The sequence below is a fragment of the Streptomyces sp. NPDC058459 genome, assembly GCF_042721685.1.
In the GTDB taxonomy this organism is placed as follows: Bacteria; Actinomycetota; Actinomycetes; order Streptomycetales; family Streptomycetaceae; genus Streptomyces.
In genome coordinates this window covers 1-45,340 of the sequence record NZ_JBHXLV010000027.1, presented here as the reverse complement: position 1 = coordinate 45,340, position 45,340 = coordinate 1, and the positions used below count along the sequence as shown (strand labels likewise).

Annotated in this window: 41 protein-coding genes, 4 pseudogenes and 1 riboswitch; of the genes and pseudogenes, 17 read left to right on the top strand and 28 right to left on the bottom strand. The window is 70.6% G+C overall.

All coding sequences use genetic code 11. From position 1 onward, the window contains the following. Positions 1–357 precede the first annotated feature (357 nt). Positions 358–618: pseudogene (locus ACFWN1_RS08300) on the top strand (phosphatase PAP2 family protein); the annotation flags it as partial. Between the two features lie 55 nt (positions 619–673). Here ACFWN1_RS08300 and ACFWN1_RS08295 read toward each other — a convergent pair. The 8 genes from ACFWN1_RS08295 to ACFWN1_RS08260 all read right to left on the bottom strand — a co-directional run bounded on the left by ACFWN1_RS08295 (position 674) and on the right by ACFWN1_RS08260 (position 10,344). Next, entirely contained in the window at positions 674–2,446 is a 1,773-nt protein-coding gene (locus ACFWN1_RS08295; RefSeq protein ID WP_384359320.1) for a chitinase, read from the bottom strand. Between the two features lie 158 nt (positions 2,447–2,604). After that, the gene (locus ACFWN1_RS08290; protein ID WP_384359317.1) at positions 2,605–3,066 is read right to left on the bottom strand and encodes a hypothetical protein; all 462 of its coding nucleotides are present in this window, start codon (positions 3,064–3,066) and stop codon (positions 2,605–2,607) included. A 122-nt stretch (positions 3,067–3,188) separates the two neighbouring features. Further along, positions 3,189–4,619, bottom strand: coding sequence for an NAD(P)/FAD-dependent oxidoreductase (locus tag ACFWN1_RS08285; protein ID WP_384359316.1), 1,431 nt, complete (start codon positions 4,617–4,619; stop codon positions 3,189–3,191). Positions 4,620–4,641: 22 nt separating this feature from the next. After that, entirely contained in the window at positions 4,642–5,442 is an 801-nt protein-coding gene (locus ACFWN1_RS08280; RefSeq protein ID WP_384359315.1) for an ABC transporter permease, read from the bottom strand. A 1-nt stretch (position 5,443) separates the two neighbouring features. Beyond that, positions 5,444–6,370, bottom strand: a complete 927-nt coding sequence (locus ACFWN1_RS08275) for an ABC transporter permease (RefSeq protein WP_384359314.1) — start codon at positions 6,368–6,370, stop codon at positions 5,444–5,446. Beyond that, positions 6,370–7,521, bottom strand: a complete 1,152-nt coding sequence (locus ACFWN1_RS08270; RefSeq protein WP_384359313.1) for an ABC transporter ATP-binding protein — start codon at positions 7,519–7,521, stop codon at positions 6,370–6,372. The genes ACFWN1_RS08275 and ACFWN1_RS08270 overlap by 1 nt, the downstream gene beginning before the upstream one ends. Positions 7,522–7,526: 5 nt before the next feature. After that, on the bottom strand, positions 7,527–8,774 hold the full coding sequence (locus ACFWN1_RS08265; RefSeq protein ID WP_384359312.1) for a spermidine/putrescine ABC transporter substrate-binding protein: 1,248 nt from the start codon (positions 8,772–8,774) through the stop codon (positions 7,527–7,529). Between the two features lie 31 nt (positions 8,775–8,805). Beyond that, positions 8,806–10,344, bottom strand: coding sequence for a gamma-aminobutyraldehyde dehydrogenase (locus tag ACFWN1_RS08260; RefSeq protein ID WP_384359311.1), 1,539 nt, complete (start codon positions 10,342–10,344; stop codon positions 8,806–8,808). Between the two features lie 207 nt (positions 10,345–10,551). Between ACFWN1_RS08260 and ACFWN1_RS08255 the strand changes: the two genes are divergently transcribed. Continuing rightward, complete coding sequence (locus ACFWN1_RS08255; RefSeq protein WP_384359310.1) at positions 10,552–11,115, top strand: NADAR family protein; 564 nt, start codon at positions 10,552–10,554, stop codon at positions 11,113–11,115. Here ACFWN1_RS08255 and ACFWN1_RS08250 read toward each other — a convergent pair. Continuing rightward, the gene (locus ACFWN1_RS08250; protein WP_384359309.1) at positions 11,101–11,931 is read right to left on the bottom strand and encodes a DUF4190 domain-containing protein; all 831 of its coding nucleotides are present in this window, start codon (positions 11,929–11,931) and stop codon (positions 11,101–11,103) included. The genes ACFWN1_RS08255 and ACFWN1_RS08250 overlap by 15 nt on opposite strands. A 129-nt stretch (positions 11,932–12,060) precedes the next feature. Between ACFWN1_RS08250 and ACFWN1_RS08245 the strand changes: the two genes are divergently transcribed. Together ACFWN1_RS08245 and ACFWN1_RS08240 are read left to right on the top strand one after the other, a co-directional pair. Further along, positions 12,061–13,191 (top strand): adenosine deaminase, encoded by a 1,131-nt coding sequence (locus ACFWN1_RS08245; RefSeq protein WP_384359319.1) that lies wholly within the window; start codon positions 12,061–12,063, stop codon positions 13,189–13,191. A 36-nt stretch (positions 13,192–13,227) separates the two neighbouring features. Beyond that, the gene (locus ACFWN1_RS08240) at positions 13,228–13,917 is read left to right on the top strand and encodes a glycerophosphodiester phosphodiesterase (protein ID WP_384359308.1); all 690 of its coding nucleotides are present in this window, start codon (positions 13,228–13,230) and stop codon (positions 13,915–13,917) included. 95 nt (positions 13,918–14,012) lie between these two features. Here ACFWN1_RS08240 and ACFWN1_RS08235 read toward each other — a convergent pair whose 3' ends face one another. Then, a complete protein-coding gene (locus ACFWN1_RS08235; RefSeq protein WP_384359307.1) occupies positions 14,013–14,864 on the bottom strand; it encodes a hypothetical protein in 852 nt (283 codons plus the stop codon). A gap of 75 nt (positions 14,865–14,939) precedes the next feature. Here ACFWN1_RS08235 and ACFWN1_RS08230 point away from each other — a divergent pair, with 75 nt between their 5' ends. Beyond that, complete coding sequence (locus ACFWN1_RS08230; protein WP_384359306.1) at positions 14,940–15,278, top strand: hypothetical protein; 339 nt, start codon at positions 14,940–14,942, stop codon at positions 15,276–15,278. A 37-nt stretch (positions 15,279–15,315) separates the two neighbouring features. Here the strand turns inward: ACFWN1_RS08230 and ACFWN1_RS08225 are convergent, their stop codons facing one another. Further along, positions 15,316–16,587: an OmpA family protein gene (locus tag ACFWN1_RS08225; protein WP_384359305.1), complete on the bottom strand. Its 1,272-nt coding sequence runs from the start codon at positions 16,585–16,587 to the stop codon at positions 15,316–15,318. 100 nt (positions 16,588–16,687) lie between these two features. Here ACFWN1_RS08225 and ACFWN1_RS08220 point away from each other — a divergent pair, with 100 nt between their 5' ends. Then, the gene (locus ACFWN1_RS08220; protein WP_384359304.1) at positions 16,688–17,227 is read left to right on the top strand and encodes a hypothetical protein; all 540 of its coding nucleotides are present in this window, start codon (positions 16,688–16,690) and stop codon (positions 17,225–17,227) included. Between the two features lie 18 nt (positions 17,228–17,245). Here ACFWN1_RS08220 and ACFWN1_RS08215 read toward each other — a convergent pair whose 3' ends face one another. The 5 genes from ACFWN1_RS08215 to ACFWN1_RS08195 form a co-directional block, all read right to left on the bottom strand. Continuing rightward, positions 17,246–18,124 carry a hypothetical protein gene (locus tag ACFWN1_RS08215; RefSeq protein WP_384359303.1) on the bottom strand — a complete coding sequence of 293 codons (879 nt, stop codon included), beginning with the start codon at positions 18,122–18,124 and terminating at the stop codon, positions 17,246–17,248. Further along, positions 18,121–20,226, bottom strand: a complete 2,106-nt coding sequence (locus tag ACFWN1_RS08210; protein ID WP_384359302.1) for a hypothetical protein — start codon at positions 20,224–20,226, stop codon at positions 18,121–18,123. Before ACFWN1_RS08210 ends, ACFWN1_RS08215 begins: the two co-directional genes overlap by 4 nt. A gap of 34 nt (positions 20,227–20,260) precedes the next feature. Beyond that, positions 20,261–21,055, bottom strand: coding sequence for a hypothetical protein (locus tag ACFWN1_RS08205; RefSeq protein ID WP_384359301.1), 795 nt, complete (start codon positions 21,053–21,055; stop codon positions 20,261–20,263). A 78-nt stretch (positions 21,056–21,133) separates the two neighbouring features. Beyond that, entirely contained in the window at positions 21,134–21,850 is a 717-nt protein-coding gene (locus tag ACFWN1_RS08200; protein WP_384359300.1) for a Crp/Fnr family transcriptional regulator, read from the bottom strand. Between the two features lie 195 nt (positions 21,851–22,045). Beyond that, complete coding sequence (locus ACFWN1_RS08195; RefSeq protein ID WP_384359299.1) at positions 22,046–23,548, bottom strand: LVIVD repeat-containing protein; 1,503 nt, start codon at positions 23,546–23,548, stop codon at positions 22,046–22,048. Between the two features lie 212 nt (positions 23,549–23,760). Between ACFWN1_RS08195 and ACFWN1_RS08190 the strand changes: the two genes are divergently transcribed. Further along, a complete protein-coding gene (locus tag ACFWN1_RS08190; protein WP_384359298.1) occupies positions 23,761–24,414 on the top strand; it encodes a DUF305 domain-containing protein in 654 nt (217 codons plus the stop codon). Positions 24,415–24,510: 96 nt separating this feature from the next. On the opposite strand, the gene ACFWN1_RS08185 is transcribed toward ACFWN1_RS08190, so the two are convergent. Genes ACFWN1_RS08185 through ACFWN1_RS08175 form a run of 3 tightly spaced genes read right to left on the bottom strand, consistent with a single transcriptional unit; the run spans position 24,511 to position 27,796 of the window. Continuing rightward, on the bottom strand, positions 24,511–26,889 hold the full coding sequence (locus tag ACFWN1_RS08185) for an ATP-binding cassette domain-containing protein (RefSeq protein WP_384359297.1): 2,379 nt from the start codon (positions 26,887–26,889) through the stop codon (positions 24,511–24,513). A gap of 42 nt (positions 26,890–26,931) precedes the next feature. Next, positions 26,932–27,342 (bottom strand): VOC family protein, encoded by a 411-nt coding sequence (locus ACFWN1_RS08180; RefSeq protein ID WP_384359296.1) that lies wholly within the window; start codon positions 27,340–27,342, stop codon positions 26,932–26,934. 10 nt (positions 27,343–27,352) lie between these two features. Continuing rightward, the gene (locus tag ACFWN1_RS08175) at positions 27,353–27,796 is read right to left on the bottom strand and encodes a helix-turn-helix transcriptional regulator (RefSeq protein ID WP_384359295.1); all 444 of its coding nucleotides are present in this window, start codon (positions 27,794–27,796) and stop codon (positions 27,353–27,355) included. Positions 27,797–27,940: 144 nt separating this feature from the next. Between ACFWN1_RS08175 and ACFWN1_RS08170 the strand changes: the two genes are divergently transcribed. Together ACFWN1_RS08170 and ACFWN1_RS08165 are read left to right on the top strand one after the other, a co-directional pair. After that, the gene (locus tag ACFWN1_RS08170; protein WP_384359294.1) at positions 27,941–28,816 is read left to right on the top strand and encodes an ABC transporter substrate-binding protein; all 876 of its coding nucleotides are present in this window, start codon (positions 27,941–27,943) and stop codon (positions 28,814–28,816) included. A 55-nt stretch (positions 28,817–28,871) separates the two neighbouring features. Continuing rightward, positions 28,872–29,177 carry a CocE/NonD family hydrolase gene (locus tag ACFWN1_RS08165; RefSeq protein ID WP_384359293.1) on the top strand — a complete coding sequence of 102 codons (306 nt, stop codon included), beginning with the start codon at positions 28,872–28,874 and terminating at the stop codon, positions 29,175–29,177. Here the strand turns inward: ACFWN1_RS08165 and ACFWN1_RS08160 are convergent. Together ACFWN1_RS08160 and ACFWN1_RS08155 are read right to left on the bottom strand one after the other, a co-directional pair. After that, positions 29,129–29,563 (bottom strand): annotated as a pseudogene (locus ACFWN1_RS08160) (spermidine/putrescine ABC transporter substrate-binding protein); the annotation flags it as partial. The gene ACFWN1_RS08165 and the pseudogene ACFWN1_RS08160 overlap by 49 nt on opposite strands. Positions 29,564–29,609: 46 nt before the next feature. Then, positions 29,610–31,058 carry a gamma-aminobutyraldehyde dehydrogenase gene (locus tag ACFWN1_RS08155; protein WP_384359292.1) on the bottom strand — a complete coding sequence of 483 codons (1,449 nt, stop codon included), beginning with the start codon at positions 31,056–31,058 and terminating at the stop codon, positions 29,610–29,612. A gap of 206 nt (positions 31,059–31,264) precedes the next feature. On the opposite strand from ACFWN1_RS08155, the gene ACFWN1_RS08150 reads away from it, so the two are divergent. The 8 genes and pseudogenes from ACFWN1_RS08150 to ACFWN1_RS08115 all read left to right on the top strand — a co-directional run bounded on the left by ACFWN1_RS08150 (position 31,265) and on the right by ACFWN1_RS08115 (position 38,397). Beyond that, on the top strand, positions 31,265–31,783 hold the full coding sequence (locus tag ACFWN1_RS08150; protein ID WP_384359291.1) for an Lrp/AsnC family transcriptional regulator: 519 nt from the start codon (positions 31,265–31,267) through the stop codon (positions 31,781–31,783). Beyond that, the gene (locus tag ACFWN1_RS08145) at positions 31,780–33,144 is read left to right on the top strand and encodes an aspartate aminotransferase family protein (RefSeq protein WP_384359290.1); all 1,365 of its coding nucleotides are present in this window, start codon (positions 31,780–31,782) and stop codon (positions 33,142–33,144) included. Before ACFWN1_RS08150 ends, ACFWN1_RS08145 begins: the two co-directional genes overlap by 4 nt. Positions 33,145–33,325: 181 nt before the next feature. Continuing rightward, positions 33,326–34,066 (top strand): ABC transporter ATP-binding protein, encoded by a 741-nt coding sequence (locus ACFWN1_RS08140; RefSeq protein WP_384359289.1) that lies wholly within the window; start codon positions 33,326–33,328, stop codon positions 34,064–34,066. Further along, a complete protein-coding gene (locus ACFWN1_RS08135; protein WP_384359288.1) occupies positions 34,048–35,298 on the top strand; it encodes a hypothetical protein in 1,251 nt (416 codons plus the stop codon). Before ACFWN1_RS08140 ends, ACFWN1_RS08135 begins: the two co-directional genes overlap by 19 nt. Before the next feature lie 94 nt (positions 35,299–35,392). Further along, a complete protein-coding gene (locus ACFWN1_RS08130) occupies positions 35,393–35,800 on the top strand; it encodes a VOC family protein (protein WP_384359287.1) in 408 nt (135 codons plus the stop codon). Positions 35,801–35,879: 79 nt separating this feature from the next. Continuing rightward, positions 35,880–36,372: pseudogene (locus tag ACFWN1_RS08125) on the top strand (chloramphenicol phosphotransferase). 25 nt (positions 36,373–36,397) lie between these two features. Then, positions 36,398–37,525, top strand: coding sequence for an LOG family protein (locus ACFWN1_RS08120; RefSeq protein ID WP_384359286.1), 1,128 nt, complete (start codon positions 36,398–36,400; stop codon positions 37,523–37,525). Between the two features lie 158 nt (positions 37,526–37,683). Next, complete coding sequence (locus tag ACFWN1_RS08115) at positions 37,684–38,397, top strand: LAETG motif-containing sortase-dependent surface protein (RefSeq protein ID WP_384359285.1); 714 nt, start codon at positions 37,684–37,686, stop codon at positions 38,395–38,397. Positions 38,398–38,470: 73 nt separating this feature from the next. Here the strand turns inward: ACFWN1_RS08115 and ACFWN1_RS08110 are convergent, their stop codons facing one another. From ACFWN1_RS08110 to ACFWN1_RS08080, 7 genes and pseudogenes are all read right to left on the bottom strand, one after another. Then, positions 38,471–39,490, bottom strand: coding sequence for an ABC transporter ATP-binding protein (locus ACFWN1_RS08110; RefSeq protein WP_384359284.1), 1,020 nt, complete (start codon positions 39,488–39,490; stop codon positions 38,471–38,473). After that, the gene (locus tag ACFWN1_RS08105) at positions 39,490–41,091 is read right to left on the bottom strand and encodes an ABC transporter permease (RefSeq protein ID WP_384359283.1); all 1,602 of its coding nucleotides are present in this window, start codon (positions 41,089–41,091) and stop codon (positions 39,490–39,492) included. The genes ACFWN1_RS08110 and ACFWN1_RS08105 overlap by 1 nt, the downstream gene beginning before the upstream one ends. A gap of 47 nt (positions 41,092–41,138) precedes the next feature. Further along, entirely contained in the window at positions 41,139–42,212 is a 1,074-nt protein-coding gene (locus ACFWN1_RS08100; RefSeq protein ID WP_384359282.1) for a thiamine ABC transporter substrate binding subunit, read from the bottom strand. Positions 42,213–42,292: 80 nt separating this feature from the next. Further along, a riboswitch (TPP riboswitch) is annotated at positions 42,293–42,400 on the bottom strand. Between the two features lie 57 nt (positions 42,401–42,457). Beyond that, positions 42,458–43,564, bottom strand: a complete 1,107-nt coding sequence (gene rlmN / locus ACFWN1_RS08095; protein WP_384359281.1) for a 23S rRNA (adenine(2503)-C(2))-methyltransferase RlmN — start codon at positions 43,562–43,564, stop codon at positions 42,458–42,460. A 271-nt stretch (positions 43,565–43,835) separates the two neighbouring features. Beyond that, positions 43,836–44,372, bottom strand: a complete 537-nt coding sequence (locus ACFWN1_RS08090; protein WP_384359280.1) for a hypothetical protein — start codon at positions 44,370–44,372, stop codon at positions 43,836–43,838. A 195-nt stretch (positions 44,373–44,567) separates the two neighbouring features. Then, the gene (locus ACFWN1_RS08085; protein ID WP_384359318.1) at positions 44,568–45,020 is read right to left on the bottom strand and encodes a transposase; all 453 of its coding nucleotides are present in this window, start codon (positions 45,018–45,020) and stop codon (positions 44,568–44,570) included. After that, positions 45,015–45,125: pseudogene (locus ACFWN1_RS08080) on the bottom strand (transposase); the annotation flags it as partial. The gene ACFWN1_RS08085 and the pseudogene ACFWN1_RS08080, both read right to left, overlap by 6 nt. Positions 45,126–45,340 lie beyond the last annotated feature (215 nt).

Below are 45,340 nucleotides of genomic sequence, written 5' to 3'. Positions count from 1 at the left end.
CCCCTGTTCCGGGGCGGCCGACCTCCTTCTCGCCGTCCGTGCGCATGCGAAGCTGGCCCGGTGTCCACTCCCGCCCGCCGCCTCGCCCTCGCCGCCGCCCTGTCGCTGTGCCTCCCGGCGCTGCTGTTCACGCTGCTCACCTGGCAGGTGCTGGCACACGGGCCGCTGCTCGCGCTGGACGCCCGGCTCAGCAACGGCCTGGTCCACCCGGACCGCTTCTCCGAACTCCTCTCCGACCTCGGCGAGATCGCGGTGGCGGTACCCGTGCTGGTGCTCGCCCTCGGGTACGCGGCCCTGCGCGGCCGGAGCGCCGGGGTGCCCCGCTGGTGGCTGCCGCCCTCGGCTGCCGCGCTGCTGATGGCGGTGCTCCCGGCGATCGTGGTCCCGCTGAAGCTGTGGACCGCGCGGCCGGGGACCCCCGAGGTGCCCCCGGCCACCGGCTACTTCCCTTCCGGCCACACCGCGACGGCGGCCGTGGCGTACGGCGCCTCGGCGCTGCTCCTCCTCCCCTGGTGCCGCACCCGCGCCGCACGCCGCGCGGCGGTCGGTGTCCCGGCCGCCCTGGTGCTCGCGGTGTCGTACGGGCTGGTGCGGCGGGGCTGGCACTGGCCGCTGGACGTGCTGGCGTCCTGGTGCCTGGGCGCGGTGCTGCTGACCTGCCTGGCCCAGGTGCTCAGCCGAAGTAGGAGTCGAAGGTCCGCTGGAACTCCCAGCCCGCGAACCGGTCCCAGTTCACCGACCAGGTCATCAGACCCCGCAGCGCGGGCCAGGTCCCGTGAGGCGCGTACGAGCCGCAGTTCGTCTTCTTCGTCAGGCAGTCCAGGGCCTTGGTGACCTCGGCCGGGGCGACGTAGCCGTTGCCCGCGTTGACCGAGGCGGGCATGCCGATGGCGACCTGGTCGGGGCGCAGCGGCGGGAAGACGTTGTTCGCGTCGCCCGCGACCGGGAAGCCGGTGAGCAGCATGTCGGTCATGGCGATGTGGAAGTCGGCTCCGCCCATGGAGTGGTACTGCTTGTCCAGACCCATGATCGGGCCCGAGTTGTAGTCCTGGACGTGCAGCAGGGTGAGGTCGTCCCGCAAGGCGTGGATGACCGGGAGGTAGGCGCCGCAGCGCGGGTCCTGCCCGCCCCACTTGCCGCTGCCGTAGAACTGGTAGCCGTTCTGCACGAAGAACGTCTCCGGGGCCATGGTGAGCACGAACCTGGTGCCGTACTTGGCCTTGAGGGTCTTCAGCGCGGAGATCAGGTTGACGATCACCGGGGTGGTCGGGTTCCTGAAGTCGGTGTCGCCGGTGTTCAGGGAGAGCGAGTGGCCCTCGAAGTCGATGTCGAGGCCGTCGAGACCGTACTGGTCGATGATCTTGGAGACGGAGGAGACGAAGGCGTCACGGGCGGTCGTGGTGGTGAGCTGGACCTGGCCGTTCTGGCCGCCGATGGAGATCAGCACCTTCTTGCCCGCCGCCTGCTTGGCCTTGATGGCGGCCTTGAAGTCGGCGTCGCTCTCCACGTTCGGGCACTCGGACACCGGGCAGCGGTTGAAGCGGATGTCGCCGGAGGTGACCGAGGTGGGCTCGCCGAACGCCAGGTCGATGACGTCCCAGCTGTCGGGCACGTCGGCCACGCGGGTGTAGCCGGAGCCGTTGGCGAAGCTGGCGTGCAGATAGCCGACCAGGGCGTGGGCGGGCAGTTGCGTGCCGCCGCCCCCGCCCCCGCCGTCCCCGCGGGCCGGGGTGGTCGCGGTCACCGTGGCGGACCGGGCGGACTCCCCCGCGTCGTTGCTCGCGGTGACCTGGAAGGCGTACGCGGTCGAGGGGTTCAGGCCGCTCACGGTGGCCGAGGTGCCGCTCACCGTCTGGACTCTGACGCCGTCCCGGTAGACCGCGTAGCCGGTCGCGCCGGTCACCGGGGTCCAGGTGAGCGCGACGGAGGTGGCGGTGACGGTGCCGGTCCTCAGCCCGGTCGGCACGGTGGGCGGCTGGGTGGTGGTGCCGCCGCCGGGGCCGGTGAGGGAGATGTCGTCGGCGTAGTATGCGCCGGTGCCGTACCAGCCGTGGGTGTAGACCGTGACCTTGGTGGTGTCGGCGCCGGTGGTGAAGGTGGTGGCGAGCTTCTGCCAGTCGGGGGCGGACTGGGTCGAGGTGGAGACGTCGGTGGTGCCGGTGCCGCTCGCACCGAGGTACACGTAGGAGCCGCGTACCCAGCCGGCCAGCGTGTACCGGGAGTTGGGTCTGACGGACACCGTCTGGGCGCACTGGGCGTTGTCGCTGCCCTCCGGCGTGGCCTTCAGCGCCGCGGCGCCGCTGTGCACAGGGGAGTCGACGGTGGCGCCGGCGGTGCAGGTCCAGGGGGAGAGCCCGGACTCGAAGCCGCCGTCGACCACGGCGTCCGCGTCGGCCGCGCGGGCGGCCGACGAGAGCGCGGCACTGCCGGGCACGGCGAGAGCCATGACCGTGAGGAATGCGACCAGGGGTCGGGAACGGTCCACAAATGCCTCCAGGCATGGGGGAGTTGGAGGTCGAGGGTGCACCCAACTTGGTCCAGACCAATTCAGTTGTCAAGAAGTTCCCGCCAAGCAGTCCTCGTCGAGCAGTCCTCGTCGAGCGGTCACGAGCGGCGCCCGTCCTCCTCGCTCGCCAGCGTGGCCGCCGCCTCGTGCATCGCCAGCTCCAGCAGCGCCGGGTCGGTGAGCGTGCCCGACCCGTCCGGCGGCACCAGCCAGCGCACCCCCCGGGTCGCCCGGCCGGGGTACGGCACGACGATCCAGGTGCCGGACCCGGCCGCGCGGATGCCGGTACCCAGCCAGCGGGCGGCCGTTCCGGGCGGCACGAAGAAGCCCACCCGGTCGTCACCGGAGTCGGCCAGCACCGGGCCGGGCCGGTCGAGGACGCGGGTGAGCACGTCCAGCGTCGGACAGCCCAGCTCACCCGGCAGTACGAGCACGTCCCAGGCTTTCCCGGCGGGCAGCAGGACGACCCCCAGCGGGCTGCGCTCCCACTGCCACCGGCAGGTCTCCGGGTCCGGCGCGACGGATGCCAGCCACTCGACCGCAGTCTTCGCCCCTGTCATGGAACAGACCTCCCTCTCGTTCGCGGACACGCGCGTCTGCGAAGGAGAGGGAGGTGGGGCCGCCCGCATTACGCGGGTTCCCCGGCCTCTTTCGAGTGACCTGGGTGACCTGGGTCAGGGGCCTAGCTGTCGAACCCGAGCCCCAGCCGGTCCATGGCCCGCAGCCACAGATTGCGCCGCCCGCCGTGCGCGTCCGCCCGCGCCAGCGACCAGCGGGTCAGCGCGATCCCGGTCCAGGCGAACGGCTCGGGCGGGAAGGGGAGCGGCTTCCTGCGGACCATCTCGAGGCGGGTCCGCTCGGTGTCCGCCCCGTCCAGCAGGTCCAGCATCACATCGGCGCCGAAGCGGGTCGCGCCCACGCCGAGCCCGGTGTAGCCCGCCGCGTAGGCGACCCGGCCCTGATGACCGGTGCCGAAGAACGCCGAGAACCGGGAGCAGGTGTCGATGGCGCCGCCCCAGGCATGGGTGAAGCGGACGCCCTCCAGCTGCGGGAAGCAGGTGAAGAAGTGCCCGGCCAGCTTGGCGTACGTCTCCGGCCGGTCGTCGTACTCCGCGCGCACCCGGCCGCCGTACGGGTAGATCGCGTCGTAGCCGCCCCACAGCACCCGGTTGTCCGGGGTCAGCCGGAAGTAGTGGAACTGGTTGGCGGAGTCCCCGAGTCCCTGGCGGTTCCGCCAGCCGAGCGAGTCGAGCTGCTCGGCGCTCAGCGGCTCGGTGGTCAGCGCGTAGTCGTAGACCGGCACCGTGTAAGAGCGGACCCGGCGCAGCAGGCTGGGGAAGATGTTGGTGCCGAGCGCGACCTTGCGGGCCCGGACCGTGCCGTACGGGGTGCCGGCCTCCATCCCGGCGCCGTACGGCTTCAGGGACAGGGCCGGTGTGTGCTCGTACACCCGGACCCCGAGGGCGAGGCAGGCCCGCTTCAGGCCCCAGGCGAGCTTGGCCGGGTGCAGCAGGGCGACGCCCCGGTGGTCCCACAGTCCGGCCTCGAAGGTGGGCGAGCCGACCTGGGCGCGCAGGGCGTCCCGGTCGAGGAACTCCACGCCGTCCGCCAGGCCCTTGTCCTGAAGCTCCCGGTGCCAGTCGCGCAGTTCCCACGCCTGGTAGGTCTCGGTGGCCACGTCGATCTCGCCGGTGCGCTCGAAGTCGCAGTCGATGCCGTGCCGGGCGAGCGCCGCCTCGATCCCGTCGAGGTTGCGGGTGCCGAGTTCGTGGAGCCGGCCGATCTCGTCGGGCCAACGGGCCAGGCCGTTGGCGAGGCCGTGGGTGAGGGAGGCGGCACAGAAGCCTCCGTTGCGGCCCGAGGCGGCCCAGCCCACCTCGCGCCCTTCCAGCAGCACCACGTCCCGGCGGGGGTCACGCTCCTTCGCGTTCAGCGCGCTCCACAGTCCGCTGTAGCCGCCGCCGACCACGAGCAGGTCGCAGGTGTCGGCGCCGGTGAGGGCGGGCTCGGGGTGCGGCTTGCCGGGGTCCTCCAGCCAGTAGGGGACCGGCTGGGCCTCGGCGAGGGAAGCGATCCAGTTGCCTTTTCCACGACTCATGGCGCCAGGGGCCATGATTTCAACTCCCTACAGGGCTCTATGCCTTCTGTTGACCGCGTCGGTGGGTGACGAGCATCGAGACCAGCACGAACAGTACGGCGACCAGGAACATGGCCGTCCCGATGACGTTGATCTGAACGGGCGTTCCGCGCTGTGCCGAGCCCCAGACGAACATGGGGAAGGTGACGGTCGAGCCCGCGTTGAAATTGGTGATGATGAAATCGTCGAAGGAGAGCGCGAAGGACAGCAGCGCGCCCGCGGCGATCCCGGGTGCCGCGATGGGCAGGGTGACCCGCCAGAAGGTCTGCACCGGTCCCGCGTAGAGATCGCGGGCGGCCTCCTCCAGACGCGGGTCCATCGACATCACGCGCGCCTTGACCGCGGTGACGACGAAGCTCAGGCAGAACATGATGTGGGCGATCAGGATCGTCCAGAAGCCGAGCTGGGCGCCCATGTTGAGGAACAGGGTGAGCAGCGAGGCGGCCATGACGACCTCGGGCATCGCCATCGGCAGGAAGATCAGCGAGTTGACCGCGCCGCGCGCCCGGAACCGGTACCGGACCAGCGCGAAGGCGATCATCGTGCCGAGCGCGGTGGCGCCGATGGTGGCCCACAGGGCGATCTGGAGGCTGAGCCCGAGCGAGCCGCACATGTCGGCGACCCCGCACGGGTCCTGCCAGGCGTCGGTGGAGAAGTGCTGCCACTCGTAGTTGAAGCGGCCCTTGGGCCTGTTGAAGGAGAACACCGTCACGACGATGTTCGGCAGCAGCAGATAGGCGAGCGTCAGCAGTCCCGCGACGACGACGAGACGGCGCTTGAGCCAGGTGAAGACGGCCATGTCAGACGAGGTCCTCCGTCCCGGCCCGGCGGATGTAGAGCGTGACCGTGGCCAGGATCGCGGCCATGAGGATGAAGGAGAGCGCGGCTGCCGTCGGATAGTCCAGCACGCGCAGGAACTGGGTCTGGATGACGTTGCCGATCATGCGGGTGTCGGTGGAGCCGAGCAGCTCGGCGTTGACGTAGTCACCGGCCGCCGGGATGAAGGTGAGCAGGGTGCCGGAGACCACGCCGGGCATCGACAGCGGGAATGTCACTTTGCGGAAGGTGGTCCAGGGCCGCGCGTACAGGTCCCCGGCCGCCTCGTGCAGCCGTCCGTCGATCCGCTCCAGCGAGCTGTACAGCGGCAGGATCATGAAGGGGAGGAAGTTGTACGTCAGCCCGCACACCACCGCCAGCGGGGTGGCCAGCACCCGGTCGCCGGCCGTCCAGCCGAGCCAGCCGGTCACGTCCAGCACGTGCAGGGTGTCCAGCGCGTGCACCACAGGCCCGCTGTCGGCGAGGATCGTCTTCCAGGCGAGGGTGCGGATCAGGAAGCTGGTGAAGAACGGCGCGATCACCAGGATCATGATCAGGTTCCGCCAGCGCCCGGCCCGGAACGCGATCAGGTAGGCCAGCGGATAGCCCAGCAGCAGGCAGAGCACGGTCGCGGCGGCAGCGTAGAGCACCGAGCGGACGAACTGCGGCCAGTACTCGGCAAACGCGTGCCAGTAGGTGGCGAAGTGCCAGGTGACCTTGTAGCCCTGCTCCAGCGACCCGGTCTGCACCGAGGTCGACGCCTGGTAGACCAGCGGCAGCGCGAAGAACACGATCAGCCACAGGATGCCGGGCAGCAGCAGCCAGTACGGGGTGAACCGGCCGCGCCCCCGGAGTGGCTTCGCGGGCTCGGGCGGGGCGAGCGGCGGGGGCGCCTCGGTGAGGGTGGACATCAGACGGCCGCCTCTTCCTCGGTGCCCGCCTCGATGTCCTGGGCGGCGTCGAGCGCGAAGGTGTGCGCCGGGTTCCAGTGCAGGACGACCGCGGCGCCGGGGACGAGCCGGGTGTCCCGCTCCACGTTCTGGGCGTACACCGCGAGGGCGCCCGCGACCGGGCTGTCGATCACGTACTGGGTGGAGACACCGATGAAGCCGGCGTCCGCGATGGTGCCGGTGAGGCGGTTGCGGCCCTCGGGGACCGACCCCGCGTCGTCGGCATGGGTGAGCGCGATCTTCTCGGGGCGGATGCCGACGAGCAGCTTGCCGCCGGTGGGCGCGGGGGCCTGACATCGCGCCTCGGGCAGCAGCAGCTTGCCGTCCCCGGCGCGCAGCGTGATGTCGCCTCCGCCGCGGGAGTCGACCTCCGCCTCGATCAGGTTGGAGGTGCCGAGGAAGTTGGCGACGAAGGTGGTGCGCGGGTTCTCGTACAGCTCCGTGGGCGAGCCGAGCTGCTCGACCCGGCCCGCGTTCATCACGGCGACCGTGTCGGCCATGGTCATGGCCTCCTCCTGGTCGTGCGTGACGTGGACGAAGGTGATGCCCACCTCGGTCTGGATGCGCTTCAGCTCCAGTTGCATCTGGCGGCGCAGCTTGAGGTCGAGGGCGCCGAGGGGCTCGTCCAGCAGGAGCACCTTGGGGTGGTTGATCAGGGCGCGGGCGACCGCGACGCGCTGCTGCTGGCCGCCGGAGAGCTGGTGCGGCTTCTTGCGCGCCTGCTCCCCGAGCTGGACCAGCTCCAGCATGTCCCCGACCTGCTTCTTGACGCTCTTGATGCCGCGCCGGCGCAGACCGAAGGCGACGTTCTCGAAGATGTCGAGGTGCGGGAAGAGCGCGTAGGACTGGAAGACCGTGTTGACCGGCCGCTTGTACGGGGGCAGCCCGGTGACGTCCAGGTCGCCGAGGTGCACGGTCCCGGAGGTCGGCTCCTCCAGCCCCGCGATCATGCGCAGGGTGGTGGTCTTGCCGCAGCCGGAGGCGCCGAGCAGCGCGAAGAAGGAGCCCTGGGGCACGGTGAGGTCCAGCGGGTGCACGGCGGTGAAGGAGCCGTACGTCTTGCCGATGCCGGAGAGGCGGACGTCGCCGCTGCCGTCTGTCGTCGTCTTCATCCTCGTCACGCCCCTGTGAGCTTCGCGAACTTCTCTTCGTAGGCCGTCTCTTCCTTCTGGCTCAGGGAGCGGAAGGCGTGGGACTTCGCCTGCATGGCCTTGTCGGGGACGATCAGCGGGTTGTCCGCCGCGTCCCGGTCGATCTTCGCAAGCCAGGGCTTCACGTCGTCGACCGGAGTGACGTAGTTGATGTAGGCGGCGAGTGCGGCGGCCTGCTCGGGTTCGTAGAAGAAGTCGATCAGCCGCTCGGCGTTCGTCTTATGACGCGCCTTGTTGGGAATCAGCATATTGTCCGTCGAGGTGACATAGCCGCTGTCCGGAATGACGAAGTCCACATCGGGGCTGTCCGCCTTGAGCTGGACCACGTCCCCGGCCCAGGCGACACAGGCCGCGAAGTCGCCCTTGGCGAGGTCGGCGGTGTAGTCGTTGCCGGTGAAGCGGCGTATCTGGCCCTTGTCGACGGCCTTCTGCAACCGGGCCGTCGCCGCGTCGTAGTCGTCGTCGGTGAAGTCGGCCGGGTCCTTGCCCATGTCGAGCAGGGTCATCCCGATGCTGTCCCGCATCTCGGAGAGGAAGCCGACCCGGCCCTTGAGCTTCGGGTTGTCGAGCAGGTCGGAGACGGATCTCACCTCGATGCCGTCCAGCGCCTTCTTGTTGAAGGCGATGACCGTGGAGATGCCCTGCCAGGGGTAGGAGTAGGCGCGTCCCGGGTCCCAGTCGGGGGTGCGGAACTGGGGCGAGAGACTGGCGAAGGCGTGCGGGAGGTTCGCCGGGTCCAGCCTCTGCACCCAGCCGAGCCGGATCAGCCGGGCGGCAAGCCAGTCGGTGAGCACGATCAGGTCGCGGCCGGTCTCCTGGCCGGCGGCGAGCTGCGGCTTGATCTTGCCGAAGAACTCGTTGTTGTCGTTGATGTCCTCGGTGTACCGGACCGCGATCCCGGTCCTGCGCTGGAAGGCTTCGAGCGTGGGGTGGTGTTTGCCGCTGTCGTCCACGTCGATGTACTCGGTCCAGTTGGAGAAGTTGACCGTCTTCTCCCGGGCCGAGCGGTCGTCGGCCGCGGTGCCGCCGGGGGTACGTCCGGCCGCCGGGATGCCGCAGGCGCTGAGGGCTCCGAGGCCGCCGGCCATGAGCGCGCCTGTGGCCGACGCCCGCAGCAGCGACCGGCGGGTCAGGGCCGCCCGCCCGCTCCGCAGACTGCGCCGCACGGCGGCCAGCTGGGGCGGGGTGAGGCGGCCGGGCTCGTACTGATCCATACGCGTGGTGCCCTTTCGGAGAACGGGACGCTTAGGGGCGGTCCCCGAAGACCGTGCGGTGCCAGTCCTTGCGGACGGCCGCCGTGTTGTCGAACATGACGTGCTTGACCTGGGTGTACTCCTCGAAGGAGTACACCGACATGTCCTTGCCGAAGCCGGACGCCTTGTAGCCGCCGTGCGGCATCTCGCTGATGATGGGTATGTGGTCGTTGATCCACACGCACCCGGCGCGCAGTTCGCGGGTGGCCCGCTGGGCGCGGTAGACATTGCCGGTCCAGGCGGAGGCGGCGAGCCCGTACGGCGTGTCGTTGGCCAGCCGCAGACCCTCGTCGTCGGTGTCGAAGGGGAGCACGACCAGCACCGGGCCGAAGATCTCCGCCTGGACGATCTCGCTGTCCTGGGCGGCGCCGGTGACCAGGGTGGGCCGGTAGTAGGCGCCGCTCTTCAGCCCCCCGCCGGGGGCCTCGCCGCCGGTGACCACGGTCGCGTAGGCGCGGGCCCGGTCCACGAAGGCGGCGACGCGGTCGCGGTGGGCGTGCGAGACGAGCGGGCCGAGGTCGGTGCCGGGCGCGAAGGGGTCGCCGAGCCGCACGGTCTCCATCAGCGCGGCGGTCCGCTCCACGAACGCCTCGTACAGCGGGCGCTGCACATAGGCGCGGGTGGCGGCCGTGCAGTCCTGGCCGGTGTTGATGAGCGCCCCCGCGACCGCGCCGTTGGCGGCGGCCTCCAGGTCGGCGTCGTCGAACACCACGAAGGGCGCCTTGCCGCCCAGCTCCAGATGGAGCCGCTTCACGGTGGCCGTGGCGATCTCGGCAACCCTGCGCCCGACCGCCGTGGACCCGGTGAACGAGGTCATCGCCACGTCCGGATGCCCGACCAGCCGCTCCCCCGCGCCGGGCCCGGTCCCGCTGACGATGTTGATCACACCGTCGGGGATGCCCGCGTCGACGGCCGCCTGAGCGAACAGCAGCGAGGTGAGCGGGGTCAGCTCGGCGGGCTTGAGCACGATGGTGTTGCCCGCCGCGACGGCCGGGAGCACCTTCCACGCGGCCATCTGGAGCGGGTAGTTCCAGGGCGCGATCGACCCGACGACCCCGATGGGCTCGCGCCGGACGTACGAGGTGTGGTCGCCGGAGTACTCCCCCGCCGACTGCCCCTGGAGCTGCCGGGCGGCGCCCGCGAAGAAGGCGGTGTTGTCGATGGTGCCGGGGATGTCGAACTCGCGGGTGAGCTTCAGCGGCTTGCCGCACTGGAGCGACTCGGCGCGGGCGAACTCCTCGGCCCGGTCCGCGAGCACGGCGGCGAAACGGTTCAGCGCGTCGGAGCGCTCGCCCGGCGTGGCGGCGGCCCAGCCGGGGAACGCGGCGCGCGCGGCGGCCACGGCCGCGTCGACGTCGCTCTCCCCGGCGAGTTCGTAGCGGTACACCTCCTCGCCGGTCGCGGGGTCGGTCACCGCCTGCGTACGGCCCGAGGTGCCCGGCGCGAGGCGGCCCGCGACGAACTGCGCGCCCTCGGCGAAGCGGTCGCGTGCGGGAAATCGTTCCGGGATGGCGTTGCCCGGTCTGTGCATGTCGCTCTCCTCCGCCGGACACCCCTTCGGGGGCCGGGTGGCGTGGCTCCAGCTCGATTTGAGTGCCGATCCTGACAGAGGAGAGGGAGTGCAACAAGGGATTCCGTTGTTGCCTTTTGGTTACGCGACGGAATCTGTCGGCGGGCTGTCTACTCAGGGCTTTCGGTGCCGGACGGAATGTCGGTGGCGGCTGCCACACTTCGGTGCATGGGGAAGATCGACGGGGTGGAAGCGCTGATCGGCGCGGTCCGGGCGGGGACGCCCGTGAAGTACCTGCACTTCTGGGGGCACCGCCCGCAGCGGGACGGGAGCGTGGGCGCGGGATGCCTGAGCCAGTGGTGGCCGGCGCCGTTCACGGTGGACGGGGTCGGGTACGCGACGGCCGAGCACTGGATGATGGCGGGCAAGGCGCGCCTCTTCGCCGACCCGGACGCCGAGCGGCTGGTCCTGGCCTCGGGACCTCCGGCCGGGGCGAAGAAGGCGGGACGGCTGGTCCGGGGCTTCGACGAGGAGATATGGCGCCGGGAGCGGTTCGGGATCGTCGTCGAGGGCAGCGTGCACAAGTTCGCCGCCCATCCCGGCCTGCGGGAGTACCTGCTCGGCACGGGTGAGCGGGTGCTGGTGGAGGCGAGCCCGGTGGACCGCGTGTGGGGGATCGGGCTCAGCGCGCGGGACGAGGGCGCGTCCGACCCGGCCCGCTGGAAGGGGCCGAACCTCCTGGGCTTCGCCCTGATGGAGGCTCGGGCACGGCTTCGGTCAGCTGCGGGGTGAGGCGGGCGCCGGGACCCAGGGCGCGGAGTCGTAGGAGGTGCCGGTGGGCTCGTCCGGCCGGCTGTCCTCCCGGTGCTGTACGAAGGCGAACAGGCCGATGACGAACGCCAGCACGGCCACGCCCATCACGATGCCGATGATGCCGAGCACGAAGCCCGCCTGGGCCTGCCCGCGGTTGGTCGCCTCACCCCGGTCGGCACGCCTGCGGCCCTGGACACCGAGGATCACCGCGACGACACCGAGGACCATGGAGGCGACGCCGTAGAGGCACAACAGGACGATGGAGAGGATGCCGAGCACCAGGGCGGCGGTGCCCGCGGTGTTCTGCGGGCCGGGACCCATGGGGACGCCTGGCCAGCCGTAGGCCGGGGGCGGGGGGTAGCCGCCGGGGTTCGGGGCGCCGGGGTAGCCCGGGGGGCCGGGGTAGTGCTGGGGACCTCGGTAGTGCTGGGGACCTGGGTGGTGCTGGGGGCCGGGGTAGCTCGGGTAGCCGTAGCCGGCCGGGGGTGTGGGGGCGCCGTGCGCCGGGGCGGGCGGGGGGAAGTGCGGGACGCCGGGGCCGTGCGGGGCGATCGGCGGGGGCGGGACACCGGGGCCGCTGTGCTGCGGGGGCACGGCGGGGCCCGGGTGGGGGCCCGAGCCGACTGCGGGCATGGCGGCCATCGTGGCCTGGTCGTGGACGGAGTGCGGGGTCCGGTCCTGCGGGCCCTGCTGGTGCTTCTGGAGGGAGGGTCCCTGCGGGGGCGCCCACGGATCGGACCCCGCCCCCTGCCCCGCCGCGCCTCGTCCGTCGTCGGGCTGCGTCTGCTCCGTCACGTCCTCATCCCCCCACATGGTGTGTCAGCCCATGGTAGAGCCGCCTCGTGTGCCGCAGAGAGCTGCCCCTCGCCCCGCGGGGAGCTGCCCCTGACCGACCTGGACGCCCCCTGGCCCGTCCTAGGATGTCTGCGCACCACCGATCAGCCGATCACCCGCGCCCGGACCACCACCCCTGGTCCACGGGCGCCTTTCCCCGGGGAGGACCCCTTGACCGAGCGCAGCGCCGCCCGCGATCCGCACGCTTTCATCGCCGGACTGCCGAAGGCCGAACTGCACGTCCACCACGTCGGTTCCGCCTCCCCGCGCATCGTCTCGGAACTGGCCGCCCGGCACCCCGACTCCAAGGTCCCGACGGACCCGGAGGCGCTGGCGCGGTACTTCACGTTCACCGACTTCGCGCACTTCATCCAGGTGTACCTGTCGGTCGTGGACCTGGTCCGCACCCCGGAGGACGTCCGGCTGCTGACGTACGAGATCGCCCGGGACATGTCCCGGCAGCAGGTCCGGTACGCCGAGCTGACCGTGACCCCGTACTCCTCGGTGCGGCGCGGTATAGAGGACCGGGCCTTCATGGACGCGATCGAGGACGCCCGCAAGTCCGCCGAGGCCGATTTCGGTACCGTGCTGCGCTGGTGCTTCGACATCCCCGGCGAGGCCGGGCTGGAGTCGGCGGAGGAGACGCTCCGGCTCGCGACGGACGACCGCGTACGCCCGGAGGGCCTGGTCTCCTTCGGCCTCGGCGGCCCGGAGATCGGCGTACCCCGTCCGCAGTTCAAGCCGTACTTCGACCGCGCGCGGGCGGCCGGCCTCCACTCGGTCCCGCACGCCGGCGAGACGACGGGCCCGCAGACGGTCTGGGACGCCCTGATAACGCTGGGCGCGGAACGCATCGGCCACGGCACCAGCTCGGCCCAGGACCCGGAGCTTCTCGCGCACCTGGCCGAGCACCGCATCGCCCTGGAGGTCTGCCCGACCTCCAACATCGCCACCCGCGCGGTCCCCACCCTCGACCGGCACCCGCTGAAGCAGTTCGTGGAGGCGGGCGTCCTGGTCACCGTCAACTCCGACGACCCGCCGATGTTCGGCACGGACCTGAACAAGGAGTACGCGATCGCGGCCCGTCTGCTGGACCTGGACGAGCGGGGTCTCGCGGCGCTGGCGAAGAACGCGGTGGAGGCGTCGTTCCTGGACGCGGCGGGCAAGGAGCGGATCTCGGCGGAGATCGACGCGTACACGGAGGCGTGGCCGGCGGGCTGATCCCCGGGCACCCGTCCGGCTGCCAGAATGACGGCCATGCAGACCTGGACCGCCGTCGCACACCGCGGTGACCCCTACCGCTTCCGCGAGAACACCCTCGCCTCGCTGCGCTCCGCGCTGGACCGGGGCGCGGACGCGGTCGAGGTGGACGTACGCCTCACCCGCGACGGCGTACCCGTCCTGCTGCACGACGACAACCTGAACCGCCTGTGGGAGATAGACCGCCCGCTGTCGTCCCTCACGGCGTCCCGGGTGACGGAACTGACGGCGGGCGGCATCCCGACCCTGGCTGAAGCCCTCTCCGCCACGGAGGGCACCCGGGTCATGGCGGACCTCTGCGGCGGCGTGACCCCTCGCGTGGCGGACCGGGTACTGGACGCGGTCCGCCAGTCGGGCGCGGAGGACCGCGTCTACTACTCAGCGGGCGCGGAGTCCCTCCTCACCCTCCGCGCGGCCGCCCCCGCCGCCGAACTCGCCCTCACCTGGACCACCACGGCCCACCCCCGCCCCCCCGTCCTCACCGCGATCCGCCCCCGCTACCTCAACTACCGCTTCTCCCTCGTCGACCGCGACCTGGCCCACCGGGTCCACCGGGAGGGCTACCTGTTGTCGGTGTGGACACCGGACACGGGGCGGTCGATGCGGAGGCTGCTGACCCTGGGAGCGGACTCGATCACGACGAACAGGATCGACACGCTGACCGCTTTGCGGAAGCAGGCAGGGTAGGTACGCCGCCACTTCACGTCTGGTCCGTCCCCTGCGGACAGCGACCTCGGATGCGGTGAGGCGCGCCCCACTGTCGCCGTTGGCGCTGGCTGCGGTCATGCCGGCGCGAGTTGACGGTCTATGCGGCTGATCAGATCGTTGCGTCGGGTGCGCAGCTCGGTCGGGTCACATGTGGCGGCGATCCGTTGGGCTTCGACCAGAGGGCCGAGCTCCGGAGGGGGCTCGACCACTCCGGTGAAGAGAGGCGCCACCCACGCCGCCGTCGGCGCCTGCGCCTCCGCTCCGCCCGCCGAGACGGCCGGGGCCGGCGGAAGATTTCCAGCCTGTCCATGCAGCATGCGGGCCGTGAGGATGGCCGCCTCCCATACCCGCATGCTCTCCAGACGCACGTGCGAAGCGAGTTCGTCGCGTACCGCGCACAGATCGCTCCAGGCCTGTTCGTGTTCGCGCAGGGCGTCGCCGACTCGTCTCACCAGCCAGGCGTATGTCAGCCTCGCGCGCAGAAGTCCACGGCGGGCCTCGGCCGCGCTGTCGGCGTACGGGTTGTAGGCAACCACCTTCATCGCCACGGCAGTGATCGCGAGGACGAGCATCAGCACGGCGACCCAACCGGGTGCGTAGCGGGTACCGAGATCGTCGGTCTCCGCTTCGCGGGCCCTCACGACCGCCCACACCATGACCGTGGACAACACCGCGACGAGGTAGAGGACGGGCAGGGCGAGCGATCCGATCAGGGAGAGTGCCGGATGCCGGTCGCGGAGAGCGTGCAACCACTCGCGTACCCGATGGAGCGGAGCCGCGATCGCGTGGCCGGACAGCATCATGGCCAGGGCCAGGACGACACCGGGCAGGAAAGAGATCACTCGTTCGACCAGCGAGACCGCCTCGTCACTGGTGGTGAGGTACTGGAAGACGCGCATGAAGTACCACGCGTCGAACAGGGCCATGGCGATGATGACCGGCCAGCGCAGGATCCGTACCCACAGGTCACGGCGGCGGCGGTCACGGGCTCCGTCTTCCGCGTGACGCAGGTCGACCGCCTGCTGGGCCGCTCGGGACGTCAGGAGACGGGACGTGGCCTGGAAACGAGCCAGAGCGTGGAGCGCTTCCTCCGTGCGCGAGTAGGTGCCGATCGTACGGGCTCGGGCGGCGGCGAGTTGGTCGCGGTTGTGACCCACGAGTTCCGCGACCTCGCGAGCCGCGCGCAGCAGCATCCGCATCTCGCCGTTGTCCAGGTGCTCCGGGTCCCGTTCGGGACCGTGCTCCGCACTCTGCACCAAGTGACGGATGTCGCATCCGCAACCGTGGTGGCACGGAATGCCTCGATGTGCGATGGACATGGCCGACGTCCTTTTCTCTGATGGGTTTCTCGACGGCCGTGGGCGGACACGCGGGCACTCAGCCGCGCACCGTCACGGCGATTTCCACTCGCCGGTTACAGGCCATGGCCGCGTAGTCCGGAATGCCGTCGTGGTACTCGGGGGTGCAGCTGGGCCGGTCGTCGGAGAACCCGAGGGCGGACGCCACCTTGATTCCCCGCACCACGAGCGCGGCCCGGACGGCTTGTGCGCGAGCCAGCGACAGGTGCCGGCCGTGCTGTTCACTGCCACGTGAGTCGGTGTGGCCGGAGACGGTGACGGAAACGGGGGCGAGATCCGTGATGCGGCGAGCTGCGTCGTCCAGGGCGCTCCGTGCCGACCGGGACAGCTCGGCCTGATCAGTCGCGAACAGCACGGAGCCGGGCAGAATGATCGTCGTGGTCCTCCCGGCCCGCTCCTCCGCCACGGCAGGGAAGGTCACCCGCGGTTCCTGGGTCCCGGCCCGGGTGGTCTCCGGTGCCGGGTGGACATGTGCGGTAGCGGTGACCTCGCAGGGTGAGGCTCCGGTCGCGGCGCACAAACTGGTCCAGAACCTGATCAGCCAGGCAGTCTGCGGAGAGGACGGCGGCTTCCCCCGGGCAGCGCGGCCGATGCCGACGAAGCGTACCGCCGTGCCCGTCAAGCGGGGCAGTTCGCCCGCCCTGCGGCAGCGCTCCACCGTCGCCTTGATCTCCGACGGGCCGTCGAACCCGGCGTCGCGCAGGTCGGCGCAGCCGGTGTTCGTCAGTCCGTCAGTCGCCACGACGATCCTGCGACGGCCGCTCCGCGGACCGAGTTGCTCGCCGGCCGCAGCAAGCGCACCGAGCACATCGGTACGCCCAGTGCTCGGCGGTTCGGCGGTCACCTTCCGCAAGCGTCGCTCCAGACAGCCGCGCCGCCCTCTCCGGCGGTCCTCCTTCTTTTTGGTCACTCCCTTCACGGGGGCGACGAACGCGCGGTCGACGTCCCAACTCATGCCGGACCGCGTGCCGTCGAAGCCGGCGGCGGACAGGGTCCCGCCCTCCCACGCCGACGGCGCGAGTTCCCGAGCGGCCAACAGCGTGGCCGTCCAGTCCGGCACCCCCGTCCCCGGCGGCACGGTCCGGTCCGGCTGGGTGGACGCACTGCGGTCCACGAGGACGATGGTCTGCTGTCCGGTCTCCTGCGCGCCGTCGGAGCTGTGGTCCAGCCACACGCACGGCCGCGCTTCGGGTGTCTCGAACGCGCCGCAGCCACTGGCCGCCAGGGTGACTCCCAGCGCGCACGCCGCAGCGATGAGCCGTGCGGAGCGTATTCGTGTCAGAAGGCTCACGGAGTCTCCAAAGTAGGTGAACACACATTTGTGACTGTTCTCTGACGGCATGAGGGGACTTACTGGATGTCCTCAGCCATTCGGCACCAGGAGGTACTTCGTGCCCAGTTCGACTCCATCCGCCGCTGACGACCTCGCAGGAGAGGAGGCGGGCGCCGACCTCCGATCGGAGCTCGCCGTTTACACGTCCCTTCTTGCGTCGGCCCAGTTCGCCGACACCAAGGTCGGAATCCTCGGCGCCGTTCAAGCAGGGCTGATGGCCGCAGCCGTACCTCAGGCCGGGGCGCTACGCGAGGCGTGGGAGCATGGCGGACCCGGCGCATGGATCGCGCCCGTCCTGCTGCTGCTTCGGGTGACGGCGTTCCTGCCTGCCGTGTACTGCGTCGTCCAGGCTCTGCGCCCCCGCCTGGAGCCGCCGCCTTTCCCGAACAGGTTCAGCCTGCCGTTGCTCGCCGCCACCGACGGGACCCCTCCGCCGGCGGACAAGGACAGCGAGCGCAAGGAGATCTGGCAGCTGATCCCCTTACTCGCCCAGGTGGTGATGACCAAGCACCGGTACATCGCCAGGGGGGTCGGCTGGACGGGCCTGATGGCGATCACTGCCGGACTCGCCTTCCTCGCCGGCCCGCTGCTCCCCTGATCCATGCGAGCCGCTTCCTCAGTCCCGGGTGGGCCGAACGCGGGGGAGCGGCTCCGCGGGCTCTCGCCCGTCGTACAGTTCGCCGGGCAGCGGCAAGCCGAACAACCGCATGGCATGGCCGAGTTGACGCTCATTGGTGGCAACGAACTCAAAGAGATCCTGAGCCTGATACGCCTTCGTCTGCCCCTCCAGTTGCTTGATGAATTTGTCGAACTGCTCCTGTCGCTGCCGGAACATGTCACCGACCTCCGTGGCCGCCTTGTCCGGCTGCTCGGCCAACAGCACCGCCCACGGAGTGAGCCACGCGAGCGCGTCGGCGTTCTGCCGCGCTCCTGCCATCCCACCGGCGAGGAATGTCCGCCACTGCTCGGCGACCTCACTCAGCAGCTTCACCTGGAGCGCGGACTTCGCGTACCGGTGCTCGATGTCCTGGAGTTCCAGCGAGGCCGCCCGCTGCTGTTGCAGAACCTCCGGGGCGGGCTGGAAGTGCGCCACGGTACGGCAGCTCACCATTCCGTTGTCGAAGCACTCCCCTTTCCGCAGTTCGTCGTTGACGGCGAGCTCGGCCTCCTGAACGCGGAACGGCTCGTACCGACGGGCGATGTCACGGACACGTTCCGTGAGCCGCTGGGGCATGTCCGCCGCATAGCCGTCGACTGTGTGCCCGAGCGTCTCCCGGTCCAGACGCCCCTCCGCGCACCAGTCGCAGTGAACCTCCACCTGGAAGCTGAAGCCGTCTCCCTTGGCGGGGGTGACGAACGTGACGGTAGAACTGCGGTGCACCGACTCGATCGGCGGAACCGCCGTCGGCTCGAAAGGCACGCTCTCCTCCGGGCGTCGGCCGCCGAGCAGATCTCGCAGCCACGCGAACGGGCCACGACGGTACGTCCTGGTCACATCGACCACCTCTCTTGCAGCAGGGCTCTGACATGTATGGCCGTATCACTGTCCGGGAGCTGATGGCCCCACAGCCGCAGATGGAACAGCATCTGCTCACGCAGGCGGTCGCCCTCGACATCCGGCTCGGGCAACTCGGCGAAGAACTCGGTCACCAGGTCGTCGAGACCCGGTTCGTCACCGGCCCGCTCCACCCAGAGGCCCAGGGATTTCCAGCCGCACTGGCGGTTCAGGCGGCTGGTGCTGAGCAGGGTTCGCCGGCTCAGGAGCAGCAGGTGTTCACGAGGCTCTGGCTCTTTCAAGAAGGCGGTGACCGCCCGCTCGCCGCGGAATCTGCTGAGCCCGTGGAGACACTTCGCCGCGTCGTCGCGCAGCCAGTGGCGGGACGACGCGGACCACTTGGCCAACCGCCCGAGAACCTGGACCTGCGATCCGGCCGCGTAGATCTCCCGTACCGGGAGCCACACGCTCTTCGTCCCCGCCCCGGCGATCCGCTCCAGGCTGCTGAGCGCCTCCGCGGGAAACCGTGCGCCGATCCGGGTACCGTACGAAGCCTGGGCGCAGGCCTGGAAGTCACGGCGTTGCGACCAGCGGGCCAGCAGACGCTGGACCCGGGGGGCCAGCAGGGGATCGGTCACCGCGCGTTCCAGTGCCCAGGCCGCGGCGAACCGCCGCCGATCGGCGTGCTCTCCCCGTTCCGACGCCCAGCGCACGAGCAGTTCCTCGTGTACGTAGGCCCAGTCGAAGGTCGCCAGCAGACCGACCGTCTGAGCGGCGGCCACTCGGATGTCCTCCTCGCCCCGGACCACGAGGCTGTCGAGCCACTCCAGCAACGGGCCGCGGGCCCCACTGTGGTCGTGCCACAGGACTTCCAGGACTGCTACGCCGAGACCGGGCTGGCTGACCCGTACCAGGCACTCCGGGTGCCGGGCTCCGACCGGTTGCCCATTTCGGTCGGTGAACTCCACGTCGGACTGGTCGAGCCAGTCCTGCACACTCTCCTCGAAGAGCGGCATCTCCGGGACGGAAGAGGGTGAGCGCACCCCGTACAGCAACTCCGCGAGCCGGTGGGACTCCCGGCTGACCCGGCTGAGCGTCGTCCCGTCGAGCACCACGCAGGCGAGCAGGAACGCGTGCGACCAGAGGGAAAGCTCCTGTCTGCCCACCCCGTCGGCCGGCTTCCGAGAGAGCCCGAGGAGTCTGACCGCTTTGGCCCGCAGCTCGGCCCCCAGACCCTGCACGATCTGGTCGACATCGGCGCCGTCACGTACTCGCCGCTCCATATGCTCAGCGAGACCGGCGACCTCGGCCATGGACCTGCGTCCGCGCAGGTCCTCCCTGAGACCCTCGTGCTCCAGCAGTTTGCGGCAGTCCAGCGGGCGGTCGGCGAGCAGCACCCTCAGATGCCGCTCAAGCACCTGGAACGGCATGCCGTCCGCAACCTCGTGCTTGACGAGGTGGCCGGCCAGACCTCCGACCGCCACATGGTCGTCGACGATGATGACCAGTGGCGATCTGCCGTAGGTCGCCGCGCGCAGCCGTATGAGCAGTTGAGGGCGCAGTTCGTTCGCCCACTCCGCGCCGTCGCCCTCGATGACGTGCCCCCGGCCCGGCTGGAGACCTTCCTCATCCGTCACCAGCCGACGCACACCCGCCTCGGAGTCCAGAACCACGACGCCGGTGTCCATCGCGGTCCGCACGGCGAGCAATGCTGTGGTGTAACGCCCCGAGCCGGGGGGCCCGCACAGCACGGCGACTCCATGTCTGGTCAGGTGGGCGACCAGAGCCGCGTGAGTGGCCGGCTCGACGTACAGCTCGCGCTGACGGTCCAGATCCCCCTCCGGGACCCGGCCGTCCACCGGGTCGACAGCCGGGGTGCCGTAGTAGGTGGTCTTGTACATCGTCGTGGCCGCGTCACCGCTGCCGAAACCGACGACCTTCGCCTTGACCCCGCCTTCGACAAGGGTCTGGGGCAGCCCCCGTTCTCGCAGCCGCCGAATGTGATCGGCCTCTTCATCGGTCACCTCCGTGCCGACAGGGGCGAGGGACTCCTTCTCACCGGCGGATGGCTCGAGTGGGGGCGGGTCCACGAAGTCGCTCACGGTTTCGTTCCTGTCGTCCATGACTCACCCACCGTCACCTGGAGTACTTCTTGTACATCTTGTAAGCCGCATCGCCGCTTCCGAAGTGGACAACGCCCTTCTTGTTCTTGACGGAAGTGGTGGGTGCGGGGGCCGGCGCCTCGTCCGGCTCAGGGTCGGCCACGAGCGGCTCCAGCTCCTCCCGGCTGTGCTCCGGGACGTGGATCCAGCCGTAGCCGCTGAACTCCTTCTCCAGAACGTGCACCCTGACGTACCGGCTCGGGTCCAAGCCTTCGCCCTCCCCCCGGAGCCGGACGACGTCCTGGTAGATCCGGTCGGAGATGATCACAGCGAGATCGGTGGAACCCAGGGACCCCAGCACGCGCTTGAGCTGCGGCGAGTTGAGGTAACGCGCCACGGAGACGGGAGCCGGCCCGCTGTAGCCGAGAGCGGCGGTGCGGGCGACACCGAAGTCGATGGCGAGCCGGAGTCGCATGCGCTCCTCTTCGGTGCAGTTGGCGTTCCGCTCGCCGAGCCGGACGGCGAGGTTCCGGACGAAAGCGCCGAGTATCAACGGTTCCTGCGTTTCGACCGGCAGGACGGCGAACTCTTGGTCGCCCTGCGGCTGGCGCTCCCAGGATGTGCGGTCCAAGCCGCTGAGCACCGCCGCCTCCTCGAGCACCTGCACCAGGTCGGCCTGAAAATCCTCCTGGCTCGGCGTGTCGAGGCGGCTGTACTTCTCCACGTCGGCAGCCATGCAGAGATGGCGGGTGATGATCGCTTTCGACTGTGTACGCGATGTCATGAACTCGGCTTCCCGTCTGCCTGGTTGAGCGCGGTTGAGCGTCAACTGTGCGCTCAGAGACGGAGAACGCCGAATGGGTCGTACAAATACGGTTTTCGACCGGCGGGGCGGCGAACGCCCCTGCTAAGAGACGGTTGCCGGCAGCTGGGCGACGGTTCGCAGCCGGATCAGGTCGAGAACCGTGGTGCGGCGGTAGCCGGTGGTGATGAGCTGGTCCTTGCGCAGTTCGGCCAGTGCCTTGTGTATGGTGACCTCGGCCGAGCCGGTGAGAGCGGCCAGCTCCGGCTGGGTGAGATCGACGCCTATCACCAATCCGCGTGGTACCGGATGTCCGTACGAGGTCGCCAACTCGGCAAGCACGCGGGCGAGCCGCACCTTGACCGGGTACCCCCCGAACTCCACACGCCGCTGGTTCGACCAACGCAAACGCTGCACCACGATCCGGTTCACCGCGCGCGCTGCCTCGGGGTGGGATTCGAGGAACAATCGCAGGTCGGACTCGCGAACGATGCTGGCGACAATCTCTCCGCACGCGGTGACGGTCGCCGATCGGGGGGCGCCGTCGTCCATGGCGGCCATCTCACCGACTATGTCCCCTCCGACCCGGATGGCGAGCAAGGCCTCGTGACCGTTGTCCAGGCGAGCGGTCACCTTGACGCATCCTGAGCGCAACAGCACCACGTGGTTGGAGAAGTCACCCTCGTGGATCAGGATGTCCTCGGACAAGTAGCGGCAGCGGGTACCGATCATGAGCAGTTGTGTGCGAACGGCTTCCGACAGGCCACCGAGGAAGCTGCGGATGGGCCACCCCTCCAGACCTGGGGATGCGGACTGCGGCATCGAAGGCACTCCTCTACCACTTCACGCCAGCTGTGGGCTGTTTCTGGTCCATGTGAATCAGCGTTGCTCAAGAGAAGCATCAGTCGGCGGACCAGGGCAGAGTGCACGGAGGAGCCATTTGTTGCGCCGGGCGCGCGCTAGGGGCGCACACCAAGTCGGTGCGCGCCCTTTCAGCAGCGAGGGTGGGCAGTTCGGTCAGCGGAAGTATCCCGGCTGACTCTGCACGTTCAGCTCACGCAGACGCACCCGGCGGGCCGAGTCCGTCCGCCGGTCCTCCAGCCGCAGGACGTCGAAGCCCTTGATGATGTCGTTGGAGTAGATGTAGCCGTTGTAGTAGTACGCGGACCAGGAGCCGCCGACCTGGAGGGTGTCCGTGGACAGCGGACCGCGCTCGAAGTAGGCGATCTCCTCCGGGTGGCTGGAATCGGTGAAGTCCCAGACGGAGATGCCGCCCTGGTACCACGCCTGGACCATGAGGTCGCGGCCCTTGACGGGGATGAGGGAGCCGTTGTGGGCGACGCAGTTCTCGGTGTCGGCCTGGTGGCGGGGGATCTTGTAGTAGTTGCGGAAGACCAGCTTGCGGTGGTCGCCGCGGCCGGTGATGTCGTAGATGCCGTCGGCGCCGCGGTCGGGGCCGGTGGCCGCGTTGCAGGTGGCCGCCCCGCCGCCGCCCAGCTCGTCGGTGAAGACGACCTTGTTCGCGCGCTGGTTGAACGTCGCGGAGTGCCAGAACGCGAAGTTGACGTTGTCCTGGACCCGGTCGATGACCTTCGGGTGCTCGGGGTCCTTGATGGAGAACAGGATGCCGTCGCCCATGCAGGCGCCCGCCGCGAGGTCCTTCGAGGGCAGGACGGTCAGGTCGTGGCAGCCGGTGGTCTTTGACACGCCAGGGTTGGTGGGCGCGCCGGGGTTGCCGCCGCCGTCCGGGCCCTCGCCGGGGAAGAGGACCGGGAAGCCGACCACGGCCGCCTTCTCCGGCGCCTTGCGCGGCACCTTGATGACCGAGATGCCGTCGTGCGGCGGCTGGCAGTCGGGGAAGGTGGCGCTCGGCGAGTACGAGGAGACGTAGATGTAGACGTTTCGGCGCTCGGGCACCAGCGTGTGCGTGTGGGAGCCGCAGGCGGTCTCCACGGCGGCGACGTACCTGGGGTTCGCCTTGTCGCTGATGTCGAAGATCTTCATGCCCTCCCACGACGACTTCTCGGTCGCGGGCTGGCTGGTGCTGGCGCAGGAGTTGTCACTGCGCGAGGAGTCGGTGGAGAGGAAGAGCAGGTCGCCGCTGACAGAGACGTCGTTCTGCGAACCGGGGCACAGCACCTGGGAGACCGTCTTCGGCGCCTTCGGGTCGCTGATGTCGAAGATGCGGAAGCCGTCGTAGTTGCCGGCGAAGGCGTACCGGCCCTGGAAGGCGAGGTCGGTGTTGAAGCCGGGCAGGGCGTCCTTGGGGACGTTGGTGAGGTGCTCGATGTTGGCGGAGTGGACGATCTCGTCCTTGCCCGGTATCTCACCGTCCGCGATCGCCCCGCGCACCCCGGCCGCGTCGCTCTGGGAGACGCGCTGCCCGGCGGCGGGGCTGTCGCCGGGGTCAGGGGTGGCGGCGGCCGGTGCGGCCGTGAGCAAGGCGGCCAGGAGTCCGGCCGCGGCTGCGGCAACTCCCAGCCGTCTGCGAGGCGTTCGGGGATCGTGGGACAGAGTCACTGCTTCCTCCATGGTGCCGGACGTGGGGGCGCGGCTCACACTCCCCCGCAGTATCGTCCTCACCATGGACAGGTCAATAGAGCGTAATGAGTCGCATCCGAGGGTTCTCGGTCATTCGCGGTCCGAAGAGTGCTAAGACGTTCACCACCGGACCGTCACCGTCACCGTCACCGTCACGGAGCAACGTCACCCGTCACAGACAGGAGATCCCCGTGCCTCACCGCCGCGCATCCCTCACCGCGGCCCTCCTTGCGGCCACGGCCGTACTCGCGGTGGGCGGCTGCTCCGCTTCCGGGGACTCCGGAGATTCCGGCGCCAAGTCCCCCGCGCACAACGGGCCTTCGGTCATCGCACCCGGCAAGCCCGGCGAGGCCAACCGCACGATGTCCGCCGAGGACGCCGCCCGGCAACGCCAGGACGACAACTCCCCCAACGCGGCGGACCGTTCCTACGCGCACATGATGATCACCCACCACGCCCAGGCCCTGAAGATGACCCAACTCGTCCCGGCACGGGCCCAGTCGACCCAGGTGAAGCGCATCGCGGGGCGGATCTCCGCCGCCCAGGGCCCCGAGATCAGCGCCATGAAGGGCTGGTTGGCCACCTACGCCAAGGGCGGCACGGCTCACCACCACGGCACCATGCCGGGAATGGCGACCGACGCCCAGCTCACCGAGCTGCGCGCCGCCAGGGGCAAGGCGTTCGACCAGCTCTTCCTGAGGCTGATGATCGCCCACCACGACGGCGCGATCACCATGGCCACCGGGGTGAAGGCGCAGGGCAACAACGTCCAGATCGAGGAGATGGCCGACGACGTGATCGCCCAGCAGACCAGCGAGATCGTACGGATGCGCGACATGCTCTGACCAGGACCAGGACCGGGGCTAGGGCCAGGACCAGGACCAGGGCCAAGGCCGGGACCACGGGCCGGACACCCCCGGCCGGCCCCGGTCAGCGCCGCGTCACTCCCGCGCGTACTCCCCCACGTACTCCGCCAAGTGCCGCCCCGTCAGCGTCGATCCGTCGGCCACCAGCTCGGCCGGTGTCCCCTCGAAGACGATCTGTCCGCCGTCGTGCCCCGCGCCGGGGCCCAGGTCGATGATCCAGTCCGCGTGGGCCATCACCGCCTGGTGGTGCTCCACCACGATGACGGACTTCCCCGAGTCCACCAACCGGTCCAGCAGCCCGAGCAGTTGCTCCACATCGGCGAGGTGCAGTCCGGCGGTCGGCTCGTCCAGGATGTACACACCGCCCTTGTCCGCCATGTGCGTGGCCAGCTTGAGCCGTTGGCGTTCGCCGCCGGAGAGGGTGGTGAGCGGCTGGCCCAGGGTGAGGTAGCCGAGGCCCACGTCGGAGAGGCGGGTGAGGATGCGGTGCGCGGCCGGAATCCGGGCCTCGCCCTCCGCGAAGAACGTTTCCGCCTCACCCACCGGCATCGCCAGCACCTCACTGATGTCCCGGCCCCCGAGCCGGTACTCCAGCACCGCCGACTGGAAGCGCCGCCCCTCGCACTCCTCGCACGTCGTGGCGACCCCTGCCATCATGGCGAGGTCGGTGTAGACGACGCCGACGCCGTTGCACGTGGGGCACGCGCCCTCGGAGTTGGCGCTGAACAGCGCGGGCTTGACCCCATTGGCCTTGGCGAACGCCTTGCGGACCGGGTCCAGCAGCCCGGTGTACGTGGCAGGGTTGCTCCGCCGGGAGCCCTTGATCGCCCCCTGGTCGACGGAGACGACCCCCTCCCCCTCCGGCACCGACCCGTGCACCAGCGAACTCTTGCCGGACCCGGCGACCCCGGTCACCGCGACCAGCACCCCGAGCGGGATGTCCACGTCGACCCCGCGCAGGTTGTTGGCGTCCGCGCCCCGGATCTCCAGCGCACCGGTGGCCTCGCGGACGGTCTCCTTCAGCGAGGCCCGGTCGTCCAGATGGCGCCCGGTGACGGTGTCCGAGGCCCGCAGCCCCGCCACGGTGCCCTCGAAGCAGACGGCGCCGCCGCCCGTTCCGGCGCCCGGACCGAGGTCGACCACGTGGTCGGCGATGGCGATGGTCTCCGGCTTGTGCTCCACGACCAGCACGGTGTTGCCCTTGTCGCGCAGCCGCAGCAGCAGGCCGTTCATCCGCTGGATGTCGTGCGGGTGCAGTCCGGTGGTGGGCTCGTCGAAGACGTACGTGACGTCGGTGAGCGAGGAGCCGAGGTGCCGGATCATCTTCACCCGCTGGGCCTCGCCGCCGGACAGCGTGCCCGAGGGACGGTCGAGGGAGAGGTAGCCGAGGCCGATCTCGACGAACGAGTCGAGGCTGTGGCCCAGCGCGGTGAGCAGCGGGGCCACGGAGGGGTCGGCGAGGCCGCGTACCCACTCGGCGAGGTCGGTGATCTGCATCGCGCAGGCGTCGGCGATGCTCACGCCGTCGACGGTCGAGGTGCGGGCACCCTCGTTGAGGCGGGTGCCGGCGCAGTCGGGACAGACGGTGAAGGTGACGGCGCGCTCGACGAAGGCGCGGATGTGCGGCTGGAGGGCGTCGGTGTCCTTGGCCAGGAACGACTTCTGGATCTTCGGGATCAGGCCCTCGTAGGTGAGGTTGATGCCCTCGACCTTGATCTTGGTGGGCTCCTTGTGGAGCAGGTCGTGCAGCTCGCGCTTGGTGAACTTCGCGATCGGCTTGTCCGGGTCGAAGAAGCCGCACCCGGTGTAGATACGGCCGTACCAGCCGTCCACGCTGTAGCCGGGGATGGTCAGGGCGCCCTCGCGCAGCGACTTGGATTCGTCGTAGAGCTGGGTGAGGTCGATGTCGGTGACCGCGCCCCGGCCCTCGCAGCGCGGGCACATGCCGCCGGTGCGGCTGAAGGTGACCTTCTCCGCCCTGCGCACCCCCTTGTCCACCGTGATCGCGCCGCTGGCCCGCACGGAGGCGACGTTGAAGGCGTACGCGCTGGGCGGGCCGATGTGCGGGGCGGCCAGCCGGCTGAACAGGATGCGCAGCATGGCGTTGGTGTCGGTGACGGTGCCGACGGTGGAGCGGGGGTCGGCGCCGAGGCGCTGCTGGTCCACGATGATCGCGGTGGTCAGCCCGTCGAGCACGTCCACCTCGGGGCGGGCGAGCGTCGGCATGAAACCCTGCACGAACGCGCTGTACGTCTCGTTGATCAGCCGTTGCGACTCGGCGGCGATGGTGCCGAACACCAGCGAACTCTTGCCGGAGCCGGAGACGCCGGTGAAGACGGTCAGCCGGCGCTTGGGGATCTCGACGCTGACGTCCTTCAGGTTGTTCACCCGCGCGCCGTGGACCCGGATCATCTCGTGGCTGTCGGCGGCGTGCACGTCCGTGCCCTTGCTCATGCTGTCTCCATCTTCCTGTGCCTCGTCGTGCGCCGGGACGGCTCAGCGGCGTTCCTGGATGCGGAGCATGTTGCCCGCGGGGTCCCGTACCGCGCAGTCCCGGATGCCGTACGGCTGGTCGGCCGGCTCCTGGACGATGTCGGCGCCGGCGGCCACCAGCCGGTCGAAGGTACCGCCCAGGTCGGGGGTGGCCAGCACGATGCTCGCGTACGTGCCCTTGGCCATCATCTCGGCGATGACGCGCCGCTCGTCGTCGGTGATGCCGGGGTCCATGGCGGGCGGGCTCAGCACGATGTTCGTGTCCGGCTGGCCTTCGGGTCCTACGGTGAGCCAGCGCAGGTTGTCGTGCCCCACGTCGTTGCGCAGCTCGAAGCCGAGGGTGTCCCGGTAGAAGGCGAGGGCCGCCTCCGGGTCGTCCTGGGGGAGGAAGCTGGCCTGGATGCTGATGTCCATGGCCGTCACGCTAGCCGTGGCCCGCTGACCGCGCTTCTCGATTCCTGACCGGTCTGGTCACCACCTTGACCACGCAGGTCGGCAGCCCTTCCGTAGCCCGCGCGGCCTTTGTCCGGTACACGCTCGGCGGCATCCCGACCAGCTCACCGAACCGCGTACTGAACGTCCCCAGCGACGAGCACCCCACCTCGAAGCACACCTCGGTCACACTCAGATCCCCGCGCCGCAGCAACGCCATCGCCCGCTCGATCCGCCGCGTCATGAGGTAGCTGTACGGCGACTCCCCGTACGCCGCCCGGAACTGCCGGCTGAGATGCCCCGCCGACATGTTCACCCCCCGAGCCAGCGCCTCCACGTCCAGCGGCCGCGCGTACTCCCGGTCGATCCGGTCCCGCACCTGCCGCAACAACCGAAGCTCCCGCAACCGCCGGGCGTCACCGGAAGAGCTGTTCATAGCGAGAGCGTGCCACGCCCGGCAGGTCTCCGAGCCCCGTGTGTCCTTCTCGTGCGCCGTCCGGAGGGCGCTGACCGCATCGGGGACACCGTCGGCGAGGCGCAGGCACCGGCGGACGCGCCTGCACGGCGCCGGCCACCGGACGTGTCCGCTCCACGCGCGGCCGGAAGTAACGACCTGGAAGACCCAGGCACATGCATTGCCTGTTACGCATCAGTCGGCGGTTCGACGGGCGGGCAGAAGTCGGTCTCCGCGGACGACCTGATCTCCTCCCTCCCCGCCGCGAAGGGGGACGTCGACAAGATCACCTGGAACCTCACCGGTGGCGAGCCGGAGACGCTGGACCCGGCCGACGCCGCGACGCCCCAGAGCGGCCAGGTGGTCCGCAATCTGTGCGACTCCCTGCTGACCGTGGACGCGAAGTTCAACGTCAAGCCGAACCTGGCGAGTTACGACCAGCGGTCGCCCACCAAGGCCGTGCTCACGATCCGACCCGGCACCAGGTTCTGGGACGGTTCCGGCGTCACCGCCGAGGATGTCGCGTTCAGCCTGCGCCGGGCAGCGAACCCGTCGAAGATCGTCAGCTGTCTCTTCGCCAGTGTCGGCTCCGTCAAGGCGACCGCAGCCGACCAGGTCACCGTCACGTTCCGACAGCCGGACGAGATGTTCCGCGGTGCACTGGCCAATATGGTGGTCGTGACAAAGGCGTTCGCCGGGAAGGCCGGGACCAGGCTGGGCACGCCGTCCGGCGGCCTGATGTGCAGCGGGCCGTTCAGGCTGGACAGCTGGACCAGCGGCGACAGCATCACCATGAGCCGCAAGGACGCCTACTGGAACCGCGACGACGGCCGTTCGCCAAGTCGGTCAAGTTCACGTTCCTCACGGACGCCACCTCCCTGGCCCAGTCACTGGACGCCGGTGAGATCGACGGCGCCTACGAACTGTCCGCCTCCTCGGTTCCGGCTCTGCGGAACTCCACGAGGGGCCGGCTGTTCTTCGGTCCGTCCCCCCAGTCGGTGAACATCCACGTCACGCGCCCGGACGGCGTGATGAGCGACCTCGGCCTGTCGAGACCATGACATCAGAACCGCCGTCCGGCCACGCCCGGGAACACAAGGTCGCCATGCGGGACGGTGTCGAACTCGCCACGGACGTCTATCTGCCGGATGCCGCGACCGTCCACTCCGCCATCCTCGTGCGGACCTGTCACGACAAGTCGAGCCGCTACACGGCCCTCACCTTCGAGGCCGAGTACTACCGCGCGCGGGGCTTCGCGTTCGTCACCCAGGACGTACGCGGCAAGTTCCGGTCGGCCGGCGAGACACTCCCGTACGGCTGGGCGGCCCGGTCCATCCGCTGGACCCGGCCGAGGCGGACGTAGCGCGCGCACATCCAGTCGCTGACGACGATCAGGTCCCGGCCGGTGGACCGGTGGTTCATCAGGGCCGGGCTGATCTTGCCGAAGAACTCGTCGTTGTCGTTGATCCCCTCGACGTAGTCGACGGAGATCCCGGTGCGCCTCTCGAAGGCGTCCAGCGTGGGCCGCCTGCTCGCGTCGGCGTCATCGGTGTCGATGTACAGCGGCCAGTTCGACCAGGTCAGCCGGTGGTCGGCGGCGGACCGGTCGGGGGCGGAGCGGTCGCCGGGGCGGACGTACGCCGAGGGCACCCCGCACCCGGCGAGCGCGCCGAGCGCGGCGGTGCCCCCGAGGGCACGCAGCACGGACCGGCGGGAGGGGGCGGGGCCACGGACAGAGGTGTGAAGCACCTCGAAAGTGTGCCGCCCCGCCCCGCGCCGGGACAATCGGACCTGTTCAGGAGTCCAGGGACGTCATCACGTGCTTGATCCGCGTGTAGTCGTCGAACCCGTACCCCGAGAGGTCCTTGCCGTAGCCCGACTTCTTGAAGCCGCCGTGCGGCATCTCCGCGACCAGCGGGATGTGGGTGTTGATCCACACGCAGCCGAAGTCCAGCTTCTTGGACATGCGCATGGCGCGCCCGTGGTCCTTGGTCCACACCGAGGAGGCCAGCGCGTAGTCGACGCCGTTGGCCCACTCGACGGCCTGGTCCTCGTCGGTGAAGGACTGGACGGTAATGACCGGCCCGAACACCTCGTTCTGGATGATCTCGTCGTCCTGCTTCAGGCCGGAGACCACGGTGGGGGCGTAGAAGTACCCCTTGTCGCCGACCTGGTGGCCGCCCGACTCGACCTTGGCGTGCGCGGGCAGCCGCTCGATGAACCCGGCGACCTGCTTGAGCTGGCTGGGGTTGTTCAGCGGGCCGTAGAGCACGTCCTCGTCGTCCGGCTGCCCGGTCTTCGTCTCGGCTGCGGCCTTGGCGAGCGCGGCCACGAACTCGTCGTGGATGGCCTCCTGGACGAGGACACGGGTGGCGGCCGTACAGTCCTGGCCGGCGTTGAAGAAGCCCGCCACCGAGATGTCCTCGACGGCCTTGGGGATGTCGGTGTCCTCGAAGACGACGACCGGTGCCTTGCCGCCCAGCTCCAGGTGGACCCGCTTGAGGTCCTTGGCCGCCGACTCGGCGACCGACATGCCCGCCCGCACCGAGCCGGTGATGGAGGCCATGGCGGGGGTCGGGTGCTCGACCATCAGGCGGCCGGTGTCGCGGTCGCCGCAGATGACGTTGAAGACGCCCTCGGGCAGGACCGAGCCGATGATGTCCGCGATGAGGACGGTGGAGGCCGGGGTGGTGTCCGAGGGCTTGAGGACGACGGTGTTGCCCGCGGCGAGCGCCGGCGCGAACTTCCACACGGCCATCATCATCGGGTAGTTCCAGGGCGCGACCTGCGCGCAGACGCCGATCGGCTCGCGGCGCACGATCGAGGTCAGGCCGTCCATGTACTCGCCGGCCGAGCGCCCCTCCAGCATCCGGGCCGCGCCCGCGAAGAAGCGGATCTGGTCGACCATCGGCGGGATCTCCTCGGAGCGGGTGAGCCCGATGGGCTTGCCCGTGTTCTCGACCTCGGCCGCGATCAGTTCCTCGGCGCGCTCCTCGAAGGCGTCGGCGATCTTCAGCAGGGCCTTCTGCCGCTCGGCGGGGGTGGTGTCGCGCCAGGCCGGGAACGCCTTGGCAGCCGCGTCCATGGCGGCGTCCACGTCCGCCTGCCCGGACAGCGGCGCGGTCGCGTACACCTCACCGGTGGCGGGGTTGACCACCTCGGTGGTCCGTCCGTCGGCGGCGTCCCGGAACTCACCGGCGACATAGTTCCGGAGTTTGCGCAGCCCACGCGGCTCGGTGCTCACTGCCGGCCTCCTGATCTGGTTCGAGGGTTCGAGCTGTCCCGCCCCGGAAGGCCGCACGGCTGTCCGGGTGCCGGGACAACCCAACCCTAGTCGGGACACCCACGTTTTCAACACCCCCGCCGCCATCCTTCCTGCGAAATCCGCACACCACAAGCTCGTAAACAACGAATTTCATCGATCGAACCTTGCGAAACTGTCGAGGTGTCGTGCACAGTGTGGGCGTGGCCAGTCGCAGCACAGAACACAGGGACTCCGCCCGCGAGTCCAGGAGCGGTACCCCCCAGCTGGACGCCGTCTCCCTCGCCATCGTCGAGCAGCTCCAGGAGGACGGCCGCAGGCCCTACGCCGCGATCGGCAAGGCGGTCGGCCTCTCCGAGGCGGCCGTGCGCCAGCGGGTGCAGAAGCTGCTCGACCAGGGCGTGATGCAGATCGTCGCGGTCACCGACCCGCTCACCGTGGGCTTCCGCCGCCAGGCGATGGTCGGCGTGCATGTCGAGGGCGACGTGAACGGCGTCGCGGACGCGCTGAGCGCCATGTCCGAGGTCGAGTACGTGGTGATGACCGCGGGCTCCTTCGACGTGCTCGCCGAGATCGTCTGCGAGGACGACGACCACCTGCTGGACGTGATCAACCGGCGTATCCGGGCCCTGCCCGGTGTCCGCTCCACCGAGAGCTTCGTCTACCTCAAGCTCAAGAAGCAGACCTACATGTGGGGAACCCGATGACCCAGAAGGATCTCAGCCGCACCGCTTACGACCACCTGTGGATGCACTTCACCCGCATGTCGTCGTACGAGAACGCGCCCGTCCCCACCATCGTGCGGGGCGAGGGCACCCATGTCTTCGACGACAAGGGCAAGCGGTATCTGGACGGTCTGGCGGGCCTGTTCGTGGTCCAGGCCGGGCACGGCCGGGTGGAGCTGGCCGAGACCGCGCTGAAGCAGGCGCAGGAGCTGGCCTTCTTCCCGGTGTGGTCCTACGCCCACCCCAAGGCGATCGAGCTGGCCGAGCGGCTGGCCGGCTACGCGCCCGGCGACCTCAACAAGGTCTTCTTCACCACCGGCGGCGGCGAGGCCGTGGAGACCGCGTGGAAGCTGGCCAAGCAGTACTTCAAGCTGGTCGGCAAGCCCACCAAGTACAAGGTGATATCCCGCTCGCTGGCCTATCACGGCACCCCGCAGGGCGCCCTCTCCATCACCGGCCTGCCCGCGCTGAAGGCGCCCTTCGAGCCGCTGGTGCCGGGCGCGCACAAGGTGGCGAACACCAACATCTACCGCGCCCCGATCCACGGCGACGACCCGGAGGCGTTCGGCCGCTGGGCCGCCGACCAGATCGAGCAGCAGATCCTCTTCGAGGGCCCGGACACGGTCGCCGCGGTCTTCGTGGAGCCGGTGCAGAACGCCGGCGGCTGCTTCCCGCCCCCGCCCGGCTACTTCCAGCGGGTGCGCGAGATCTGCGACCAGTACGACGTGCTGCTCGTCTCGGACGAGGTGATCTGCGCCTTCGGCCGCCTGGGCACCATGTTCGCCTGCGACAAGTTCGGCTACGTCCCCGACATCATCACCTGCGCCAAGGGCATGACCTCGGGCTACTCCCCGATCGGCGCGACGATCGTCTCCGACCGGATCGCCGAGCCCTTCTACCGGGGCGACAACGTCTTCCTGCACGGCTACACCTTCGGCGGCCACCCGGTCTCCGCCGCCGTCGGCCTCGCCAACCTGGACCTCTTCGAGCGCGAGGACCTGAACCAGCACGTCCTGGACAACGAGGGCGCCTTCCTGCGCACCCTCCAGAAGCTGCACGACCTGCCCATCGTCGGCGACGTCCGCGGCAACGGCTTCTTCTACGGCATCGAGCTGGTGAAGGACAAGAACACCAAGGAGTCCTTCGACGCCGACGAGATCGAGCGCGTCCTGTACGGCTTCCTCTCCAAGGCCCTGTTCGAGAACGGCCTGTACTGCCGCGCCGACGACCGGGGCGACCCGGTGGTCCAGCTGGCCCCGCCGCTGATCGCCGGCCAGGAGACGTTCGACGAGATCGAGCAGATCCTGCGCGCCACCCTGACGGAGGCGTGGACCAGGCTCTGACCCCCGCAGGCCCCGGCCCCGGCGCCGCCCGTTCGAGTGAGAACGGTGGCCCGGGGCCGTGTGCTGTGCCGCCTCCCCCTCGGTGCTGCCTAGCGTGCCCAGTGACCGATCGGCCCGGTCCTCGTTCCCCCGGGCGGGGCATACGGAGACGGCAAAACGGATCAGAACCGAGGTGTACGCCATGGAGGCTCCGCCGGACAACGACGTGCTCTGGGCACGCTCCCTGCACTTCAAGTACCCCGACGGCTCTCCCGGTGTCGCCGGGGTCTCGCTGGGGGTACGGGAGAGCGAGATCCTCGCGGTCGGCGGCCCGCGCGGCAGCGGAAAAACGACCCTGCTGCGCTGTCTGTCCGGGCAGGTCCGGGTGGACGGGGGCGAGGTGTGGTTCAACAGCTCCCCGGTGCACACCCTGGGCCCGCTGGCCCGCGAGAAGCTGCGCCGCGACCGGTTCGGCTGGATCGACCCGGCCCCGGCGCTCGTGCCGGAGCTGAACGTCTGGGAGAACGCGGCGCTGCCGCTGATGCTGCGCGGCATCAGCCGCCGGCGCGCCAAGGTGGCCGCCCTGGAGTGGCTGGAGCGCCTGGACGTCGGGGACAAGGTACGCAAGCGCCCGCACGAACTGCTCCAGGCGGAGCGGCAGCGCGTCGCCATCGCCCGCGCGCTGGCCCCCGGGCCCACGGTCCTGTTCGCCGACGAGCCGACCGCTCCGCTGCACCGCGCCGACCGAGGGCACGTCCTGCGCACGCTCACCACGGCGGCCCGCTCGCACGGCATCACCGTGGTCCTCGCCACCCACGACCCGGAGACGGCCGCCCTCGCCGACCGCACCGTCTCGATGCTGGACGGACGCCGGGTGAAGACCGTGCACCTCCCCGACGCCCCGGACACGGAAGGCCGGGCGGCGTGCTCGCTCTCCGTCTGACCCGCGCGGCCCGGCCCGCCGTCCAGCTGCGCCGCCTGCTCGTGGCGGCCGCCTCGGCGGGCACCGGGTTCCTGCTGCTCGGCTCGCTCGGCTACGCGCTGGACCACCCCCAGACCCCGGGGGCGGCCGCGCTGCGCCTGGCCTGGTGCGTGGTGCCGCTCGCCGCGACGGTCTACCTGGCCCTCGCGGTGGCCCGTACCGACCCCGGCACCCGGCCCCGGCCGGGGCTGTCGGCGGTGGGGCTCGGGCCGGGCCGGCTGATGGCGGTCTCGGCGCTGACCACGCTGCTCGCCTGCGTGCTGGGCTCGCTGGTGGCGCTGCTGTTCTTCCTGCATCTGCGCGGCGACCTGTCGGGGCTGCCCTTCGACGGGCAGGGCGCGCGGTTCCTCGCGGCCGACCGGCCGCTTCCGGTCCCGGCCGCGCTGACCCTGCTGGCGCTGCTGCCGCTCGCCGCCTCGGGGGCGGTGGCGCTCAGCCTGCGCCCACGGGACCCGCGCCGGCCCGGCGCGAAGGGCAGCCTCAGCGCCCGTCGGCTCGCCGTCACCCGCACGGCGGAGGCGCCCGCTGAGGCCCCCGAGGGGGCCGAGGCCGGGGAGGCGGGCTGGTCCGACGTGCTGACCGTCGCGCCGCCGCCCCGCGAGGCCCCGGCGGGCTTCCCCTGGGGTGTCGCCGCGCTGGCTGTGGGCCTCGCCGTGCAGGCGTACGCGAACCGGGCCGCCCCGGCGTCCGTGCTGGCGCTGCCCGTGGAGGGCGCCGCCGTGCTGGGCGGCTGGCTGCTCACCGCGCTCGGCCTGGTCCTGGCGGCGCCGGGCCTCACCTACCTGTGCGGGCGGCTGCTCCAGTCGGCGCAGCCCGGCGCGCTGCGGCTGCTGGCGGGGCGGGTGCTGATGTCCGAGGCCACCCGGATCGGGCGCCCGCTCGGCGTGGTCTGCGCGGTGACCTCGGCCGCGCTCGCCACCACCGCGATGTACGACCAGCCGGCCGCCGCCTTCGGGCCGCTGTCCACGGTGGCCACGCTGGTCGTCGGCGGCTGCACGCTGGCGACGCTGCTGACCGCCGCCGTGGAGGCCCGGCAGTCCCGGGCCGGCACCACGGCCGCACTGCTCCGGCTGGGCGCCCCGGCCACGATGCTGCGCGGTGCCGCCGTGCTGCGGGCCGGCGCCCTGATCGCCCTGTTCGTGCCGCTCACCCTGCTGATCGCCTGTCTGTCGGCGCTGCCGCCGACGAAGTGACAGGGACGAGTTCACGGGCCGCCGATGAGTTTTCCGGCGGCCCGTCGTCTATACCTGCGAACGCCCATCACGCCCCCGACGCAGGAGAGACCCCATGTACCAGCAGATGATCTTCGTGAACCTGGTCACCAACGACGTGCCCGCCACCCGGAAGTTCTACAGCGACCTGGGATATGGCATCAACGAGCAGTTCAGCACGGACGAAGCGGTCAGCGTGACGATCAGCGACACCATCGTGGCGATGTTCCTGGCGCCCGCGCACTACGGCCAGTTCACCCAGAAGAAGATCGTGGACTCCCGCACCTCCAGCGAGGCCCTGCTCTGCCTGAGCGCCGAGAGCCGCGAGAAGGTGGACGAGCTGGTGGAGAGGGCCATCGCGGCCGGTGGCACCTCGCACGGCAAGACCCAGGACCACGGCTTCATGTACGGCCGCGCCTTCGACGACCTGGACGGCCACACCTGGGAGGTCATGTGGATGGACCCCGCCGCCGTCCAGGGGTGATCATGCCCGCATGACCCCGGGCCGGATCATCTTCCTCAACGGCACGTCGAGTTCCGGGAAGTCGAGCATCGCGCGCGAGCTGCTCGGCATCCTGGACGACGGTGTGTTCTTCCACCTCTCGGTGGACGCGTTCAACTCCATGCGTACGCGGCGGGAGCTGGCTCCGCCTGAGCTGAACGCGGCGCTGCGCCGGACCCGGCTCGGTTTCCACCGCTCGATCGCGGCCATGGCCGTGGCGGGCAACGACGTCGTGGTGGACCATGTGCTCAGCGAGCCGTGGCGGCTGACCGACTGCCTGACCGTGCTGCCCCCCGAGGACGTCCTCTTCGTCGGCGTCCACTGCCCCCCTGGCGGAGCTGGAGCGGCGCGAGCGGGCGCGTGGGGACCGCGAGACGGGCCTCGCCGCCCTGCAGTACGGCCTCGTCCACGCCCACGGGGACTACGACCTGGAGTGCGACACCGGCACGCGGAGCCCGCGTGCCTGCGCCGAGCGCATCCGGGACTTCCTCCCCCGCCGGCCGGCCCCGACGGCGTTCAGCCGGCTGCGGGCCCGGTACTCCGTCGAGGGGTGAGGCGGCGCCGCACTACCATGTGCGGATGCCTCCGACACCCGCCCGGCCCGAAGAGGTCGCCCCGGACCACGAGATCGAGTCGCTGGCGGAGTTCGACGCCGTCGTGGCCGCGCACGGGACACTCGCCCGGTTCCGGGTACAGGCCGTCGACCTCACCGGCCGCACGGACGACCTGATCACGCTGGACACCGAGGGCGCCGTCTTCCTCGGGTGCCCGATGGCCGCCGAGGCGGCCGCCGAGGTCGCCGCGCGTGGCGCCCTGGTGTTCCCGCCGGTGCCGGGACTGCCCTTCGACCCGTACCGCGGATTCGTCTACACCCCGGACGAGTTGTTCGCCTCGCTGGCGGACGGCTACGAGGCGACGCCGGACGCGCGGGCGTACGAGTGGTTCCAGCGGACCGGGTCCGACGGGGACATCCTCGCCTCGATGCTGCGCGCGGTCCACGACGACTCCGTCTCCGACGCACTGGACGAACTCCTCGCCGGCGCGCAGGTGGTGGGCGTCATGGGCGGCCACGCGATGGCCCGGGGCACCGAGGAGTACGCGGGCGCGGCGCGACTCGGCCGCGAACTGGCCCGCGCCGGGCTCACGGTGGCGACCGGGGGTGGTCCGGGCGCGATGGAGGCGGCCAACCTCGGCGCGTACGCGGCCCCGTTCGAGGACGGGATGCTCGGCGAGGCCCTGCGGATTCTGGCCAAGGCCCCGTCGTTCACGCCGTCCGTGACGGACTGGGCGCGGGCCGCCTTCGACGTACGCGAACGCTGGCCGGACGGGGGCGAGTCGGTGGGCATCCCGACCTGGTTCTACGGCCATGAGCCGCCCAACGCGTTCGCCTCGCACCTGGGCAAGTACTTCGCCAACGCCACCCGGGAGGACGGCCTGCTGGCCCGCTCCAACGCCGGGGTGGTGTTCCTGCCGGGGGCGGCCGGGACCGTACAGGAGATCTTCGACAACGCGACGCCCAACTACTATGGTTCGCGCGGTAATCCGACCCCCATGGTGCTGGTGGACGAGGAGCACTGGACGAAGCGGCTCCCCACCTGGCCACTGCTGCGGGCGTTGGCGCGGGAACGGCCGATGGAGTCCCGTATCGCCCTGGTTGGCCGGATCGAGCTGGCCCCCGAGGCGTTGAAACGTCTCGCTGAGCAATAAGAAGGTAAAGTCAACGCCCGTTGACCGTTTGCGCATTGACATACTTATGACGCGCTTATAAACCTGTGTGTCTTGTGGGGAAGCTGGGGCTCCGCTCTGTCCACTGCTCCAACCCCGCACCCTCCCGCCGCAGTTCTGCACTCAGCAAAGGACATGACTTGTCCATATCCCGCCGTAACGCGCGCCGCTCCGTGCGCATCCTGGGTGTTGCCTCCGCCTCCACCGCTCTGCTGCTGGGCCTGTCCAGCCAGGCGCTGGCGTGCAACATCCGCGACTTCTCGGCCGAGGCCCTGTGCACCGGGGACAAGGGCCAGATCGTCGTCACCGACATCGACTCCTCGCAGCGCACCGCCACGGTCACCGTGTTCCTGGAGAACAACGGCGCCGACGAGAAGCAGGTCGGCGAGAAGCAGGTGACCGGGGCCCGCGAGGGCGCGAAGGTCGTCTTCGACGAGGACTGGAAGGCCAACGCGACCTACCGCGTCCACATCAAGGTCCCCGGCCTGGTCGACGAGGACATCAAGAACAACGTGACCACCCCGGCGACCGCGTGCGCGAAGGAGGAGTCCCCTTCCCCCTCCCCCACGCCGTCCGCCTCCGAGTCCCCGTCGCCGAGCGCGTCCGAGTCGACGCCGGCCGAGGAGAGCGCCTCCCCGGTTCCGTCCTCGGCCGAGAGCAGCGGCGCCGCCGCCCCGGTGTCCGCGGAGCCGAGCAACGCCCCGTCCGCCGCCATCGGTGACTCGAACCTCGCCGAGACCGGTGCGAACTCCAACACCGGTCTGGTCGCCGGTGTCGCCGGTGCCCTCGTCGTCATCGGCGGTGGCGCGGTGTACTTCGGTATGCGCCGCCGTGGCGCGAAGAGCGGCAGCTGACGCCTTCGCCCACCGAGCACGGCAGCGGCCCGTCCCCGTCTCGTACGGGGGCGGGCCGCTGTCTTTCCGCCTGTCAGCCCAGGACGACGGTCTCCGCCGCGTCGAACTCCACGCCGGCCTCGGCGCCGGTCTCGGGCGCGTCGCGCAGCGGGCAGGCCGCCTCCAGGTGCGGTCCTCCGTCGCGGGGCTGGAGCCGCAGCGCCACATGGGTGCCCCGGAAGGTGCGGGCGGTCACCGTGCAGGCCAGTCCCTCGCCGGCGGCCATGAGCCGCACCCCGGCGGGCCGCACCAGCAGCTCCCCGGCGCCCTGCGGCGAGCCCTCGGGCACCGGCAGCTTGCCCCACGGGGTGTCGGCGGCCGCCCCGGTCACGCTCGCCGGGACCACGTTCTCGAAGCCGAGGAAGCGGGCCACGAACGCGTCGGCCGGCCTGCGCCACACCTCCAGCGGGGTCCCGGACTGCGCGATCCGCCCGTCCCGCATCACCAGCACCCGGTCGGCCAGCGCGAACGCCTCGCCCTGGTCGTGCGTGACGGCGAGCACGGTGGTGCCCAACCGGCTGAAGAGCTGCCGGAGTTCGACCGTCAGCCGCTCCCGCAACGAGCGGTCCAGCTGGCCGAGCGGCTCGTCCAGCATCAGCAGCCTCGGCCGGGGTGCGAGCGCCCGCGCGAGGGCGACCCGCTGCTGCTCCCCGCCCGAAAGACCGGCCACCGCCCGCCGGTCCGCACCGGGCAGCCCGACCAGCTCCAGCAACTCCGTTACCCGAACCTCCCTTTCGGCCTTGGGCATGCCATGCATACGGAGCCCGAAGGCGACGTTGCCGCCCACGTCCCGCTGCGGGAAGAGCTGATGGTCCTGGAACATCAGCCCGACCCCGCGCCGGTGCGCGGGCACGCCCGCCTGGTCCAGGCCGTCGAGCAACACCCGCCCGGCGTGCAGCGGTTGGAGCCCCGCCACGCTCCGCAGCAGGGTCGACTTGCCGCTGCCACTGGGCCCGAGCACGCACACCACCTCGTGCTCGGCGACCCCGAGGTCCACCGTGTCCAGCACCGGCCGCCCGCCCAGACGGACGGTCGCCTCCTCGATGTTCAGCATCAGAACTCCCCCGTCCGGTCGGTGCGCAGCCGCTCAAGGACGAGCAGCGCGGCCGCGCAGACCAGCATCAGAATCGTGGAAAGGGCCATCGCCTGCCCGTAGTTCAGCTCTCCGGGCCGGCTCAGCAGCCGGGCCACCGCGACCGGGAGCGTGGGGTTGTCGGGCCGGGCGATGAACACGGTCGCCCCGAACTCACCGAGCGACACGGCGAACGCGAACCCGGCCGCGACCAGCGACGCCCGCCGCACCAGCGGCAGATCGACCTCCCGCCACACCCGCCAGGGCGACGCCCCGAGCACCGCCGCCGCCTCCCGGAGCCGGGTGTCCACCGCCCGCAGCACCGGCAGCATGGTCCGTATGACGAAGGGGGCGCCTACCAGCGCCTGGGCGAGCGGGACCAGGAACCAGGACTGGCGCAGGTCCAGCGGCGGCTCGTCCAGCGCGATCAGGAAGCCGAAGCCGACGGTGACGGCGGAGACGCCGAGCGGCAGCATCAGCAGCGCGTCGAACCCGCGCACCAGCCGGCCCGCGTCCCGCCGGGCCAGCGCGGCGGCGGCGAGCCCGCCGACCACCAGGGCGATACCGGTGGCGGCGACCGCGTACTCCAGCGAGGTCCACACCGCGTGCAGCGGCGCCACCAGGAACGTACCGCCGTCGGCGTCGGCGAGCGCCCGGTAGTAGCCGAAGCCCGGTGCGTCCAGTGAGCGGCGCACCAGCACACCGAGCGGCAGCACCAGCAGCACGGCGACGGTGGCGAGCACCCCGCCGAGCAGCGCCCACTGGCCGGCGCCGCGGGGCCGGCGGGCGGTGACGGAGGCGTCGACCAGGCGCAGCGCGGTCTCCCGGCGCCGTACCGTCCAGGCGTGCACGGCGAGGATCGCGCCGACGGCGGCGAACTGCACCAGGGTGAGGACGGCGGCCGTGGTGAGGTCGAAGACCTGGGAGGTCTGGCGGTAGATCTCCACCTCCAGGGTGGAGAAGGTGGGGCCGCCGAGGATCTGGACCACGCCGAAGGAGGTGAAGGTGAACAGGAACACCATCAGCGCGGCGGCGGCCACGGCGGGCGCCAGGGCGGGCAGCGTGACCTGGCACCAGGCGCGCGGCGGGGACGCGCCGAGCATCCGGGCGGCCTCCTCCTGCCGGGGGTCGAGCTGGCCCCACAGGCCGCCGACGGTGCGGACGACCACGGCGTAGTTGAAGAAGACGTGCGCGAGCAGGATCGCCCACACCGTGGTGTCCAGGCGGACCCCCCACAGCTCGTCCAGCAGCCCGCCGTGGCCGACGAGCGCGAGGAACGCGGTGCCGACGACCACCGTGGGCAGCACGAACGGCACGGTGACCACGGCCCGCAGCACCTGCTTGCCCGGGAACTCCAGCCGGGCGAAGGCGTAGGCGGCGGGCAGGGCGATCAGCAGGGTGAGCGCGGTGGAGGCGAGCGCCTGCCAGGTGGTGAACCACAGCACGTGCCGGACGTCGGAGCGGCCCAGCACCTCGGCGAACCGCCCGAGGTGCCAGGTCCCGTCGGCCTTCAGCCCGCGCACCGTGATGGCGGCGACGGGCCAGGCGAAGAACAGCGCGAAGAACGCGACGGGCAGGGCCATGAGCCCCAGCCGCGCCACGCTCCCGCGGCTTCGCCGCCCGGCCGCCGCTACTTCAGTACGAGTGACGTCCACGAGCTGACCCACCGGTCGCGGTTGGCGGCGATCTTCTCGGGCGCCATGGTCACCGGGTCCTTGGCGGCGGGCCCGTACTCGGTGAACTCGGCGGGGACCTTCGCGTCCTTGATCACCGGGTACACGAACATGTTCAGCGGCATGTCCTGCTGGAAGCGCGTGGACAGCAGGAAGTCGAGGAACGCCTTGCCGCCCTCGGCGTTCCTGGCGTTCTTGAGCAGCCCGGCGAACTCGACCTGCCGGAAGCAGGTGCCCTCCGCGACACCGGTCGGGGCGGTCGCCGGCCTCTTCTTGGCATAGATCACCTCGGCGGGCGGCGAGGAGGCGTACGACACGACGAGCGGCCGGTCACCACCCGCCTTCTTGCCCTCGGAGGAGCCGGAGAACTCCTGGTAGTACGCCTGCTCCCAGCCGTCGACGACCTTGACGCCGTTGGCCTTGAGCTTCTTCCAGTACCCCGCCCAGCCCTGGTCGCCGTAGGCGGCGGCGCTGCCGAGCAGGAAGCCGAGGCCCGGCGAGGAGGTGCCGGCGTTCTCGGTGACCAGCAGGTTCCTGTACCTGGGGTCGGCGAGGTCGGCGAAGTTGCGCGGCGGCTTCAGCTTGTGCTCGTCGAAGTACGCCTTGTCGTAGTTGACGCAGATGTCGCCGTGGTCGACGGGCGTGACCCGGTGCCTGGCGCGGTCGAGCTGGAAGGCGGGGTCGGCCTGGTCGAGGCCCTTGGCGGCGTACGGCTGGAAGAGGCCGTTGTCGAGGGCGCGGGAGAGCAGGGTGTTGTCGACGCCGAAGAAGACGTCGCCCTGGGGGTTGTCCTTGGTGAGGACCGCCTTGTTGACGGCCTGTCCGGCGTCGCCGTCCTTGAGGACGCGCACCCGGTAGCCGGACTGCTTCTCGAAGTCCGCGATCACGTTCTTGGACGCGGCCCACGAGTCGTGGCTGACGAGGGTCACGGTCCTGGTGTCCGCTGCCCCCTTGGCGTCGGTGGACCCGCACGCGGAGAGCGTGAGCAGGCCGAGGCCGACCGCCGCGGCCACGAAGGTCTTGGTGTGCACTGGTGGTCCTCCTGGGGTGGGCCAGGAAGAGACGCGGCCCCGCCCGGACTCCGTGCGGGAGGCCGGGCAGGGCGCAACAGCTTGAGTGATGACCGAACTTCCTACCCGGAATGACCTGGGCGAGGTTCAGAGGGTCTGCGGCCTGGTCGCCGCACTCTCAGCGCTGTGGCGCTCCCCTGTCGGAATATGCAGATGTATGACCGTACGAAGGTGTACGGGTATGACGTTGTGCTGACCGGCCCAGGTTACCGCTCGGTGGCCGCGAGCTGGCCACACGCCCCGTCGATCTCCTGACCGCGGGTGTCCCGGACGGTCACCGGCACGCCGTGCGCGGCGATGGCCTCGACGAACGCCTTCTCGTCCTCGGGACGGGAGGCGGTCCACTTGGAGCCCGGGGTGGGGTTGAGCGGGATCAGGTTGACGTGCACGGGCCTGCCCTTGAGCATCCGGCCGAGCCGGTCACCGCGCCACGCCTGGTCGTTGATGTCCCGGATCAGCGCGTACTCGATGGACAGCCGGCGGGCCGACTTCTCCGCGTACTCGAACCCGGCGTCCAGCACCTCGCGCACCTTCCACCGCGTGTTCACGGGGACGAGGGTGTCGCGCAGTTCGTCGTCGGGGGCGTGCAGGGAGATCGCCAGCCGGCACTTGAAGCCCTCGTCGGCGAAGCGGTGGATGGCGGGCACGAGGCCGACCGTCGACACGGTGATCCCGCGCTGGGACAGCCCGAGCCCGTCGGGCGCCGGTTCGGTCAGCGCCCGGATGGCACCGACGACCCGCTTGTAGTTGGCGAGCGGCTCGCCCATCCCCATGAAGACGATGTTGGAGAGCCGGGCGGGCCCACCGGGGACTTCCCCGTCCCGGAGCGCCCGCATGCCGTCCACGATCTGGTGCACGATCTCGGCGGTGGACAGGTTCCGGTCCAGCCCCGCCTGACCGGTCGCGCAGAACGGGCAGTTCATCCCGCATCCGGCCTGCGAGCTGATGCACATGGTGACCCGGTCCGGGTACCGCATCAGCACGGACTCGACGAGCGTGCCGTCGAACAGCCGCCACAGCGTCTTACGGGTGGTCCCCTGGTCCGTGGCCAGATGCCGGACCACCGACATCAGCTCCGGGAACAGCGCCTCGCGCAGCCTCTCCCGCGAGCCGGCCGGGATGTCCGTCCACTGCTCGGGGTCGTGCGCGTACCGCGCGAAGTAGTGCTGCGAAAGCTGCCTGGCACGGAACGGCTTCTCGCCCGCCTCCGCGACAGCGTCCTTCCGCTCCGCGGGCGAGAGGTCAGCGAGATGCCGCGGCGGCTTCTTGGCTCCGCGGGGGGCGACGAAAGTGAGTTCTCCGGGCTTGGGCATGGTGGTACCAGTGTCTCAGATCGACTCCAGTGGCCTCAGCCACGGCGGGGTGGAGGTGGTCACCCCTGAGTACCGCCTGCCCGGCGCCGCTGACGCCGCCGGCTACGACTCCCCCGGTCCTGGGCACGCTCCGCACCCCGTGGACGCTTCGCTCGGCCGGTGTCTGGACCGGGTGGCGTCACCGTTCCCCGGCCGGAAGCGCACGACGCCGGCGGCGACACCGAGGCGGTCACAGCAGCCGCCGCGAGCCAGGCCCGCAGACTCGTATGGGTCATGACGAGGTTTCCCAGTACTTCCAGCCGGTCTCGGAGGTGGGCAGCGTCGCCGACCCGTGCCCGATCTCGACACCGCCGCAGTTGCCGCCGCCGGAGCGGTACTTCTTCCAGGTCACCTCGTAACCCCAGGAGCCGAACTGCAGATGACCGTACTTGCCTCTGGCGATGGTGCGGGAGTACGAGTGCCCAGGGGCGACGGTGACGCGTCCGCCGATCTTGACACTGACGTCGGCCTCGGCTTTCGCCACGATCCCGCCGGCCTCGAACTCGCCTGTGCCCGTCACCCGCGCGGAGATGGTCCCTCCCCGGGGCACGACCACGGTGACCGTGCCGCCCGGCCCGTCCTTGTACGTGGTGCCGTCCCACCGGAACGGCACATGAACGGCCTTCTCGGACCTGATGCTGTACCACTCGGCGGGTACGGCCGTGCTGTCGGCCGGCACTGGCTCCGCTCTCGCGGTGTCGACCGCCGTGAGGCAGAGAAGCGAGGCCGCGACAGCGCCGGTCAGAGCGCGTCGTGCGCTGATGCCCATGTGACACCTTTTCCGGTGAACCGCCCCCGTGGCGATCGAGCACCTGGACACTACGGTCTGGACATGCGCGTGACCCTCCGAACCGAGGTGCTCTGAGGAGAACTTGAGGATCTGCGTCTCTCCGGCCCCCATCAGGAGCGTTCGCCCGCGCCCGCCGACACCGGCGGGCCCCGCTCTCCGACGGGATGCTGTTGGTCAATTCGGGGTCGTCTGCTTCGCCCCGTCGATCATGTGATCGGCGGGGCGAAGTGCTGCGAAGTGGCTGGTGCGCGTTCGGGCTCGTGGGACGCCGGTGAGGTGGGCGTCGATGCGGGCGAGGTTGATGGCAGCGCCGGCGAGCTGGTGCTGGAGGCTGGTCTTGGCGAGGCCGCGATAGCGGGATCCGCGCAGACCACAGCGGTTCACGGCTCGGGAGATGGTGCCTTCGACGCCGGCGCGCGTCTTGTAGCGTTCCTTCCACGCGTCGGTCTTCTGCTCGGCCCGGCGCTGGTGCAGGACCTCGTGGATCGCCCGGTCCTGGAGGGTCGGCTTGCGGCGTGGTCCGCGGGTGCAGGAATCCTTGACCGGGCAGGGTCCGCAGTCGGTCTTCGAGAACTGCACCCGGATCTCGACCTTGTCCCGGACGGGTTCCCTCGCCCGGCGCTCGATCCGGGCGCGGACCGCCTCCGCCACCTGCCGGTCGGTCAGCCCCTCCACGAACTGCAACACCAGCACCAACGCAAGGCGTCCCGGTGACCAGGCCGGCCGCCCTCGTCAGGGGAACGCGGCCCGCGCCACCCGCACCGTCTCCGCCGGGATCTCCCCCGGTACCTCCGGCCGCATCGACATCCGCACCCACCCCATACGACAACGTCGGCCTTCAAGACCACAACCGGGTGTGAAGGCCGCCGGCACACCACGCCCCGAATTGAACAACACCAACCGACCGGCGAGCGGGGCCCGAGGCCCCGGTGGGGGGTGTGAGGTCC

What these genes read in the sequence shown, in the direction of transcription:
- ACFWN1_RS08295 (WP_384359320.1), bottom strand. Translation starts at nt 2,446, where the DNA reads ATGGCTCTCGCCGTGCCCGGCAGTGCCGCGCTCTCGTCGGCCGCCCGC.
- ACFWN1_RS08290 (WP_384359317.1), bottom strand. Translation starts at nt 3,066, where the DNA reads ATGACAGGGGCGAAGACTGCGGTCGAGTGGCTGGCATCCGTCGCGCCG.
- ACFWN1_RS08285 (WP_384359316.1), bottom strand. Translation starts at nt 4,619, where the DNA reads ATGGCCCCTGGCGCCATGAGTCGTGGAAAAGGCAACTGGATCGCTTCC.
- ACFWN1_RS08280 (WP_384359315.1), bottom strand. Translation starts at nt 5,442, where the DNA reads ATGGCCGTCTTCACCTGGCTCAAGCGCCGTCTCGTCGTCGTCGCGGGA.
- ACFWN1_RS08275 (WP_384359314.1), bottom strand. Translation starts at nt 6,370, where the DNA reads ATGTCCACCCTCACCGAGGCGCCCCCGCCGCTCGCCCCGCCCGAGCCC.
- ACFWN1_RS08270 (WP_384359313.1), bottom strand. Translation starts at nt 7,521, where the DNA reads ATGAAGACGACGACAGACGGCAGCGGCGACGTCCGCCTCTCCGGCATC.
- ACFWN1_RS08265 (WP_384359312.1), bottom strand. Translation starts at nt 8,774, where the DNA reads ATGGATCAGTACGAGCCCGGCCGCCTCACCCCGCCCCAGCTGGCCGCC.
- ACFWN1_RS08260 (WP_384359311.1), bottom strand. Translation starts at nt 10,344, where the DNA reads ATGCACAGACCGGGCAACGCCATCCCGGAACGATTTCCCGCACGCGAC.
- ACFWN1_RS08255 (WP_384359310.1), top strand. Translation starts at nt 10,552, where the DNA reads ATGGGGAAGATCGACGGGGTGGAAGCGCTGATCGGCGCGGTCCGGGCG.
- ACFWN1_RS08240 (WP_384359308.1), top strand. Translation starts at nt 13,228, where the DNA reads ATGCAGACCTGGACCGCCGTCGCACACCGCGGTGACCCCTACCGCTTC.
- ACFWN1_RS08235 (WP_384359307.1), bottom strand. Translation starts at nt 14,864, where the DNA reads ATGGCCCTGTTCGACGCGTGGTACTTCATGCGCGTCTTCCAGTACCTC.
- ACFWN1_RS08200 (WP_384359300.1), bottom strand. Translation starts at nt 21,850, where the DNA reads ATGCCGCAGTCCGCATCCCCAGGTCTGGAGGGGTGGCCCATCCGCAGC.
- ACFWN1_RS08185 (WP_384359297.1), bottom strand. Translation starts at nt 26,889, where the DNA reads ATGAGCAAGGGCACGGACGTGCACGCCGCCGACAGCCACGAGATGATC.
- ACFWN1_RS08180 (WP_384359296.1), bottom strand. Translation starts at nt 27,342, where the DNA reads ATGGACATCAGCATCCAGGCCAGCTTCCTCCCCCAGGACGACCCGGAG.
- ACFWN1_RS08175 (WP_384359295.1), bottom strand. Translation starts at nt 27,796, where the DNA reads ATGAACAGCTCTTCCGGTGACGCCCGGCGGTTGCGGGAGCTTCGGTTG.
- ACFWN1_RS08165 (WP_384359293.1), top strand. Translation starts at nt 28,872, where the DNA reads ATGACATCAGAACCGCCGTCCGGCCACGCCCGGGAACACAAGGTCGCC.
- ACFWN1_RS08145 (WP_384359290.1), top strand. Translation starts at nt 31,780, where the DNA reads ATGACCCAGAAGGATCTCAGCCGCACCGCTTACGACCACCTGTGGATG.
- ACFWN1_RS08140 (WP_384359289.1), top strand. Translation starts at nt 33,326, where the DNA reads ATGGAGGCTCCGCCGGACAACGACGTGCTCTGGGCACGCTCCCTGCAC.
- ACFWN1_RS08130 (WP_384359287.1), top strand. Translation starts at nt 35,393, where the DNA reads ATGTACCAGCAGATGATCTTCGTGAACCTGGTCACCAACGACGTGCCC.
- ACFWN1_RS08120 (WP_384359286.1), top strand. Translation starts at nt 36,398, where the DNA reads ATGCCTCCGACACCCGCCCGGCCCGAAGAGGTCGCCCCGGACCACGAG.
- ACFWN1_RS08110 (WP_384359284.1), bottom strand. Translation starts at nt 39,490, where the DNA reads ATGCTGAACATCGAGGAGGCGACCGTCCGTCTGGGCGGGCGGCCGGTG.
- ACFWN1_RS08105 (WP_384359283.1), bottom strand. Translation starts at nt 41,091, where the DNA reads ATGGCCCTGCCCGTCGCGTTCTTCGCGCTGTTCTTCGCCTGGCCCGTC.
- rlmN (WP_384359281.1), bottom strand. Translation starts at nt 43,564, where the DNA reads ATGCCCAAGCCCGGAGAACTCACTTTCGTCGCCCCCCGCGGAGCCAAG.
- ACFWN1_RS08090 (WP_384359280.1), bottom strand. Translation starts at nt 44,372, where the DNA reads ATGGGCATCAGCGCACGACGCGCTCTGACCGGCGCTGTCGCGGCCTCG.